The following is a 53,222-nucleotide window of genomic DNA, read 5'->3' on the forward strand; positions in this document are numbered from 1 at the left end:
TCAGGTTCAGAATACAAAACAGAGAAAGGCTATTTAATGAAAAGATTAAACATTGCATTAGACCTGTTTGGAGATAAAGCCTGTGGATATGATGGACGAGTCCTTCGGACCTGCCTGTGCCCTATGGGACGTGTGAACAAAGCCATGGATAACAAAAAGACGTTACCCACAGCTATTGCTCACACTCACAGGCTTCTCGTCCACATATCCACCAGGCCCAATAGCAACTATTTATTAACTGCAACAAAACCTCTCAAAAGCAACACCTATTTTGAGGCAACGACTCAGTATATTTTTTGTCCTTCGGCAACACCTTTCATTGAGGCAATAGGAAAACAATGCATGTCCTCGTAGTCACTCTGATGTAAATTAATTTCGACTCGCTTTTTCTGTCCCTGCAACAACTGCATTAGATGGAGTGAGTGGTTGCACTTGTTCCGCTTCCAAGTATTTTTGTACAAAAGGTTGCTCCTCAACCCAAGCAAAATACTCTTCAAGAGGAATGAAATTGCTAGGTACCCGTGTTCCTTCTGTATAAGGCAGAGGCCGCAGAAAATCTGCAACTTGGGTAACACTATTAACAACACCTTTCTCATAAAGGAAACGAATTAACTGATAAAAATGCAATGTATCCGGCTTATAGTGCCCGCTGCTGTTACTAATCATCGCCACCATCCCATCTTGAACCAACCACATTCCGGCACAACGCACCCTACGCCCATTAAAAAGTGACGAATGATGGTAAACTCCTGCTTTATGCGGATGGACATGGAATAAATTGTCATTATATTTATCCCATACAAAAGCCGCACCACCAAATGCCATGCCTCTTTTATAAGCAATGTTTTTTAATCGGATTGTATTTAGGGGAAGCAATTCTGCTAAAGGATCTTTGGGAATAACTTTCAGTTTCTGATCATCTATCTTGACATGGACTTTATCTCGTAACTCATAGTCGACTGAAGTTATCCTTGTTTTATAAACCTCTCGCCAATTGTCACTTACACCTTCTAATGCTGTTGTCAGTGGATGCTCTTCTAACCACAAAAAGAAGGGAGGAGGATCTGTTTCACTGACCCACTCATAGAATGCAGTATTCATCGGATATTCGGCACGGTTTATACCCAGTTCAATATCACTATATTTAAATTCGATTGTACGATGGGCGGGATCTAAGCGTTCAATCAAAGTTGAACCAAAAAGACTTAATAAAGGGTTCTCTCCGTGTTTTTGTTCTCGTGCCTTAATTGTTTGCAACATCGCGTTCTTTGATAAGTGACGTGGTTTAACCTCTTTATAATGATTTTTTAATTTCTCTAGATAGATTGTTTTATTTTCAGCTAGTTTTTGAATCACGCTTAATGGTTCTTCCACTTTGGGTAATGTCTTCATTAATTGCGCGCTCATCTCCTTTATCTGAGAAAGTAATTCCATTCTTTTATCAAAGAACTCTAGCTTTGTTTTAGGAATTGAATGATATTTTTGCAAGGCATGGGTAAGATCAGCGAGAAATGTATTAATCTCATTTGCAGTTAATCCATTTTTTCCACATAATTTTTCCCAATCTTTGAGACTCGGGACATCGCGCCACATAAGAAAAACCACAACAAGCACAATTATTATGATAATAGACCACTTGTTGAGCATTTGGCAAATTTCTTATTGTGACACGTTGAATCAGATTTAATACTCAAAACCGTAGAGTATGAAAAATTTGAAAACTCAAGAGATAGCATAAAATTGATAATGATGAATGAAATCTCCGATAACTGATGTGCCCTTACGGGCATCTCAATCTTTAATGTTGGGACAATGAACAAAAAAGTGTATAATTCCTCTTTTTGTTATACAAATATTGATCAGTCATGAATCTTGAAAAAATATATGATGTTATTGTTGTAGGTGGTGGACATGCTGGCACAGAAGCCGCTTTAGCAGCAGCACGTATGGGAGCACAAACCTTATTACTTACTCATAACATGGATTTGCTCGGTCAAATGTCATGTAATCCTGCCATAGGCGGTATAGGAAAAGGGCATTTGGTGAAAGAAATTGATGCACTAGATGGCGCTATGGCAAAAGCCGCAGATAAGGCAGGAATTCAATTTCGTACTCTTAATGCCTCCAAGGGACCTGCAGTCCGTGCTACACGTGCGCAAGCAGATCGGGTCCTCTATCGCCAAGCAATTAGAGAACAATTGCAAACCCAGGAAAACCTGACACTGTTTCAGCAAGCGGTTGATGATTTATTAATTGAAGGGGACCGCGTAACTGCTGTTGTTACCCAAATGGGCCTGGTCTTACGAGCACGCGCCGTAGTACTGACTGTTGGTACCTTTTTGGGTGGAAAAATTCATGTAGGGATGAATCAATATGCAGGAGGTCGCGCAGGAGATCCACCTTCGGTAGCCCTGGCAAAAAGCTTACGAGATCTTGATTTACCCGTTGGCCGTTTAAAAACGGGAACACCACCAAGGATCGATCGTCGATCGTTAGATTACAGCCAAATGACAGTACAGCCAGGAGATACTCCGATACCTGTTTTTTCTTATTTAGGGCATGCCAGCGATCATCCGCAACAAGTACCTTGCCATATTACCCATACAACCGAAGCAACACACGAAATTATTCGTAATAACCTCCATCAATCACCAATGTATGCAGGCGTTATTGAAGGCGTGGGACCACGTTATTGTCCCTCTATAGAAGATAAAATTGTTCGTTTTGCTGATAAATTGTCCCATCAAATCTTTGTTGAACCTGAAGGATTAACTACAGAAGAAATCTATCCTAATGGCATTTCTACAAGTCTTCCTTTTGAGGTACAGGTGCAGTTTGTACGCACGATTAAAGGCTTTGAGAATGCTCATATCACCCGACCAGGCTATGCTATAGAATATGATTACTTTGACCCTCGTGGCTTAACTTCATTTTTACAAACCAAGCCAATCCCCAACTTGTTTTTTGCAGGTCAAATCAACGGAACAACGGGTTATGAAGAAGCGGCTGCTCAAGGAATCATTGCGGGAATGAATGCGGCCCTGCAAATACAAGACAAAGAACTTTGGTGCCCACGACGTGATGAAGCATATATTGGTGTATTGATTGATGATCTGATTACTTGCGGCACCCAAGAACCTTATAGAATGTTCACTTCGCGTGCTGAGTATCGCCTGCTTTTGCGTGAAGATAATGCAGATTTACGCTTAACTGCAAAGGGCAGAGAATTAGGCGTGGTAGGCGATGAGCGTTGGCAACATTTCGCAACAAAAAGTGAAGCAATAGAATCCACTCAAGCTCTGCTGCACCAGACTTGGGTTCGTGTGGGACATAATGAAATCTTAAAAGATATTCTGCTTAATCCGATGCAGCATGATAATAGAGCCTCCGAATTCCTGAAACGCCCGGAGATTAATTATCAGCATTTATTAATGCTCGAAGATTTAAATCTACCTGAACTGCTCCCAGAAGTGAGCGAACAAATTGAAATTCAGAATAAATATGCAGGCTATATCGACAGGCAACAACAAGACATAGAAAAAATGCGTAAACAAGAAAATACGGTGCTTCCCGAATCACTGGATTATAGCGAGGTCACAGGATTATCTAATGAAGTGATACAAAAGTTGACGAAGATAAGGCCTTCTACTTTAGCACAGGCCGGCCGTATTTCAGGTGTCACTCCTGCTGCCTTATCCCTGCTTTTGGTGCATTTGAAAAAACAGCGAATTGAGGCATGAAAGTACAAATAACGCAAATAGAATCGCAACTTAAAGAGGGTTTGCAACAATTTGATCTGGATGCACTTAGTGCATCTTTGATCGATTATTTATTCTTACTTAACAAGTGGAATTTAGCTTATAATCTCACTGCAATCCGAGATCTTGAGTCTATGGTTGGTAAACATATATTGGATAGCCTGGCAATTTTACCTTGGCTTAAAGGCAAGCACATTATAGATGTAGGAACGGGAGCCGGTTTGCCAGGTATCCCTCTTGCTATCGCCAGGCCTGATTTTAACTTCGTTTTATTAGACTCTAATGGTAAAAAAACTCGATTCTTAAACGAAGTGAAGCGGCAACTTAACTTAAAAAATGTAGAGATTGTACAATTTAGAGTCGAAAACTACCACCCAACTCAAGGTTTTGATACAGTAGTAAGTCGTGCTTTTAGTAGCCTGGAACAAATGATCCAGTGGACGCAACATCTTATTGCCGATGATGGAATTTGGTTGGCAATGAAGGGTCGTTATCCTGATTCTGAATTGAATGAGATAAAACAAAACTGCTCGGTAGAGCGTTATACTGTTACAGGTATTGAAGGCGAGCGTTGTTGCGTCATTATTAAAAATCAACCGAGAAAAAGTAGTTAACACGCTAAGAGCTGTTAACATTTCGCTAGCTTGAGCCAAAATCAGAACAGTGTGGCCAAGAGGGATGAAATGTAAACAGGTGCTGAATGTTCTCTGCTTATTCGAGTTTAACCAAGGAATAAATCATGGCAAAAGTTATAGCCATTGCCAATCAAAAAGGTGGAGTAGGCAAAACCACTACTGCGATTAATTTAGCTGCTTCTTTGGCAGCAAATCGACAACAGGTTTTACTGATTGACTTGGATCCTCAAGGCAATGCCACTATGGGAAGTGGTGTCGATAAAAGCCAATTGGTTCATACAACCAATGATGTATTACTGCATGATTGTCTTGCTGAACAAGCATGCCTTGCTACAACCAGTGGTTATGATTTAATTCCGGGCAATGATGATTTAACGGTGGCTGAAGTTAGCCTAATGGAACGCAATCACCGTGAAACCTTTTTGTATAAGGCCCTACAGCCCATTCAAAATAACTATGATTTTATCCTGATTGATTGTCCACCCGCTTTGAATACGCTGACTATAAATGCTTTTGTTGCTGCTGATTCTGTCCTTATTCCAATGCAGTGTGAATACTATGCCCTCGAGGGGTTAGCTGCCCTGCTTTCAACTATTGAGCAAGTTAAAGCATCAGTAAATCCTCGGTTACATCTTGAGGGACTGTTACGAACCATGTACGATGCGCGTAATCGATTGTGTTCTGAGGTATCTAAGCAACTCATAGAACATTTTCCAAGTAAGGTCTACAGAACCGTAATACCGCGTAATGTCAGACTTGCTGAAGCACCAAGCCACGGATTGCCAGCTTTACACTATGATAAAACATCGCCAGGTGCAGCAGCCTATATGGTACTCGCTTCCGAGTTGATTAATAAACAGACTGTAGCAGGATAAATGGGGTAACTTATGACAGTAAAACGTAGTAGTTTAGGGCGTAACTTATCCGCGTTATTAAGCCAATCGAGTAGCTCTATTCTAAATGAGAAACCGCAAGCTGAAAGTCTCAAACTCGCAGTAGACTCTCTGCAGCCTGGAAAATATCAACCGCGTGGTGAAATGGAAGAAGCACCTTTGATGGAGCTAGCTCAATCAATCAAAAAACAAGGCTTGCTACAACCTCTTTTGGTTCGCGAACTAAGTGATGGCCGTTATGAAATTATTGCAGGTGAGCGTCGTTGGCGTGCCAGCCAATTAGCAGGCCTGACAGAAGTTCCTGTTATTTTGAAGCAGGTTGATGATGAAACAGCGATGGCGATGGCCTTAGTTGAAAATTTACAGCGTGAGGATCTGAATGCTATGGATCAAGCCCGTGCCATGCATAGGCTCACTCATGAATTTTCCTTAACCCATCAACAAGTGGCCGATCTTTTGTGTAAATCAAGAGCTGCAGTAAGCAATTTCTTACGATTATTGGCTCTATCAGCTGGAGTCAAAAAGCTTTTGGAACATGGTGATCTGGACATGGGACATGCACGTGCCTTGCTCATGCTAGAAGAAGAGCAACAAAATCAGGTGGCCCAGCTAATCATTGCCAAAAATTTATCGGTACGCGAAACTGAGAAATTGGTTGAGCGAATTAAATTGGGTAAAACAGATGAGCAACAAACTCAGAGCAACCTTTCTCATGTGTACCACGATCAATTAAAAAATCTCTCTCAACATTTACAAGCTTCAATTAAACTTAAACCTGGAAAAGCAGGTAAGGGTTCATTAGTTATTCATTATAACGATGAACACAGTCTGCAGAGTATTATTGAGCAGTTAACCAGTACCTGCTAGTAAGCTCCTGTTTCTCACAAGTTGAAAATCTTGGGGAAAAGTTAGATTTGACTACTCAACCTGGGGTTTCTAAGTAACCCCAGGTTGAGTAGGGTATGTTGCTCAAGTTCATAACACTCATACAACAGCACATATTTATGAAATTTAGATGAATAAAAACCATGAGTAACAGGACGTAATTTATCAATCAATTTCATCATTCATTAAGTAAATTACCTGAAAATTAAAGATGTTTTTATAGTTTCTTCATTATCTTCCATCTTTAAAGTATTATCCGACTTTTGGAGCTCTATTAAAATAAGACCATCCGTATCTAACCCTTTCAATACCATCGAAGTAAATTGAACTTTTCCTTTTTGAATGTCAGCTAATCGATTCAAAAGTTCTTTGTACTTTGCTGGTCCCAAATTATAGAGCTTATTAGTTTGAGAGTTTTTTTCTATCGATTGAATAAAAATTTCTTCTACTGCCCATAAAGGCTTCTTCTCTTCTAAAGATTTATTCGCTGCCTGCAGACACCAAGCCAGGTAATCAAGTCTATCCCCAGCTTTATTGGGTTGAGCGAACTCCTTGTTCGTCTGATCTTTTAAACTTATCTGTATTTTCATAGTATTTCCTATTTAGCCTAACTCTACTGATATTTATCACTTATTAAAAGAGGTGCTATACATTTATATAAAAACTCAATCTGCATTTTTATTAATTATTTAGACTTATTAATTGCCTTCATTTCAAAAAAAATAATAATATGATCAATATATTATCTTAATAAAAAAAAAATGGAAGGTTCGTTCGCTGAATGTCGTGATCGGTATAAAAGGGGCCGCTTTAAAAAGAATCTCTAAGCTTGATTTGACTTGGAACCGTCGCCTTTTCGACGCTGAAAAAGTTTATAAAGAGACTTGATAATTGCAGTGATAGTGTAATTAACATAAATAAAACCGCTAACAATCAAGCCATTGTTATTTACTTGCTTCCAAATACAAAAGAAGTTCAATATTTATACTACAATTAAATCATAAGCTGGTTATATTGCTTGGAGACTGCAATGTTAATTCAGCCTGTTCAACCTGTTAATGTGCTAATTAAGATTGGCGAGAGTGAATATATAGGCCAATTACTTAGCTTGTCCGAAGAAAAGCTGGAATTAAAATGTGAAGAATATATTGAAAAGGACATCGAAGTTGCTTTTTTTGCTAAACATTTTCGCGGCCAAGCGATTATCGAAGAAATTCAATTTGCCCGCTCGTTTTTCACCTATCAATTAACAATTCAAGAAATTCAATTTCAGCCTGGTTTGTTAATTAATACGCGTTTATAAAGTTACTACAGAACCTCTTAAAAGTGCTCTAAGGAACGATCTGAACTATGAGTGGAGTAGTCCCGGGCTTCACTGTGCTGAACCCGGGCTCTCATTTTCGATGTACTTATAACCAATAAACAAAAACAAACAAGAACAACCAGACCACGTCTACAAAGTGCCAATACCACGCAACGCCTTCAAAAGCAAAGTGACGTTCAGGAGTAAAATGCCCTAATTTACAACGAACAGCGATAACAATTAGCATAATTGTACCCAAAGTCACGTGTAAACCATGAAATCCAGTTAACATGAAAAATGTCGTTCCATAAATGCCAGCAGATAAAGTTAGATTCATCTCAGTATATGCTTCATGATATTCGTAGCTTTGTAGAATCAAGAATATCAATCCTAACAAAATAGTTAAAACCATGCCGGTAATTAGTTGCTTTTGCTTTCTTAATTTTAAAGCCCAATGTGCCCAGGTAATAGTGACTCCAGAGGTCAATAAAATCAGTGTATTGACTGCTGCTAGACCCCAAGCTCCCATTCCTTCATGGGCTCCGGCAAATACTTTGTTATTTGGGTTAACTAATATTGGCCAGTTTGAACTGAAATCAGGCCATAATGTAAAGTGTGTAATTGGGTGTACTTCACCGCCCAAAAGAGGCACAGACCAGAGTCGGCTGTAGAACAAAGCACCAAAAAATGCACCGAAGAAACAAACCTCTGAAAAGATAAACCAGCACATTCCCCAACGAAATGATCTATCAACTTGTTCGTCATAGACTCCTTTTGAGTTTTCATAAATCACTTGGCCAAACCAACCAAATAACATAAAAATCATGAGTCCTAGACCAATTGCGAATATGTAGGGCCCATACCAATCATGATGAAGCCAAGATGCAGCGCCAACAAGAGTAGTAGTTAACCCACATGATGCAACTAAAGGCCAATGGCTTGGTTTAGGGACATAATAAGTACCATGTGCTCCCATTCTATTTTTATCTCCTGTATTAATAGGGCCTATTTAGAATTCGCTAGATTGTGCCTTAGGGCTTTGTTCTTAAGCATCAAAGCTAAAAAATCAAAGTCTTAAGACCAAGTTAGTAGAATCATAAACAGGCATTAATCTGTTTTTGACACACTCTCTATAACCGGAAGAGTGCAACCTGCTAAAATTGCCAAACCTGCATGTCTACCCTGCGAGTATTGCGCATCTGCATACAATCCGTATTGCCAGGTTTATACTAACCCTTATCAGTTACATCAAATAAAGTATAAGACAAAGTAACTGTATGCACTTTTTCGGGTAAATCGGTATCCAGATGAAATAATAAAGGCATATTCATTGCCTCGTGTCCATTTAATGTTTGCCGGGTAAAACAAAAGCACTCCGTTTTTTTCAGATACTTAGCAGCAATTCCTGGTGTAACACTAGGTATTGCCTGTACTGTCATCGGATGATCTGTTTTATTCTCAGCATAAAAAGCAAGTTTTGCTATTTCGCCGGGATGTACCGTTATTTTTCTGGTTTTGGGATAAAATGCCCAAGGGACTCCACTGTTATTTGTCGCAACAAACTCTACAGTTATTTCTCTTTTTTTGTCGACTTTCGCTTTGGCTGCATCATAAGCTACTGCCTCAGGATTTGTTTTTCCATTAATACCCAGAGACTTACATAAGCTATTGTAAATAGGTACTAATGCAAATCCGAAGGCAAACATCCCCAGCACAAGACCCGATAGAATAACGATCAGCCTGTGGTGCCCTTTTTGATTTTTCATACAACAAACCTATAAATCTAGTTTGGGCGGAGTTGTAAAAGAATGATATGGAGGTGGCGAGGGTAATGTCCACTCTAATCCATAAGCTCCTTCCCATGCTCTTCCAGCAGCAATATCTTTTTTCGTACCTTTTTTCCTTACAGTAGCTATCACGTTATACAAAAATAGAAGTTGTGTAAAACCAAAGATAAAAGCACCAATTGAAGAGATCATATTAAAATTAGTGAATTGTAATGCATAATCCGGAATTCTTCTTGGCATACCCGCCAATCCTAAGAAATGCATTGGGAAGAAAGCAATATTTACAGAGATAACAGATAACCAAAAATGCCATTTACCCAGTAATTCATTATACATGTGCCCAGTCCACTTCGGCAGCCAATAATATGTAGCAGAAAACAGGGCAAAAACCACACCTGGAACCAAGACATAATGGAAATGAGCGACCACAAAGTAACTATCTTGGTATTGAAAATCTGCAGGTACCAATGCCAGCATAAGGCCTGTAAATCCACCTATAGTAAATAGAAATACAAAAGCTAACGCAAATAACATTGGGGTTTCAAAAGTCATGGAACCTCGAAACATAGTGCTTACCCAGTTAAATACTTTAATACCTGTTGGAACAGCAATCAGCATTGTGGTGTACATAAAGAACAATTCTGCACCCAATGGTATCCCTGATGTAAACATATGGTGCGCCCAAACAATAAATGACAAGATTGCAATACTTACTGTTGCATAGACCATAAAATAATAACCGAACAATGGCTTACGGCTAAAAGTCGGAATAACTTCAGATATCACACCAAAAGCGGGTAATACGAGAACATATACTTCAGGATGACCAAAAAACCAGAATACGTGTTGGAAAAGTATGGGATCTCCACCACCCGCTGCATCGAAAAAGCTGGTGCCAAAATGACGGTCAGCCAACATCATGGTTACTGCTCCAGCCAATACAGGCATAATCGCGATCAGCAAAAACGCGGTAATTAACCAAGTCCATACGAACATCGGCATTTTCATCAGTGTCATACCAGGAGCACGTAAATTTAGGATCGTCGCAATAATATTAATCGAGCCCATAATGGATGAAACCCCCATCATATGGATCGAAAAGATCATAAAATCAGTACTGGGAGGTGCATATTTGGTAGATAAAGGAGCATACATGGTCCAACCAAAGTTAGGACCTCCACCTGCATGAAATGTTGTTGAAAGCAATAATACAAAGGCAAAAGGTAAAATCCAAAAACTCCAGTTGTTTAATCGCGGCAAAGCCATATCTGGAGCACCAATCATCATTGGAATTTGCCAGTTTGCCATTCCAGTAAAAGCAGGCATCACCACACCAAACAGCATGATTAAACCATGCAATGTTGTCATTTGGTTGAAGAAATTTGGATCAACAAAACGATGCCCTGGTTGAAATAACTCAGCTCGAATAACTAAGGCCATGCCACCAGCCAAAAAGAAGCTTATCATTGCAAGCCACAGATAAAGGGAACCGATATCTTTATGGTTTGTAGTAAACAACCAACGTTTTATAAAACCTAAGACGCCTCTACCCTGTTCTGGACCATGATCATCATGTTTTTCATCGTGCGCTAATGTATAACTACTCATTGCAAACCTCCAGCTTGAACTTTATTAACCATGGTTGGTTGTTGATTAGCCTTTTGACGTTGCGCAGCAACTTCCTCGGCTTGAATTATATCATTTGTATTATTATCCCAAGCATTACGTTCATAAGTCGCTATTGCAGCAATTTCTTCATCACTAAGTTGATCTTTATACGGTTGCATTGCAGAACCAGCAACACCGTTTAGGATTATATCCAAGTGCCGTGAAATAGGATGACCTGTTGCTACCGAACTCCGCTTGAGTGCAGGATACATTGGTGGGATACCTTTTCCATCAGGCTGATGGCATGCAGAACAAAATTGGTCGTATTTTTGTTTTCCAAGTAAAAGTAATTCATCTCGCGTCATCGATTTCTGAGTTGCAACATTAACTTCTTCTTTAGCATACTGATCTTCTACTTTTGTTTGCGCTGCGACCCATTTATCAAAATCGTCCTGACTGACCGCTTCAACAACTATAGGCATAAATCCATGATTAACCCCGCAAAGCTCCGCACATTGACCTCGATATGTTCCAGGCTTTTCGATTGTCGCCCATGCTTCATACATGAAACCAGGTATCGCATCGCGTTTAATGCCTAATTCTGGAACCCACCATGAGTGCACAACATCATTTGAAGTGACAAGAAAGCGGATTTTCTTATTAATAGGAACAACCATTGGTTTATCGACTTCTAGTAAATACCACTCACTCTTTTTCTGCTTGTTTTGAATTTGTTCAAACGGTGTGGATAAAGTACTAAAAAAGCTAATTCCCTGATCAAGATATTCATACTGCCATCGCCATTGGTAGCCTACTACTTTTATAGTTACTTCAGATTGATTAGTATCATCCATGCGGATTAAAACTCGAGTAGCCGGTACTGCGAGCCCAACAAGAATCAAGAAAGGAATAATCGACCAGACAATTTCTAATCGAGGATTATCATGAAATTTTGCGGCTTTATATCCTTTAGACTTTCTGTGATGAATCATGGAATAGATCATCACACCGAAGACAACGACCCCGATTATGGCACAAACAGCCATACAAACCATATGCAGGTAGTATACGTCTTTGCTGATAGGGGTCACCCCTTTGTGCATATTTAACTGCCAAAAATCCGCAGCAGCGAATAGTGGTCGGCTCGCAACCCAGGCACCTAGCATCGTTAATAATCTACAGATCTTTAACCTGTTTAACATCCCCATTCCTCGTCTTGTCAAGAAAGCCAGTTTATGCTGACTCCAATTTAGTTTTATATATTTTTAATTTGGTCTCCCCTACGATTATGTAGGGGTTCTTGTTCAGCAATACGACACTACCACAATGAGTAATTTCCTTCAGTTTTAGATTTACTCACTATATATTTAACTGCTTCGATTACTTCATTCGTGGTGCATTGATTACAGCCTCCGTTTTTCGGATGATCTTTCCCATGAACGGTGTTTTCAATCAATACATCCATATTTTTTGCAATCAAAGATTTCCACGCCTCTTGATCGCCGATTTTAGGCGCACCTTGTTTTCCATCATTATGGCAAGCAGCGCAATGTTCGTTATAAACAGTTTCCCCACTTACAGGGAATTTTGCCGCGCCGCCTGACTTGAGATTTAACAATTGTGTGCGAGTTAATGACTCATTCAATATGTAATCAATAGCAGAAATGATGTCGTTATCAGAGCAGGTCACACAGGCGCCTTTTATAGGCATGAAGTTATATCCATCAATGGCATGGCTATATAATCCTGTTAATCCGCTGCTCTTCAATCGCTCATACCAGCTCGCAGAACTTCCCAGCAAAGGAGCACTCATTGCGCCATCTTGATGGCAAATCACACAAGCGGTGAAATACACTTGCTTTCCACGCTCCAGTGATGGTGGATCATTTGAAGCAGGTAACCCTAGGGGTTCTTCACTTACAACTGTTTTAAGGTATGTAGCAATAGCCATTCTATCTGCATCGGTTAAATACATCAGGCTGTTATGGTTTACTTCTGCCATAGGACCGGCTACGGGACCTGCATTATTGAGAAGCTTATTGAATTTGAATACATCGGTGACTTCTTGATGGGTTCCTGATTCCAATCCATACTTAGTAATGTTTGGCGCCCAATAGCCATCAATAAATCCACCGGTGAGATAATACTTATTCTTTGGTGCACCAAAAGGATTTAATGGCGTATGGCACATACTGCAATGACCTAAACTATCAACAATATATTTCCCCCGATTCCATTCAGAAGATCTGCCTTTTTCATATTGAAATCCATGCCCTTCAGGGAAAAAGAATAATAAATTCCAGCCCCAAAGTGTAAAGCGTGAACCTGGAACGTTAAATGGGAAAGGTAATGATTTGTTGGGTAAATTAACAGGAGGCAAGCTCATGAAATAAGCATACAGAGCACGTGCATCTTCATCCGTTATTTTAGAAAAATAGATATAGGGGAATACTGGGAAATAGTTTCTACCTTTAGGATCCCGACCTTCTTTAAGCGCACGAATGAAATCTTTTTCAGTCCAGTTACCAATTCCAGTTTCTTTATCCGGAGTAATATTAGGGCTATAAAATGTTCCAAAAGGGGTTTCTATAGGTAATCCGCCCGCATAAGCAGGTGTGCCTGCTTTAACATTTGTATGACAGGAAATGCAATCCCCCATCTTTGACAAATATTCTCCTCGCTGAATTAAATTCTGTTGCTCACCGGTAGCTGGGGCAGTCGGTGGATAAGCAGGATAATATCCATCAATAATTGATAATTTCTCTTGTGCAGGTTCATTTTCTGCATGTAATAATTGACCTGCCAGGCCAAGCACCGCCACAGTTACGGTGACGATTAGCTTTCTCAGTAACAAAGAGCCCACGCTCCCTCCTATTTGTTCTTATTTTGTACGCTTCTCTTGCGGAGACAGAATAATCGACGCATTTTATACTCCACAATGCATAAGTTGCAATGTTATAATCGCTATCTTTCATTATTTTTATATTGTGATTATGTTTGTTTATCTTAACGGCTTACTTTTAGGCTTGTCACTAATTATTGCCTTAGGGCCGCAAAACATTTTTTTGATTAAACAAGGTGCACAAAAAAATCACGCAATGCTCTCCGCAGTTATTTGTTTTATCTGTGATTTTATTCTAATTTGCTCCAGTATTACAGGCTTACATGAATTGCTCTTGCTTCGTCCTGTTCTGCAAATCTGGATGATGCTCTTAGGCACTGCGTTCTTACTTTTTTATTCTGCAAAAACACTATCCAGTGCGCTTTCAAAATCAACAGAGACCGAAGAAAATACACATCATCAACCACGTAACAGGACTCAAATCATTCTCTTGGCTTTAGGTTTTAGCATACTTAATCCACATGCAATTATTGATTCTTTAGTAATTATTGGTGGCGGCAGCAGCGGATATCCCGATCAAGAACATATTTTTCTGTTGGGTGTACTTACCTCAAGCTTGATTTGGTTTAGCTCATTAACCTTCACTGCGCGATATTTTTCCGATGTTCTGACAAAAGCTAACGTATGGAAAGGAATCGAATTGCTCAGTGGTTTATTGATGGGTTTTATAGGTATTAAACTCGGCACAGATTGTTTAAGTTTAATTTCAGAATTAATTGGTAAATCGATTTAATAGAAAGGGCCAATCAGTGTGTCGCCAATTGACCCAGTGGAATGACACATAGCAAGTCCAACCTCGCAAGGTGAATATCTCATAACCACTTATCCATGTCAACCAGGTAATGGACATCCCCACCCTCCCCATTGTTGTTCGAACCCACTTCAGTTAAACTCAATATTTTACCAATACTGAGCAGTGCATGTTTTACGGCGACACCATCCAAGAAACTAGGCAAATGTTTTTTTCCAGCTGGGAAAAATTCCAACAAAAAAAGCTATTGTCCCCTTTAGAAAATCAGATTGTTCAAGTGATATTGGCTCATCCGGAATATCATAAAATGCTTGAAAACCAAGATAAATTTGAACAACAATCGTATTTTCCTGAGTCCGGACAACCCAATCCCTTCCTGCACATGGGACTTCATCTAGCGATTCGAGAACAAATCGCTACCGACCGCCCAGCCGGCATTAGTGCAATCTTTAAGAATTTAATCAACAAATACAATGACTCATTAACAGTAGAGCATTTAATGATGGAGCAATTGGCTGAGTGCTTGTGGCTCTCACAAAAAAATAATATCCCTCCTGATGAACATCAATATCTGCAAATATTAGCTAACCTTTGAGTTATTTTTTTAAGTGAAAAAGAAGGTCACGGTGCGTCCACTTTCACAAGTGGAACTTTATCCCCACCTACCATGCATAACGATTATCATACTTGTATCCCAAACGGCTTAATTGATCAAATAAAGATCAGGTGGTAGAATACGCATTTTACACGTTGAGGATATTTATGACTAATATTGTCTTGTTTGATATGGACGACACTTTAAGCTCAGAGAATGGGTTGGGGGATCATAACAGAGTTTTATTTTTTCCAGATTCAACCAAAAAGGTTTTCGCTGATCTGCAGAAGCGTGGCGACCAAATTATTATTTGCTCTAAATATGCTACGAAGTTCGAAATTGAATCTGCTTTGACAAAAGCAAAAATTGATTATGCAAATATTATAATTTTAGGTGAACACAAGAAGCCAAAAGTAGAAACTGCTAATGAATATAAAAATCATAAAAGGGCTAAAAACATTATTATCGTTGAAGATAGCACCTCTATTGACGACAGTGAACATGACGTTGTGCATATCCAAGTGCCCTATAAAACGGATCACACAGCTCCCCCATCAGACGCTTATTTAAAAGTAGCATTACTCCCGGAGGAGCAGCTATTTGCGATAAAGCCTATTGTGAAAAAAATTAAGCAAAACCAAGACCATCATGGTCAAATAAATAGTAAAGCTCTATCTAATTACTACGAGGCAATAGTAAAACTAATGGAATATAGAGATAAGCGGAAAAATGATTATCGCGAGTTCTATACTAACTGGGCGTGCTGGTTTGGCGGTGAAGCTCGTTCAAAAAAAGCAAAACTTAAGGCCGTTGATAGCATTCTTGATTCGTTAAACGATGGTACCTTCGACATCAAAAATATTCCCGAGGCAGCAAAAAATGGAGAGTTGGCTTCTATTGTAAACTCCATGAAAGTTGCTGAAATTGCCAAGACCGCACTATCTTCTGTGCAAATCTAAGCTAAGCTCTAAAATTGCTTTTTACACCGCAATCTTAAGAAGTTAAAAGCATAAATAGCCCCTTTATACCCTCACCCCTCTTCCCTGAATGGCCGTCAGAGCGGATGAGGGTGTTTTAGTTGAACATCTAATCTAATCCACTCCCCCCATCAACACCTCAGAGGAACTTACTTTATGCATTAAATCATCCTGTGGCTCCACTTGATATTCTAGGATATCTCCAGGCTGACACTTTAGATAAGAGCAAATTGCCTCTAATGTAGCAAAACGTATCGCCTTAGCCTTGCCATTTTTTAAAATAGACAAATTTGCTTCAGTAATCCCTATTGCCTCTGCCAACTCTTTAAGCCTGCATTTGCGTTTTGCCATCATCACATCCAAATTAACAATAATCGACACGAGAATATTCCTTAAATTGTTAATTGCGTTTCAGATTTCAATTGATGTGCTTCTTGGACAATCCAGGAGGCAACCAAAATAATAAAAGCAGTGATTAAAGTAGATAAATTGGCTGAGTTCAAGGTAATGCTGGCAATACGCTCACCTTTAGGATGATTAAAGGTAAGCGCGGCAGTCATTAAAGGTTGATAAAATAGCTGCACCAACTCCCCCAAAATCATATAAATACTTACTTGCTTAATTAATTTGATGTTTTCCTCTTCAAATAAATGCCCGTTTTCAAAAAGCCCGAATAGTTTGGCTAATTTATGGCAGATCAAGATAGTAATGGTCATTGGTATCCATTCAATTGCCAACAGGATACCTCGATGCAACCAAGAAAAATGGGATGGATCATGAATTTGTTTCGTGGAAATCAAAGAAGACCAAGCACCGATAGAACACATCCAATCGAATTTAAATAAAATCAAAACTGTTGTTGTTAATGGAATAAGCCAACAAAGGCCACGAAAAAGTAAATAAAGAACATGGCTTGTATTTTTTATTTTTTGCATGATAAATATCCTTTAGTGATAATTCGCTAAGACTACACCAATAATTATTGTTTAACAATAAATTTATATTTAATTATAGATATTATTTATTGATTAATAAGTTAATGAAAATTAATAATTCAATCACAATCAAATACCATGACATAAAATTTATAAATTCCTATCCTGACTGAGTCCACATTGAAAATGTATCTATGCAGGGCTGGGTATCTTGGCAAAGATCAGTTAATATGGGGCATTAAATAACAAATCCGTGTTCCCTGATGACTGAGCAAGAAAAAAAAACCCATTTTGGTTACTCTACTGTAGGCTGGGATGAGAAAGAACAGAAAGTAGCTGAAGTTTTTCATTCCGTGGCAAAAAACTATGATTTGATGAATGATTTAATGTCTTTAGGCATCCATCACCTGTGGAAGCGCTACACTGTAGGTCATAGCCAGGTACGTCCCGGACAATTTGTCTTGGATTTAGCAGGTGGCAGTGGCGACTTAACACGTTTGTTATGTAAAAAAGTCGGTGATACTGGCCGAGTTGTTCTCGCTGATATTAATTCAGCCATGCTAAATGTAGGACGTGATCGTTTATTAGATGAAGGCTTGTATAAGAATATTGATTACGTACAAGGTAACGCTCAATGCCTTCCTTTTGCTGATAATAGTTTTCATTGTATTACTATGGGGTTTGGCTTAAGAAATGTAACCGACAAGGAAGAAGCACTTCGTTCGATGTATCGTGTGTGCAAACCCGGCGGAAAAGTGATGATTCTTGAATTTTCAACACCCACATTCCCTGGCTTAAAACCTATTTATGACTGGTATTCGTTTAATATTTTACCTAAAATAGGGGGGCTTATTGCGCAAGACAAAGCCAGTTACCAATACCTTGCTGAATCCATTCGCATGCATCCCAATCAAACCAAACTAAAAGAAATGATTGAGAATGCAGGATTCGAAGACTGTCACTATGATAATCTCAGTGGTGGTATCGTTGCCTTGCACATTGCCTATAAATATTGAGTGCATTATGTTAAAAAAATACTCCTTAAAAGCTCTCCAAATAGCCATAAACAAAGCTGCTAAACTGGATGAACAGATGCCAGCCAGGCTGAACGCTTTTGATAATAAAACCCTTGAAATAATTATCAGCCCTTTAAACGTTAATTTTTTCATTCATTTTAAAGATGGAGAGATTGTCTTACTGGATTGCTACGATAGAGAAGCAGACACGGTAATTCACAGTAACCCTTTAGGTTTAATCCGCTTGAGTTTATTACCAGCATCAAAGGCCCGCTCTTTGTTTAATGATAAAATTCGCATGACGGGAGATACTGAATTAGGTCAACAAGTAAAAAAACTGTTTGACGAGATGGATATTGATTGGGAGGGACATCTCGCCCATTTTACTGGTGATGTCGTTGCCCATCAAATTGGTTCTTTTGTACGCAAGGGAATGGCATTCAAAAAGAAACTGGATGAATCCTTGCAGCAAAATGTATCGGAATATCTGCAAGAAGAATTACGAGTCATGCCGACAAAATATGAACTGGAAGATTTTTTTGCTGAAGTCGACGAGTTATCTTTAAGCGTTGAACGCTTGCAAGCTCATGTTAATCAACTAATAAGCCGCTATGAAATCAATTAAAAAGCTCATCCGTCTTATTCATATTAATTACATTCTGGCCAAAAACGGACTAGACAATGTAGTCGTGTCATTGAGATTATTTGCACCGTTACGCTTCATTGTTTATTTAAATCCATGGAATTGGTTTCGTAAGGAACCGTTAACGCATGGCGAAGCGCTTCGTAAGTCATTGGAAGAATTGGGGCCTATTTTTATTAAATTCGGTCAAGCACTGTCTACTCGTCCTGACATTCTGCCCATGGATATAGCGATTGAACTTAGCAAACTACAAGATAAAGTCCCGCCATTTCCTAGTGAGCAGGCGATGACTATTATTGAAAGAGCTTATGGTTTGTCTCCATATGAGGTTTTTGCTGAATTTGATTCGATACCTTTGGCATCGGCCTCTATGGCGCAAGTGCATGCAGCCACTTTGAAAACAGGCGAAGAAGTGATTGTCAAAGTGCTTAGACCTAACATGCGACGCATTATTGAGCAAGACTTGAGCATTATGCATACTATTGCAAAATGGGCAGATCGCTATTGGCCTGAGATTAGACGTTTAAAACCAAAAGAAATTGTAACAGAATTTGAACATACCTTAATTGATGAGCTTGATCTATTAAGAGAAGCTGCTAATGCAGCTCAATTAAGACGTAATTTTGAGCATTCTCCTATCTTGTATATTCCAGAAATCTATTGGGATTATTCACGCTCCAATGTGATGGTGCTCGAACGAATTCATGGTATCCCTGTATCCGATCTCAAAAGCCTGCAAGCACATGGAGTTGATATAAAGAAACTGGCTGAGCGCGGGGTAGAAATTTTCTTTACCCAAGTATTCCGTGATTGTTTTTTTCATGCAGACATGCATCCAGGAAATATTTTTGTTTCTTATAACAATCCCAAAGACCCACAATATATCTGCATTGACTTTGGCATTATGGGTACATTAAATGACAATGACAAACGTTATTTAGCAGAAAATCTCTTGGCCTTTTTTAATCGAGATTACCGGCGGGTAGCCGAGCTGCATGTTGAATCCGGTTGGGTTGCACGTAATACCCGTGTTGATGAATTTGAAAGTGCTATTCGAACTGTATGTGAGCCTATTTTTGAAAAACCTTTAAAAGACATCTCTTTTGCACAAGTGGTATTGCGTCTTTTTCAGGTTGCTCGCCGTTTTCATATGGAAGTACAACCGCAACTGATTTTATTGCAAAAAACGCTTCTTGCGGTAGAAGGCTTAGGACGCCAACTCTATCCTGACCTGGATTTATGGGCTACAGCCAAACCTTTTCTTGAAAAATGGCTCAGGGATCAAATAGGACCTAAAGCTTTTTTCACCCAATTAAAACGAAATCTGCCTTTTCTTGCGGAGCAATTGCCGCATATGCCGAAACTGCTCTTTGATTTTCTAGAGCTTAAAAAAGAAGAATTAATAATAAATAAAGAACGTGCTAATGCTCAGCCTGAAAATGAAAAACCAGCAGTCCATTGGAACAGTATTGCAATCGGCGCTGGACTTTCTTTACTGTTAGTAAGCCTGCTTGACTATTTGCATCTTATCCATCACAAACAGCTCACTCCTCTTGCCCTTACGGGAGCTATTTTGACAGGACTGTTTGTACTTATTAACCATAACACGAGGAACTAAACATGGGATTAAGTGGAATCAGCCCTCTTTCTTTATTGTTAATTCTAGTCATTATTATTGCTCTTTTTGGTACTTCCAAATTAAAAACTATAGGCACAGATCTTGGTGAAGCGATTAGAAATTTCCGCAATGCTTTGAATGATAATCAAACCAATGAGCCCCCCAAAGAGGATAACAAACCCTCATGAGCAGCGGCGAACTTCTGGTCATTTTTATTGTTGCCTTCATTGTATTTGGCCCCAAAAAACTCCCTATGCTGGCGACTCATTTAGGATTATTGGTAAAAACGTTTAACCAGCTTAAAATGCAGGCTGCTATGCTCTGGCAACAACAACTTAATGCGCTGCAATTACAAGAAAATCAGCGCAAAGCAAAAGAAGCCGACGAGCAATATAAAAAAGAACCGTTGCCTTAAGCTTTAGTTTTACTGAAGCCTCGCCCCCATTTCCTCCTGGGGCTCACCTTTTGCAGGCAGGGTAAAACCATCGAAATCAGGAAGATCGTTCATCGCTTCTTTATTAGGCGTCAAAGAACCCCCTGTATATTCTTTGGGACCATCTTTGCTTGTTTGGTATAGCTTCCCATCGCCATTTGAATAGGCAATAACTTTATTGGTTTCCGCATCGATCATAATAAAGCTTTGTCCTGATTTTGCCTGCTTTTCAAAAAATGAAGCCATATCTTCATCTGATTTAAAAGATAAACTCAATCGACCGTTTTCATCCCTCTCAGGTGGATGATCTTTGAACCATTTGGCCCCACAATGTTCTTTATAGGCTGCCAGCAGCGCTTCAGCTTGTTCGCTTTGAATACGAACGCTCTTTTTTTTGCTCGCCAGCTCTTCTTCTTCAGCCGTTCTTAAAGCTTCTACTTGTGTCGATGTTTGCACAGTTTGTTGCGGGGGAACTAATGGAATGTCTTCTTCGTCTTTTGGTGGAGACATAATACATTTCCTCTAAAATATAGTTATTTGCACACGAAGCTCATTATGTATAAGTATAACTCAGCTTTTAAGCTTTGATTGTTTCCCTAACGAATTTGTTATTTAGCTTTGCAAAGTTTAAGCTGATGGGCTAATTACCTCCAATAGCATTGAGAGGAAGGGTTTCTTACTCTCAAATTTTATGGTTCAAATTTTACAATATTCTTATTATTTAAGTCCTGCCACAGTACTTCTGCAACCGGTCCTCTGGCTGGTTTTTGTAATCGAATCGCGGCTAAAGTAATTAATCGTCTATCGAAATGATGCCCTTGTAAACACTCTAACCGGCCATCAGCTAACTCTTGGGTAATCAGATGCAACGGCAATCTACCCCAGCCAAGACCCGCAACGATTATATCTTTCTTAGCCGTTACATCACTTACTGTCCATCGGCGTCCGTGTTCAATAACACCAAATGAAAAATCAGATTGTGATGAATCACGCAGAATTACTTGCATGCATTCAGAAAGTGTATCTAAATCACCTAATTGCGCATTGTAATATTGGATAAATTCAGGAGACGCAACTGCGACCAGAAACTCCGAACGAAGCGGAATCACCTCGACTGCCTTATTTGTGATTAAATTTTCGCTAATAATCAAATCAGCCTGATTTCGCAATAACCGCTCACAAGCGCCTCCAATTGATTCAGAGAGAAAATGAAATTGGGTATTGGGGAATGAATAAATCCAATGCCTCAGAAGATTTTTCAGGCTTGATAAAGGAAAAAATACATCAATGGCAATCGTAATATCACTTTCTGCCTCAGACTGCAGTTGTTCTGCAAATTGGCTGATATTCTTCCAATGACCAATTAAAGACTGAGCCCGACGATATAATTTTTCTCCTTCTGTTGTGAGTACCGGTCGGTAATGATTGCGATCAAACAATACCAAATTTAACTGTTCTTCCAATTTCTTAATTGATGATGTGATCGCCGGCTGACTTTTAAATAAGACCCGTGCTGCAGCATTGAATCCGCCGCAATCGACTACTACAACAAAAACCCGTAGCACATCAAAATCAATATCCATAATTATTTTTTATTAAGTTTATCAAAACTTAATATTATCAATTTATATAGATTTTACCTAATCTGTTTACTCCAATGGAATGTGGAAACGTTTACCTAGGTGCAGAGAAAGGAGTCGGGTATGAATAGAAAAAACGTTCTTATCCCAGGTTCCACTTCACTGCCATCTGGTTACATTTAAGGAAAACAATTTGGAGGGTAAAGTATGTCCATAAATACGGTACAAAAAACAACAACTGCGCTTTTAGACGTATTGCTCAATCAAAGACGAATTAGTGAGTTAGCCGAGACAAAGTGCACCGGAATTTTATGTTCTGAATGCATTCGTCATCCGCAAGAAAAAATTCAACAGGCAGTAAGGGAGCAACGACCCCTAACGCTGATTCTTCCTGCGTTCCCTGCAAAATCAGCCAATAGGCAGAAAACGCTTTCAGAAAAGCCTGATCGAGGTGAAATCATTAGCTTGAGCAACCTGAATCAAATCTGTCATACCATGCAAGAAATTTATCCTGTTGGTATTAAGTTAATCATTTGTTCTGATGGTCGCGTATTTAACGATTTGGTTTTGGTAAGCGATCTTCATGTAGATGTCTACCAAAAAGGGATTCAACAAATCATCGAAGATTATCAACTAACTCATCTATCAACGTTTTCACTTGATGAGTTATATCCCTGCCATAACTATCAGATTATGCGTGAATTATTAATGATCGAGTTTGGCCAAACTTTAGATGAACTAAAACAACATATAGCAACTGATCCGAGCACTCGCTATCAATTTAATGGTATTCACCGTTTTATTACGGAGGATCAATTTGCTTTAAAACCACAACAAACAAAAAGCAAAACACGGCAGGAAGCGAAACGAATTGCTTATGAAGTAATGCGCCGATCCAATGCCTGGTCACGATTATTAGCTAATTATTTCCCACAATCCGTTCGGTTGTCGATACACCCTCAACCTTGTGGCTCAGAGAAAATAGGAATTCACTTTCTTCCCACATCGAATCGGTGGGGCACGCCTTGGCATAATGTTTTACTTAAAAACGCCGATGGTTGGCAGCTCATAAAAAGACGAGAAGCCGAACAATTGGGAGCACGATTAAACAATGATCATTATGTATTGGAGGCCTGTTGATGAGTAATGTTAAACAATTTGTCCCATATCTGCTCCATGCAGATCATCATCGCAATCTGACTGAGCTATCGTTGGAAATGCTCTTAAACCTGACAACTCAGCATAAAATCGTCCTTCTACGTGGTTTCAATCTTCTGGAACGTGATGATTTGCTCCATTATTGCCAAAAGCAAGCCCAATTGCTTTCATGGGATTTTGGCCCGGTAATGGAAATGAAAGTTGATCAAAAACCCAAAAACTATCTATTTACAGAGGGAGATGTCCCATTGCATTGGGACGGGGCTTTTCATCAAGAACCTCGTTTTCTGCTTTTTCATTGCCTGCAAGCGCCTCGTCCTGGAAGTGGTGGCGAAACCCTATTTGTAAACACAGAAACGGTTTGGCAGAGTGCAAGCGACGCACAAAAAAAGGAATGGCACCTCTACTCCCTCGGCTTTCATACCGAGAAATTGGCACATTATGGAGGGACAATTACTCGTACTTTAATCAACACTCATCCAGACACACAAGAGGTTATCTTACGATTTGCTGAACCAGTAGGCGAAGACTATTTGAATCCCGTACACGTTAAAATAATTGGTAAAAATAAGGATGAATCAGATGCAATTTTATCCGCTTTATGCGAGAGCATGCGGGCTCCTCAACATCTATATCAACACCAATGGCAACAAGGTGATTTTTTACTTGCCGATAATTTTTCACTCCTACATGGTCGCAATGCCATTCATCGTCATAGCCCAAGACATTTAAGAAGGATCCAAATATTATGAAGCCCTATACTTTAATGCAATTAAAGCAAACTACTACTCCGGAACAATTCAGCAATCATTTACGAGAAATGGGTGAATTGTTTTGGTGGGAACCCGGTAAATTTTTCGTGATTACTTCCTATAAATTGGCCAAGCAGATCCTCACAAGCGAGGATTTTACTTGCGACCGCTCACCTTTTTTTATTTCACGCATGCCCGAGATGAATTTGTCGTTAATTACTGATTTTTTTAAAGTGGTCAGCCAGATGATGGTGATGAGTGATGCACCAGAACATACCTCTCGAAGACGAATTTGTTATCATGGATTTAGCAACAACTTTTTGGAACAACTAAAACCATTAATTCAAAAAACAATATCAAACTGTCTGGCTGAGTTTACTGCAGAGCAACCTTTTGATTTTGTTACTGGACTTGCTCAAATCATCCCCTCGGTAACGCTTGCGGAATTGTTTGCAATTCCAGATAGTGAACGTCTTGATTTTTATCATTGGTCCAATAATATGACTCAATTTTTTGGTGGCTCAACCAGCTATAGAGATGATGATGGTGTTAAGGTAAATCATAGTGCCAAACAACTGTATCGTTACTTTTCTAATTTAATTGTCCATCGTCGACAAAAACCAGGACACGATTTTTTGAGTATCTTACTAGAGCATCAAGCCCATTTTGGGTTAACGGATGATGAAATTATTTCTCAAGCCATTATGATGCTGGTTGCAGGGCAAGTAACAACAACCGATCAGCTGTGTAATAATTTATTCATTTTGCTCAATGAACCAGGGCTTTGGCAACAAGTAAGGAATAATCTCAATCTACTCGATGGGTATATTGAGGAATGCAATCGCCTAGATCCCGCAGTAACTTTTATTTTCCGGGTCACTAAAAATGAAACGATGCTTGGCGATCAGTTGATTGAAAAAGGCAAGGTGATCTTCATATCAACACACGCAATTAATCGTGATCCACATTATTTTAAAGACCCAGGAACCATAAACCTCGAGGAAAAGCAAGCTCAGCATTTCAGCTACGGCTACGGCAGTCATTTTTGTCTTGGTGCAAAGTTGGCACGCATTGAGATGCACAGTATTTTTAAAGCCCTGTTGACACAATTTCCCTCGTTGTGTCTTGATGCAAGTATACCGGCTCAAAGAAAACATCATAGTTTATCTTTTTCAGGATTTGAACATATGCATTTAAATACTCACTAAGATGCTTGTAATCCATTTCCCTTTGTCATCTCCGCGAATGCGGAGATCCTTTTTTAGAGTGGCTCAGTGCTGCATGTAAAAAAATTACCGCGTTCACGGGGATGACAAAAACTGATGATCAAGGACACTGGCTTTGATGGTTTTTGGATATCGTATTTTAATTGGCATACTCTATGACATGTACATTCTTGCGTTACTTATTTTTCCATTACAATCTAATTGTTTGCATTTGCTTTCTTGGCAATGGCTATGAAAAAGCGGAACTCAGTAAAGTCTCTATTTTTGTGCGGCTAATTTTTGCAAATGCTCGCCCGATAAACGAAATTGTAACAAATCCGTACGCGGATGAGCCCCGATAAATTCGTAGAATTCAATGGCTTTTTTATTCCAGGTAAACGCATGCCCTTCCATGCGACAACATTCCTTCTCAAGTGCCAACTGTGCAAGATGAGATAACAATGACGTACCCAGGCCATAATTCCGATAAAGCTCATCAACAAAAAGCTCCTCAACATAAAGAACAGGTGCACCTGATGGGGCGGAATAAGAGAAATAATATAAAGCAAAACCGGCTGGATTTTTCTTATATTCAGCTAATAAAACATAGAAATATTTATTGCGGCCAAAAGCATGCGATTCAATTTTGTCCAAGGTCAAATGAATCTCTTCCGGTTTCTTTCTTTCATATTCAGCGAGCTTCTTGATTAGACCAAAAATTTGTTCTTTATCTTTTTTCTTAGCAATTCGAAAAGTAAATTCCATATTCGTACCCCTACACCCCAAGATCCTAGCCAAAACGATTTACTGGTTGATGACAATAAGGTGCTTTATGATGTTTGGCATAATAATCCTGATGGTATTCTTCTGCCGGCCAAAATGTTTGTACTGGAAAAAGGCGAGTTGCAACGTGATAGCCTCTTTTTTGCAACATTTGGATTAAAGTTTCTGCCTCAGCTAATTGCTCCTGATCATAATAAAATATGGCACTTTGATACTGCTGGCCTATATCAGGGCCTTGCCCCGATTTCTGGGTGGGATCATGGATTTCAAAAAAACGCTTTAATACATGATGATAATCGGTTTTAGTTCTATCATAAATAACACGTACTGCCTCATAATGCCCAGTATTGCCATGACAGACTTGATCATAACTCGGTTCTAAAGTAACCCCTCCGGTATAACCCACTTCAACACGCAGCACACCGGGCATTTGTTTTAAAAAATGATCTACTCCCCAAAAACATCCACCAGCCATTATGGCTTCCTCGGTATCCAATACCTGACTGTCTGCAACAAAATCAATTGAAGCGGAATTGACGCAATGACGTAAATTCTTTTGGGTAAAGTATTCTCCAGTAAAGACATGTCCCAAATGAGCGTCGCAGCGCGCACAAAGGATTTCCATACGTTGGCCATCACGATCAGGGACCTGTTTTACTGCATGAACAATATTATCATCAAAACTTGGCCAGCCGCACCCGGAGCTGAATTGGCTTGAGCCGCGAAATAAGGCTAAACCACAACGTTTGCATAAATAAGTGCCATTGGTCATGACAGAATTATATGCTCCGGTGTGGGGATATTCTGTGGCTTTATCACAGATTATCCTTTTAGCTAAAGGGGTTAAACTGGCTGATTTATCAAGATAATTGTCCATACTGCTACCTTTGTTGCCCTTGGCAAATTTTATCCGCTAAATAACCTACAGCTCCTGCATAATATATTGAATTATTATAGTGCAAAATCATCTTATAGTTAGGGAAGGTTAGGAAGGTAGGGCCACCTAATGGCTGAACAATACTGCCTTGCAGATTCTGATAAGGCAATGGTTCACCATTTTCTGTACGCACACCCAGTGCATTCCACTCACTCACAGGCTTCACAATGGTTTTGCCTTCCAGAGCCATATCGAATTTACGAGGTAATTTGACTTGGATAGCCCAAGGCTCACCTGTTTGCCATCCATTTTGCTTCATGTAATTTGCAATTGAAGCAAAGACATCAGGTTTACTTCTCCAGATATCCTTTCGCCCATCACCATCATAATCAACCGCATATTTCACCCAGCTTGAAGGTAAGAACTGGGGTTGACCTGAGGCACCTGCCCACTCACCTTTGAAATCGGCTAAATCTACATGCCCTTCATCCAAGATATGCAAAGCAATAAATAATTCTTTACGGAAAAACTCTTTACGATTGGAATCATAAGCTAAGGTGGCTAACGCTTTTACTACAGGGAAATTACCCATATAAGTACCATAACTGGTTTCCATTCCCCAAAATGAAACGATGAAACAGGGATTTACCCCATATTTTTTGGCCACAGCTTCCAAGACCTCTTGGTTCTTCTTGAATTCCTTACGTCCTATAGCAATTCTGTAATTATCAACGCGTGTATTACGGTATTTAATGAACGTGAGTCGATGTTCGGGTTGGGAGCGTAAAAAACCCTTAATTTGATGGCTTGGCTCATGGATACCTGCAAACGCCTTATCAAAAGTTTCTGGTGAAACTCCTTGTTGCAATGCTTCCGCTCGAACACCAGCGACCCAATCATTCCAATTCTGTTGTGCGAAGGCAACATGATGTACCAGAACGTATGCGATTATCGCAAGTCCCCATTTTTTCATAGCCTATCCCCCTGATTTTTTTGTTACTTAATTGCCATCTCAATATTTAAGATAGACCATTTATTATAAAAACAAGCCGCCTCGTTGAACAGTAAAATCCTGAAAGAACTCAAGTTGCCGCTGTACCTCACTACCATTGACTTATGAATTGTTGTCATTCCCGCAACAGCAGGAATCTATTCTCGCACCGCTATTGTGCTTGATTAGAAATAAGTTCCCGCCTGCGCGGGAACGACTAAAAATCTAAGTCGTGGCAGTTCTACTGGGCCTCTGTCCAGGCCACCAACGTCAAGAATTATACAGTGAGCATTAAAGTGCTTCCATAAAAGCTGTTAAATCCGCCTTTTCTTCTTGGGTTAACTGTAATTGCAAGACCAGGTTAAAAAATTCTACAGTATTAGCAAAAGCAGAGGAGACAATACCTGCTGTTAGGACCAGCACTCCTAGAGATCTTTTTGCCATATATAAGTCCATTTAGATGAAAATAATTTTTTCATCATAAAGTACTTATAAATTCCGTGCAATAGAGCGTAAACGCATACATCTTACTCACTACGCAAAGAAACCACAGGTTCCAACTTTGCAGCACGCCGGGCAGGATAAAAGCCAAAGAAAATTCCAGTGGCAGCTGATACCAAAAAGCCTGCTATAGGAGGCAAAAGATAGATTGAAAAATTCCAATCACTAAAATAAGCCAAAATACGGGTGCAGATTAATCCTAGAATAACCCCAAGTATGCCTCCCAATAAAGAAAGTATGACCGATTCGACTAAAAACAAAGCTTGAATTTCACTATTTTTGGCTCCAACCGCTTTACGAATACCAATTTCTTTTCTCCGTTCGCTTACTGAAACCAACATGACGTTCATCACGCCAATTCCTCCTACCAACAGCGAAATTCCTCCGATCACAGCCAGTAATAAGGTAAAAATTTGCCCCTGGTTTTCCATGCTGGCAATAATTTGCTTTGCACTACGTGAAAAAACACTTAGTTTGGGAGCAATTGAGCCAACCATTTGCTTTATTTCCTCAATTACTTCATCTATGGGACTATCAGGCTTCAATTCCAGAACCACATTATTTACTTTCGCTTCTTTACTAATCAGACTAATGCCAGCCAATGGAACAATTGCAGCCTGATTGATGTCTTCATTGAAAAACCCATTTTCCTTCCAAGGTTCAGCCACGCCGATGATTGTGTATAAAGAATGCCCTATACGTAATTGCTTTCCTATTGGATCATCAAAACTTATCTCCTTGATTTGTCGTGCTAAACCTGCACCAATAACGCAGTAATGCTCATATGATTCAACAAAAGAAACAAAATGTCCCGCGGCTAATTTGATATGAACAATTTTCGGCAAATGCTCATCGGCCCCGATGACTGCTCCTTGCATTAATTTTCCTTGGAAACTTAATGGTTGATAGGCAGTGCTATAAGGTGCCATGTCGATAATATAGGGTATACGATCCGACATCTGTTCCCATTGCGCGGCAGAGATTGATTCCATACTGCCAGAAGATTTATCTGTGGTTTTTGGATAAACAGCTATTGCTAATAAATCCGTACCTAAGGCCTTAAATTGAGCTAATGCTTTTTCTGTAGCCAACTGACCACAACTTATTAATGCAACAACTGCTGCAGTACCCACTAAAATGCCCAAAACTGCCAAAAAGGAACGCAACTTGGCGGCAGTCAAATTCACTAAAGCTTGCTGACAATGTCCGGAAAAATTCATGAACCCGTCTCCGTCATTACCACACCATCCACCAGAGTAATTTTTCGCTGACACAAAGCAGCGATCTGTTCATCGTGGGTAATCATAATGATGCTACGCCCTTGTGCGTGCAAACTTAAAAATAAATTCATTACTTCAGTACCGGTACGTGAATCAAGTGCACCGGTTGGTTCATCTGCCAAAATTACTTGGGGTTCGGTTACCAATGCACGAGCAATGGCTACACGTTGCTGTTGTCCCCCAGATAATTGGGTGGGTCGGTGCTGTGCATATTGACGCATTCCTACTCGTTCAAGTGCGGCGAGCACCCTTTCCTTAATTTCAGCAGCCCCAACACCGCGATAAATTAACGGCAACGCCACATTTTGCATCGCACTAAATCTTGGTAATAAATTGAATTGCTGAAAAACAAAACCAATATTTTGATTTCGTAATTCGGCGGCTTCATCATCTGTTAAAGCAGCCACATTACGATTTTTCAATAGATAGGTTCCTTTATCTGCTTTATCCAGTAATCCCAGGATATTCATCAACGTCGATTTACCTGAACCAGAAGCGCCTACAATAGCAAGTAAATCGCCCTCATAGACCGTCAGAGACACTTCTTTTAATATTGTGGTACTAATTCCTTCGAGATGATAAGTCTTTACAATATCCGAAAGCATCATAAGCGGTTGCTGAGTCTTTTTCGTATGACTAAGGTTCGATGTCATTGTGCGACTTAACAGCTTCTCAAGAATATTTGTATCCTCTGACACATCATCAGATGAGGTATTACTTGGACTGGAGTTAATAACAAGATCACTCATAAACCACCACATCACCGACTTTTAAACCGGTCTCGACAACAACTGAGTCTGCCTGTGCTGCCCCTGTTGTAATTACTCGTTTTTCTAGAGCCCCTGACTTGCTTTGTAACGTAACGATACTTTGCCCTTTTTCTCGCTTTATCGCAGCAATAGGGATAATGAGCTGCTTGCCATTATCCACACTTAATTCGATGGATGCACTCATACCTACTTTGATCCATTGTTGTTCTTGAGGGCTTAATTTCTTAACTTCAACTACTGCGGTAAAAAAGGGTAATCCATTATTGTTTGATGCTTGTGCATTCACGGCAACCAATTGTCCTTTTAATTGATATTTACCAAAGGCAACTCCACTCACTAGAGCATCCATACCTGTTTGGATTTGGGTTATATCGATTTCTGGGACGTCAATTTCAATACTGATTCCGGATAAATCACCGATCAAGCCAATGACCTGGCCTGACTTAACTGTCGAGCCTACAGTAACACGTACACTTTTATCCTCACCTGCTTTAGGTGGGTATAACAAGATTCCATCTCGCGGTGATTTTAAACGAATCACGTTATGATTTGAGGCCAAAATTTTTTTTATCTTATCGAAATCAGCCAAACTTAATGCAGATAAATTTTTGGGGCTATTTTCATCAAGCTTTTCCAACATTTCCATCAGTTTCCGCGTGGATTGCATTAAAGTAACCCGTCCCGTATCCACATTTGATTTCTCGCTCAAGTAATTATTTTTGGATAATAAACCCGCATCCCATAAATCCTGAGTCCCAACAAATTTGGCTTTAGCTATGGTGTAACTGTCTTTGGCTTTTAAGTATTCTGTTAAAGTATCATTAAACTGTCGCTGCAATTCGGTTGAGTTTAAAGTTAAAATCACATCGCCTTTTTTGATTAATTGTCCATAATGAAAATTCATTGTTTCGACCACCGCCTCCATTGGGCTGGCTATAGTATTTTCATGTAACGGTTGTACTGTTCCGGTAAAATGCAGTGTTTTATGCAAAGTCTGTTCTTCGACTTTATACTGATGCAATACTACTTTTTTTTGCTCTTCATGGTGACCACATGAAGACACAAGAAACCCGATTAAAAATAAAATGATGACTTTTGACGTGTTTAAATACCTATTCATCCACCATACCTTAATTTAATTTGCCAATGATTCAGCGTTGTTCCCAAAACTCTTTGCAGGTTTGATATCTGATTTAGATATGCAATTTTTGCATTGATTAATCCAGATTGTGCTTGAATCAGTTGATTTTGAGTATTATTCACATCCAACGCACTGGATATACCCGCTTGTTGTTTCTTCTTCTCCAATGCATAAGATTGCTCCGCTAATTTCACTTGTTTTAGAGCTAATTGATAACGTTTGGCTAAACTTCTTATATTATTGATGGTATTAGTTACATTGGTTATTAATGCTCGTTTTGTAGCAAGTAAGTTTAACCGGTCTTTTTCCAAGCGCACTTTGGCATTAATTAATTGACTGCGGCGGCTGATGTCATGCAAAGGGACCGTTAATGTCACACGAGCGGCCTCCGTTATATTATTTCCATTATAAATGCCATTAAATCCACCATTCACGCCTGTCACATCATTAACAACCCCACTTTGTATATTACCGGACACATCCAGCTGCCATAATTGTTGATTTTTAGCCACTTTATAAGCTCGTTCATCAGCTCGTAATGTCATCTTTTGTGCTAAATAAACCGTATTATGACTCAATGCTTGTTCAATAGATTGTTGCAAATCAGGAACGGCAAGCTTATCTAGCGCGACGTCGCTAGGAACAGATATATGCATTTCCGGATCCAGTCCAATTGTCTGCAACAGATCCTGCGCTGAAGTTTCGAAATCATTTTCTGCCTGCTCTACCATCAAACTTAATGATTCAATTTGGTACGACTGCTGAATATTACCCGTTGGCTCTAATTGGCCCGCCTTTATTTTTTTTTCATTAATTTCATACGATTTCTTTGCCTCTTTTAATTGCAAACGCTGATTCTGTAAATTATTTCCACTTAAAATAAGCATGCGATAGGCCACAATAACTTGGGTGACTTGATCCGCAACAGATTGCTGCAAGTTCAATTTGTTCAGCCATTCGTTATCCTCAGCATCTAAAAGGGCTGCTTCATTCACTGCCTTTCCAAAACCACGTAATAAAGGCTGGGTCAAAGAAAAATTCAAAACAGGATTGTAATTGTTATTTTCATTGACGTTATTATTTATCGATAAATTAGCTTCTGTGCCAAGCTTTGTTTTCAAATTAAACTCAGGACTGCCAAGGAGCGTATGTGTGGTATCACTACCCACGCCATTAAACTTACTTTTTTGAATTACTCCAGAAGCACCCAACGCATATTGCAATTCAAACTGGTTATGTGCCAAACGCAATTGATAACGCTGTACAATTCGATCCAATTCGGCATTTTGAATATTGGGGTTATATCGCAAAGCCAATAAAATTGCTTCTCTTAAGCTCAATTGGTGGATGATTTTATTTCGAGAGGCAGGAGAGGTTGGCAGCTCTATCCAGTTGTGCAACATAAACTCTGGATTCTCTATCGCTTTTTGTAGCCGTTCTTCTGCGTGTTTTACGTTTACATCTTCTGCACTAGGAAGTGACCAGGAGTTAGATCCAAACAGGCAACAGAGTGAGAACAAAGTAATGGCCTTTCTTTGCCTACGTCTCGTGGCTTGTACACGAGATCCAATGGCGTTGTGAGACTCCCAGATTCCGCCGGCACCCCCGAAAACAACTCGTGGGAGCGGGACGTAATTCGCAGATAAGCAGTGTCGAAAAAACAAAGTTTTTATATCGTTCAGGCTGCCAAAAACAGGCCATCGCTTATAGGATAAACGAACGGAGTTAAATTTTTTTAGTAACATCATTTTTTGTTCCACACTGCAAATCGTTGCATATCCTGCAAGCGCAATGCAGTTAATTGGCCACCCCACAAACATCCAGTATCTATTGCATGAATTTTAGGATGAGGACATTTCCCCATTAAAGCAGCCCAATGCCCAAAAACAATATTCACATCAATTTCTTTACGATGGGGTACTTCATACCAAGGATAAAGATTTGCAGGCGCTTGAGCAATAGTCCCTTTATAACTCAACTCGAGTTTTCCTTTGGCATCACAAAAACGCATGCGTGTATAATAATTAGTAATCACCCGCAGTTTGTCCATCCCTTGCAAATCGTCAGACCATATATCCGGTTGATTGCCATATAGATGCGATAAAAAGTCGCGGTATCTATCGCCCGCAAGCACTTCTTCAAGCTCTTTAGCAAATTGGATTGCATGTGGCAGATCCCATAAAGGACAAATTCCAGCATGACACATCACCACATTAAGTTCTGGTGAGTAATACAAAATGGATTGCTTTCTCAACCAATGCCCGAGTGCTTCACCATCTCTGGCCTGCATGACTTCGTGCAATGTATCATCATGACCTTTCCACGGCCGATTACCAAATAATGAGGCTAATAGATGTAAGTCATGATTGCCTAAAGTAACTCTTGGCATAACAGGTAAGGAACTGACAAAACGCAAAACAGCTAAGGAATCAGGTCCACGATTCACTAAATCGCCAACGAACCATAAGCGATCCGCCTTATCATCAAAATCGATTAATTCCAACAGTCGTTGTAACGGCTCGTAACAACCCTGCACATCACCAATTGCATAATCAGGCACCGTTTTTTGCTCCTGGCCTCAATGCGCTCCCTTCGTTTTCAATCGCATGCCATTTTCCTGCGGCATCTAATTTATGCAACGAGTTAGTCAAACCAATATTTTGTTGCTGGATAAACTGACTGCTAAATTGTGCTTTATGAATCAATTCCGTTGCCGACATGGACTCTACTTTACCTGTATTTGGATTAACCACTTTTACAGATTCAGGTAAAGCAAGTGCATACTTGGAAAATACAACTCCTGTCTCCATTTGATTTTTAGTCTCAAATCGACTTAATACGCCACCATCAGCAGCACGATTATGTAAACCCAAAGATACAAATCCATTTTGTGCCGCTTGCCAATTTTTATATTCAGGGTGTTCGCGTACGAATAATTGAAACATTTCCGCACACATCAACATACCTCCGGGTACCATAAATAAAGGAGCTTTATTGATCATAATCCGGCCTGAGTCTAAAGCCTTAATCATCCATTGGATAAAATCCATACCGACGGCCTGTTCCTTCTCTAATAAGGTTTCTGGCTGGCCATCAGAAAAAGTACCAGCCCGATAACGCCCTCCACCAGAAGTTGCGACAATACCTCGTGACATAAATTCAAGCAAATAACGCTGAATCGCTATTGCTTCGGCTCGAATTAATATGGCACCCAAAGTGCCAGCAGAGCGCTCATCCTCATTCAATAATGCAAGCCAAACTGCAAGCACTTCAGAATTAGAAGCGATCCAGGCAAAACCACTTCCTGGCATTATTGCTCTTGCCAATAACAAATTCAGACGACATCGAAATTCTATTTCAGGTTCTTTTTGAAACTCGTAAAAGTAATAAATCCCTGTACTGGTCATACTTTCAAGCAAAGGATTCCATTCTTTTAAAAACTGACCGTTTAGATCATAAAAACTAACCCGGTAATCAACAAATAACTTGCCTATGCCTTGAAGAAGTGCGGCTGAAAAAAGAGCATATTGCCAAAGCTTTTGTTCTTCAGATAGTAAATCCGGTTGCTCCTGCACCATGAATTCCTGAAAAAGACTCAATGCCGCTTCTGTACGGTTCAGAGCATGATCGATCAAACCGCCTTGCTGCGAGTAATAACTGTTCGCTGTCTCGGGCAAATTTTGGCAATAGTGAACTAAATTATCGATAAGAATGCCACATAAACTATCATACCGAGCCGTTTCCAGACCAGATAACATTCGCATCTTTTTCAATAAGATCTGTCTTTTGTCTTCCGACAAAAGAAGATTCGTATTGACGATCCGAGTTAAATCTTTTAAAGATTTACCTTGTGAGGACAAAGAACCTTTACGCTGACGTTGACGATGAAACAAAGCCATCTCCATAATAATTTAATAACTCCAAGTTGGAAAAATTATATCCATGATGATTAATTTTACACTAATTAGAAATAAATTTCGCTAGTTGAACATATTCCGCAATGGAAATTTGTTCTGGTCTTTTACTTCCATCAACACCCAAAGTGCATAATTGCTCAGCCGTTAGGATTCCTTTTAAGTTGTTATTCAACGTTTTACGACGCATGGAAAATGCACTAGCCACCAAACGCTCTAACTGCGTAACAGAAACCTTTTCAAAGGGGGAAACGCGATGGGGCACAAGACGAACTACCGCTGAATCTACTTTAGGCTGTGGCTCAAAAGACTCAGGGGGAACATCAAACAAATGCTCTACAGCACAATGATATTGCAACATTACTGTTAATCGCCCATAAGCTTTGCTACCTGGTTGTGCCGCCATTCGCTCTACTACTTCTTTTTGCAACATAAAATGCATGTCCTCGATACAGGACACATACTGCAATAAATGAATAAGTAACGGTGTGGAGATATTATAAGGTAAATTACCTACCACACGTAACCGAGAACCAAATTGGCTGTAATCAAGAGTTAACGCATCGGCAGCAATCAAATGCAATTTACCTTGTGCAATAGGCAGCGCTGCAAGATATTTTTGTAAATCGGTATCGATTTCAACCGCTGTCAAACGATTTAAACGGCGCAATAATGGCTCAGTTATAGCGCCAAGCCCAGGACCAATTTCCAACATATTATCGTCTGCTTGTGGATTAATAGCGCGTAGAATGCCATCAATAATATGTCGATTTTGTAAAAAATTCTGGCCAAAACGCTTGCGCGGGCTATGCCTCACTATTGATCCCCGTAAAGTAAAAGCCAATTATAACGCGCATCCTCAATAAAAAGTAGCCTGGATAAGGAGAAGAAAGCTCCCGGTTTTCCCCAAGCTGGGCGCAGCATGCTTTGAATACAAGTGACAAATTTATATAGCATAAACGTCAAAATTTGGTGTAAAATTCGCCCACTATGAACAATGCTGGAATCACTATGGCTTATAGAAAAATGTTAAAATCCAAAATCCATCGTGCGTGTGTCACTGAAGCTGATTTGGATTATGAGGGAAGCATTACTATTTCCCCTGAACTGCTTAAGGCAGCAAACATCTTACCTTATGAAGCAGTCAATGTCTGGAATATCACTGCAGGTACACGCTTTGAGACTTATGCGATTACCGGCAGACCAGGATCTACTGAAATTTGTGTTAATGGAGCAGCAGCACATTTGGTAACTCCCGGCGATTTAATCATTATTGCCTCCTTTACTCAGGTATTAGAAGAAGAATGCGCCAGCCTGGTTCCTACCGTAGTTTTTGTCGATCAATTTAATCGTTTAAGAGAAATTCGACCCGAGAAAATTGGAACTAAAAACACAGGAATTAAAGAACTTGCCGAAGCTTAGAAACCTCCCCCTCTCAATGCGTGAGAGGGGGAATAAAAAGCTTCCATTTATATTCTTACAGATCCCATGTTAAATCACCTTTTAGAACTAAGACGGCGTGGATTACAAACCCTCATTTGGTTCGGCTGCTTATTTTTTATTTTCTTTTTCCTCGCGAATGATTTATACCAAGCGCTGGTTCACCCACTACTTCATACGCTTTCAGCTCAAGAAGGTTTAATTGCTACGCATGTGACATCACCCATATTTACCCCACTAAAACTTGCTGCTGACGCGGCCATGTTACTGAGCGCGCCCTTTGCTTTGTTTCAAATTTGGCGTTTTATCAGTCCCGGACTCTATCAAAGAGAACAAACTACGCTACGTATTGCCCTAATTTTTAGTCTTTTACTGTTTCTTGCGGGAGCGTTGTTTTGCTTTTATCTGGTATTGCCATTCATGTTTCATTTCTTTGCACACGCCTTACCTAAGGGAGTGCGTTATATGCCTGACATGGCATATGCTCTGGATTTTATCACCAGAATGCTGATGATCTTTGGATTTTGCTTTCAGGTACCCTTGCTTTGTTTTGTCCTGGTACGCTTAAAAATTATTGAGATAATCACCTTAAAAAAAATCAGACCTTATGTCATTGTTGGCGCTTTTATCGTAGGCATGCTCCTGACTCCACCCGATGTTTTTTCGCAAATCATGCTTGCTGTACCCCTCTGCCTTCTCTATGAAATAGGAATTATTTTAGCCATTTACTTTATTTAAATCTTTATGGCCATATTTTAAACACATTAAGATTTTCTTAATAATCAGTTAATAAATACACCCTATAATGCACCCGATTTAATCATTTAGATGTGAGATGTAAGAAATGAACAGTAAAGAAGAGCTAAGTCGTCAGTATCAAGATAAAAAAATTAAAATTGACGAACAAAAAGAAATAATTTTGCATTTACAGCAAATGAAAACTGAAAAAGAAAAAGCTGTAGAAACATTTAATCAAAAAAATAAGGTAATCATAGAAAATGAAGTACCTTCCGCTTTAAATACAGCTAAAATTAACCCTGACCCAGTACATTTAGATCCAGAAGAGAAACAAGCAGTCTTGGATTATATCCAAGAACAACTAAGCACCCTCAGCAAGGAAAAACAACACAATGAAGAACTCCTCGAAAAATCAAAAAAGTTAAATGACTTATTGGAACAAGTGCTCGAGCATCTAAAAGCAGGTTATAACAAAAATACCCTTGCAGATCTTACTAATAAATCAGGTATTACAAGTACCCAAGCCCCCCAAAATAGTGGATTTGCCTTATTACTGGAAATACTTGAAGAAGATCCCCGTAAATACACTTGGACCAGGGACTCAACCGATAGACAAAACTTATTAAAAGTTGTTCCCCAAAAAATTCAAAGCGTTGCTTTTGCTCTTGGGGTAGACAAGGAAACGTCAAAAGAACTGACTAGTGCCTTAGAAACATTGGAGCAAATTCAAATACAACTGGTTAGAAACTATGATGAACACGATAAACTTTCCGAAGAAGTTGTTCTACTAGCTGAACAAATAAGACAGATAGAAACAGTTACAGTTAAAGAACTTACAGCTCAAGCAGAAGAACTAGAGCGACAAATTGAAGAACTTGATCAACAAGAGCAAAAAAAACAAGAACAAGAGAGAGAAAGACGAGAACAACAACGACAAGAACAAGCAAACCAAAGAGAGCGCCTAAGACAAAAGGCGGAGCAAGAAAAAAAGGAACGGGGAACACTCGCCCTCGAACTTAAAAAGCTGCTCATCGAGTATATCGATGGTCGAAAACAACATTATTCTACTAAAGATTTTTTTCTTCCTGGAGATAAAAAAACTCGCGAACAATTTATTGACAAGATTGTTAATGCAAAAGACGGGTTATTAAAAAAATATGTAGATTCTGGCAATAGTAATGAACTACTTAATACCATTACCGCTCAAATAAGCAATTTCCACGGCATCAAAATGCAAGCTACTCTTAACCGGATTGTAGTTAAGCTGATAGAGGCTGAGTCCAAACCGGTAGAGATAGAAGATCTCCCCGCAAAGGCCAAGGGAGTACTTTCATCCTTTGAAGCCAAAAAAGGCAAGTATAAAGAATATGCTGTAAGAATGAAAAACATATATAACAAAATTGAGGGAATAAACGCTTATGCAAAAACATTACCCAAGCGTGAGCAGGAAGTAATTAATCAGCTTATTGAAGCGCTTAAAAAAGATGTCAATCAATTTGTCTGGCAAAATTCGGAACAGCTGCCAGAAAATAAATCCTATCAAAAATTTAAAATGAACATTAAAGCACGATTACATAGTCATGATGACCTCATGAGTGGACACACATCATGGTCAGACACCATACTCAATCTGCTGCTTAGCGTCATTACACTAGGTAAATTGATCTGTTCAAAAGCAACATCTGGAAGAGCCTCTTTATTCTTTGATAAAACTGAAGAACAAAAAGAAATAGAAGCCCCTATTGATGTAGCCTTAGAAAATCTGGGTAGATTTTTAGCAGGCGGCTAATACAATACAAAAAGCATATAACCTTTAGTGCTATTACCATAGCCCGGGACTTCGTTATTCCATACTGAGTTACCCGGGCTGAGCTGTGCTTTATGCCAGGCTTAGATGGTTACCGTCAATTAAAATTCAATTTTATATGTGTAATATGCTTTTTCACTTACTCTACACTATTAAGCTTCTATAATTTTTACCGATATATTATTCAAGACGCCCAACAAAGAGGCTTATATGAATAAAATTGCGCAATTCAACATTGGAGATTTAGTGATTCACAAAAACAGCCGCTACAGAGCAATTGTAGTGGATGTAGACCCCTTATTTCAGGCCTCCGGACGTTATAATCCACAAGCACCTAAACGCGAATTTGCCACTCGAAACCCCTGGTATCGATTATTAGTTGATGACAGCAGTCAAATTACATATGTTGAAGAGTGTATGCTGATTGCAGATACAAGCAAAATGCCAATTAATAATCCACATATTGGATGTTATTTAAAAGAAATGGAGGGTCGTTATAGGAATGCAAATCCCTCACATTAGTACTCATTGGTCTTCGGTGCAGCAAGGCAGGCGAGCGATTCACAAGAAGAGAGCATCCCGAACGTCAGTGAGGGATCTCCTGTAGGGGTATGAACATTGTAATAAAGCCCCAGGAGTTCCACTTTGGCTATGTGTTTCTAGGTGTTTTTTAAAATTAAAACCAAGAGCGCTATAAAACCAATTAAAACAAGCGCCAAAATACCCATCGTATAAAAACTTTTATTTAGATTTTCCTTGCTAAATTGTTCAGGACTTCCTTTTATCGTCCGGTATAAAATAAAAAGGATCATTCCGGCGCCAATAAGACCTAGAATTTGATATAAAGTCTCCATAAAACTCTTCCTTATTTTGCTTCAAAACTAAATGCATCTGAAAATAAGCGGTCAGGTGAAATACCACTATGTACTAATGCATCACGTGTACTATATACCATATCAAAAGGACCGCTAATGACTATTTGCCATTCGCCGAGATCCTGCGGATGGTTTGCAAGTACAAGAGAAACCAGAGGCACCGCGTTGTCTTCTGAGACTGAAGAAACATAAGTAAAATGGCTAACATGTGCCTGCCAGCTCGTTACTTTCTCATCCATGTATAAATCACTTTGCAAACGAGCACCCCAAAATAACTCAAAAGGCCGAGTATCGGAAGTAGATAATAACTGCTCGATCATCGCTTTTACAGGCGCAAACCCGGTGCCGCCAGCAATAAACAATATCGGACGTTGTGGGTGCAAATGGTCAATAGAACACTCGCCAAAAGGTAAGCGGATGTTTACCGAACCATGCTGTTTTATATGCGCAAATAATCGTTGGTTGTAAGGATTATCCAAACTATGGCGAATGTGAAGCTCATATTTATGGGATCCCAATGGAGCATTAGCAATGGAATAACTAAACGCTTCTTCACCAAAGAGTATCTGCAGATATTGTCCCGCCTGATAAGCTACATATTTTTCAGGAGTTAAAAGCAAACGCATAATGCTGTCTGTTAACGGAGAAATATCCTCTACAAGCGCTTTAATTGTTTTTTCCTTCATTCATCTAACCCCAGAGAAGGCCAATAACCATTGACCTTTTTTAATATCTCTTCGTCCATCACAATAGGCTCACCCCATTCTCTTTGAGTCTCACCTGGCCATTTATTCGTCGCATCCATTCCTATTTTTGAACCCAAACCAGAAATAGGCGACGCAAAATCCAAATAATCAATCGGTGTATTTTCCATCATAACAGTATCTCGTGCAGGATCCATACGCGTAGTCATTGCCCAAATCACATCCTGCCAATTGCGTGCATCAATATCATCATCACAAACAATTACAAATTTGGTATACATGAACTGTCTTAAAAACGACCATACCGCCATCATAATCCGCTTCGCATGCCCAGGATACTGCTTCTTCATTGTGACTACAGCCAAACGATAAGAACATCCCTCCGGTGGCAAATAAAAATCAACAATCTCCGGAAATTGTTTTTGTAGCAAGGGAATAAATACCTCATTCAATGCAACCCCTAAAATAGCCGGCTCATCAGGTGGTCGTCCAGTGTAGGTACTATGATAAATAGGATTATCTCGATGAGTAATACGTTCCACAGTAAACACTGGAAAAGATTGTACTTCATTATAATAACCGGTGTGATCTCCGTAGGGACCTTCAGGAGCCTCTACTCCAGGTTCTAAATAACCTTCTAAAACAATTTCCGCACTAGCCGGGACATGTAGCTCATTCCCAATACACCGTGTTAATCGAGTACGTTGGCCACGTAATAATCCAGCAAAAGCGTACTCAGACAAAGTATCAGGTACAGGTGTTACTGCGGCAAGTATCGTTGCAGGATCGGCACCTAAAGTCACGGAAACTGGAAAACGTTCTCCCGGATAAGCCTGTTGCCATGCCAGGTAGTCCAAGGCTCCTCCTCGATGGGATAACCAACGCATGATCAATTGATTTTTATTCAATAATTGCTGTCGATAAATGCCCATATTTTCACGTGTTTGGTGAGGTCCTTTGGTAGTTACGAGCCCCCAAGTTATCAGGGGTGCCGCATCTTTAGGCCAGCACGTTTGGATAGGTAAGGAAGTAAGATCGACCTCATCTTTTTCCCAGACATGAGTTTGGCATTCTGCACCACTGACATATTTGGGCGCCATATTTAATGCCTGTTTTAATAACGGAAGTTTATTAAATGCATCCTTAAATCCTTTGGGAGGATCGGGTTCTTTTAGAGCAGCCAATAATTTGCCGACTTCTCTCAATGCACTAATATTGTCTTCCCCCATTCCCATCGCCACACGCTCAACGGTTCCAAACAAATTGGTTAAAACCGGCATTTGATGGTGTGGGAGGTTAGTAAAGAGAAGAGCTGGGCCGCCAGAACGAAGCACCCGATCACTAACGGCAGTCATTTCAAGATTCGGCGATACAGGGTAAGTAATGCGTTTTAATAAATTACGTGATTCCAATTGTGCAATAAAATCTCTTAGATCAGAGTATTTCATTAATTATCCCCTAGAGTAGCCTGGGTAAAGGCGTAACTGCTCTGCCATTGACTTATCCTCTGGACAAGCCGCAAGACCTAAAACATTTAGTCCATTAACTTAATGGCAGTAAGGACAGCTGTAACCCGGAGAAAGTTTATGGCAAAAACTAAAAAATAAACCTTCGTTTCAAGCTCAAAACTGCTTTGATGACTCAGTTTTTATCTGATTTATTGTTGCACGTGACAGTTTTGAAAAGAATTAAACATTCCCGGGTTACGGCTCCGCTTTCACCCAGGCTACAATTTTTATAACAGATGCTACTCTTGACGTTTCATTGCATCAAAGAATTCAGCATTGGTTTTATGATTTTTCATGCGCTCAAGCAAGAACTCAATCGCATCGCACTCATCCATAGATTGCAGAATTTTACGCAATATCCAGGTACGTTGCAGATCTTCTGGACTTAATAATAGATCTTCACGACGTGTACCTGAGCGGTTAATATTAATTGCAGGGAAAACACGACGTTCAGCAATATTACGACTCAAGTGAATTTCCATGTTACCGGTTCCCTTGAATTCTTCGTAAATCACCTCATCCATTTTAGAACCTGTATCCACCAGCGCCGTAGCAATAATAGTCAGGCTACCACCTTCTTCGATATTACGTGCCGCACCATATAAACGTTTGGGTCTTTGCAATGCATTCGCATCAACACCACCAGTCAATACCTTACCAGAAGAAGGAATCACTGTGTTGTACGCACGAGCTAAACGAGTAATTGAGTCAAGTAAAATAACGACATCACGTTTGTGTTCAACCAGGCGCTTGGCTTTTTCAATCACCATTTCAGCAACTTGAACATGACGGTTAGCGGGTTCATCAAAAGTACTGGCAACCACCTCACCTTTTACAGAGCGTTGCATTTCGGTTACTTCCTCAGGACGCTCATCAATCAGCAAGACAATGAGGTAACATTCTGGGTAGTTTTTTTCTATAGAACGCGCAATGTTTTGCAACATTAATGTTTTACCCGCTTTGGGAGGAGAAACAATCAGACCACGTTGTCCTCGACCAAAGGGAGCACATAAATCAACGACTCGCGCGGTCAAGTCTTCAGTACTGCCATTTCCTTGCTCCATAACCAGGCGCTCTGTAGCAAACAGAGGAGTAAGGTTTTCAAATAAAATTTTTCTTTTGGCACTATCAGGTGAATCATAATTGATTTCATCAACTTTCAACAAAGCAAAGTAACGTTCGCTGTCTTTGGGAGGACGAATTTTACCGGAAATCGTATCGCCAGAACGCAAACCAAAACGTCTGATTTGGCTGGGTGATACATAAATGTCATCAGGGCCTGCCAAATAAGAACCATCGGCAGAACGCAAGAAACCAAATCCATCGGTCAGGACTTCTAAAACACCGTCACCGTGGATGTCTTCACCCTTTAAGGCATGAGCCTTAAGAATGGCAAAAATAATTTCTTGTTTGCGCATACGGGAAGGATTCTCGACACCAATCTCTTGTGCGATGTTAAAAAGATCGGCAATAGGCAATTGCTTAAGTTCACTAAGATTCATACTTCTCACTTGATTTGTTGATTAATCGAATTGGGTATCCGGGAAAAATATTATTAAGAATAGCAGCTAAGGATTCTGCTGCCTATGTGATATATTCATAGTATATCACATATTGCAGACAGGCTATCACAGCTTTAGTAAAAGATACAACATTTTTTATATAGAAAAATAAAAATTAAACGTGACTCTCAACAAAAGCACTTAATTGAGATTTTGAAAGCAAGCCCATTTTAACCGCTTCAACTTGGCCATTTTTAAATAAAATCAATGTAGGAATACTCATCACACCAAACTTTGCTGGAGTTTGTGGGTGTTCATCAATATTAATTTTGGCAAAAGTTACTTGCTCACCATGAGTAGCAGCCACTTCTTCCAATATAGGTGTCAATGCACGACATGGACCACACCATTCAGCCCAAAAGTCAACTAATACAGGCTTATTTGCATGGATTACATCGTGTTCGAAGCTTGCATCTGTTATCGTTTTAATAAGATCACTCATGTTCAACCTCTGTTGTTTAAAATTCGTTAATTGCCAAATATCCTTCTGTGTCACCGATATTTGGCATTGTTTGAATGAAAAAATCTTCTGAATCGACTCATATTTCTTTAACACAGGCAAAAGATTTGTTATTCAACCTGCACTCAAGCACACAGTTCTTCGTGATTTTTGCAGCAGGAGAAACTGGTCACAAGTTCTATTATAGATCACCACCTACGGCTTGCAACACACTTAGCGCGCTAATCGCAGCGGTTTCCGTTCGTAAAATTCTTGGGCCTAAGGATAAAGGCAGAAACCCATGCTTACAAGCAAATTGAACTTCATGCTCACTTAGCCCTCCTTCAGGACCAATAAGCAAATCAATCGCAGACGAGCCAATTGTATAATCACTCCAGTTTTTATTTTCACCTGGATGCAGGATAAATTTTAATTCAGCTTGAGCCGTATGCATATAGTCCTCTAGGGGTATGGGAGTATGTACCATGGGAACTGTATTACGCCCCGATTGTTCACAGGCAGCAATGACAATCGCCTGCCACTGGTGCAGTTTTTTTGCCATTCGTTCCTTATCCAGCTTGACGACACAACGCTCTGTAATAAGAGGAGTAATGCTTGCTACACCGAGTTCAACTGCCTTTTGCATTACAAATTCCATACGCTCGCCCTTGGACATGGCTTGTGCTAAATGGATAGCTAATGGCGACTCTCGGCTAACCTGTTTACTCGAATGAATAAGTACAGTAACCTGCTTTTTCTTCACTGATTCTATGGTTGCAGCAAACTCGTGATCATCACCACAAAATAAAGTAAGGTGCTCACCGGCCTGCATGCGCAAAACAACACCAACATGCTGACTGGCTTCAGGAGATAATTCCAAAAGCTGACCTGGATGGTACTTTCCAGATTGATAAATGCGTACTGCTCTCATGTGTTTATTAGTTCTCTTACGTAGCCGAGTTTCCGCATCTTTGCATCCGGCTGCGCATCTATAATTGCCAATACTATAACAAAAATTACTTATTTTTGCCCCTTGTGATAGAATTTTTTATTTCACTAAACGCGTTAAGGAAATTAAAAACCATGAGCACAACACGCATAGAATCTGACAGCATGGGTGAAATTGCTGTTCCTTCCGATAAGTATTGGGGAGCCCAGACTGAGCGATCATTACATCACTTTAATATAGGCAAGGACATTATGCCGCGCGAAGTCACCCATGCCTTTGGTATCTTAAAAAAGGCTGCTGCATTAACCAACCTGGATTTAGGTAAATTACCTAAAGACAAAGCTGATTTAATTATTCAAGCTGCCGATGAAGTCAGCAAAGGAATGTTAGACGATCATTTTCCTTTACATGTATGGCAAACAGGAAGCGGTACCCAATCTAATATGAATGCCAATGAAGTCATCTCAAATCGTGCAATTGAATTGGCTGGTGGAACCATGGGGAGTAAATCACCCGTTCACCCTAACGATCATGTGAATATGTCTCAGTCTTCAAATGATACATTTCCAACCGCGATGCATATTGCGGCTGCTATTGCCTTCAACAAGAAACTTATCCCTGCAGTAAAAAACTTACGTGATGCATTCGCAGCCAAAATGGTCGCATTCAAGGATATAGTCAAAATAGGTCGCACTCATTTACAAGATGCGGTTCCAATTACGTTAGGACAGGAATTTTCTGGTTATGTTGCCCAACTTGATGCCTGCCTCCATCGACTTGAAGGTGTATTGCCCGAATTATATGAATTAGCTGCCGGCGGAACTGCGGTAGGAACAGGGTTAAACACCCATCCTCAATTTGCAACCAAAGTAGCACAACATATCGCGCAAATTACCCAATTACCATTTGTTAGTGCAGATAATAAATTTGCGGCTCTGGCGTCTCATGAACCATTAGTTAATGCTCACGGTGCGATGAAAACACTGGCTTGCGCCTTGATGAAAATTGCAAATGACATTCGCTGGTTAGCATCTGGTCCACGTTGTGGTATTGGTGAGTTAGTTATCCCAGAAAACGAACCTGGATCATCGATTATGCCTGGGAAAGTCAATCCTACTCAATGTGAAGCCATGACTATGGTTTGTGCACAAGTTCTGGGAAATGATGCAACTGTGGGTATAGCCGACAGCCAAGGTAATTTTGAGCTTAATGTATTTAAACCCGTGATCATTTTTAATGTACTTCATTCACTAAACTTGCTGGCTGATACGTGCCATTCATTCCAAGAGTTTTGTGCCGAAGGGATCGAAGCCAATCGCAAGGTTATTGACTATTACCTTCATCATTCCTTAATGCTCGTCACAGCCCTCAATCAACACATAGGCTATGACAAAGCAGCTAAAATTGCTAAAACTGCGCATCAAGACAATTCTTCCTTGCAAGAAGCAGCAGTGAAACTTGGTATTTTAACAGCAGAACGTTTTGCGGAATTAGTCAGACCAGAAAAAATGATTGCACCCGAGTAGTTCTTTTCGCTTGAAAAACCTAGGTGAATCGATTGCATAGTTGCTCTGCTAATTTGGGGTATGTACCTTTTATGTATATAATCATGCCTCATTAAAATCATTAACTTATTCGAAGCAAAAATGGATTTAGCTTCTTAAAATACAGGGACGACTTATTAAAAATCTATAGGAAAATAAGGTTTAAGTATGAAAGAAAAAAGAATTATTCGTCCCGTTCAAACGATAACGCCGGATCATAAAAACGCAAGAACATCTCATCGCGGCATTGAAAAAGCTGGTAAGAAAAAAATGAGTTTCTTTGGGGATTATGGTTCTCGACAATCTGTGCGAAACGAAATGATTAAAGATGGGCTGGATTTAATGGAAATAAAGAAAGAGCAGGAACAGGACCGTATAGCCAGAGATGATGAAGCTGTACGTTTTAAAAGATAGAACATTACTTTCCCGCTTTCACAGCGGGAAAGCTGGCTTAGACGCACAACATTATTGTATTACAGGAATTTGTGGCGCAGCATTGCGTTTAGGCCCTGGAGTTGCTTTTTGAGTAGGATCTTTTGAGGCGTAGGTCTTTTGCGCTTTAGGCTTATTCATTGTTTGTTGCTTGTTCTGAGTATTCATTTGTTCATAGCCTTGGGTATTCATTTGCTCTGAACGCTGCATATCCATGCAAGCACACAATCCCAAAGTTAAAGCAATACCCAAACCCCACTTAAATGACTTTAAATTTATCATATTTAGCTCCCTGCTTTGTTGGTTCGAAAAGTAAATATAAATTAAAAAAGTTAAAATCACCACCCAAATCCATCAAGAATTTTTTTTTTCGCTTAAAAACCATATAATCAAAATCAAATCACTCTGAATAAAGGACTTAATATGATTTATCCCAATATACTTGCCACCATTGGACAAACCCCTGTGGTAAAAATTAATCGCCTAGGCGGTGCTCTCGATTGCGAACTGTATGCAAAATGTGAGTTTTTTAATCCAGGCGGCTCTGTTAAGGATCGTATTGGGTATGAAATGGTTATTCATGCAGAGCGAGATGGCCATATCAAACCTGGTTATACGCTCATTGAGCCTACCTCCGGGAATACAGGAATAGGTATCGCGTTAGCAGGCGCTGTTCTAGGCTACAAAGTAATCATCACTATGCCCGAAAAAATGAGCCAGGAAAAACAGTCTGTGCTTGAGCGCTTGGGGGCAAAGATTTATCGTACCCCAACAGAAGCGGCTTACGACGATCCGGAAAGCCATATTTCGTTAGCGAAAAGGCTGCAAGCAGAAATTCCTAATTCTTATATCCTGGATCAGTATGCCAATCCCAATAATCCTAATGCCCACTATCATGGTACCGCCCAAGAAATTATTGATGATTTTGGCAAAGACTTGCATATGGTTGTTGCGGGAGTTGGCACTGGAGGTACTATTACCGGTATTGCAAAACGACTTAAAGAATATAATCCAGAGATTCAGATCATTGGTGCTGATCCCGAAGGTTCAATTCTTGGTGGTGGCACTGAAATTAAATCTTATGACGTAGAAGGGATAGGTTATGATTTCTTCCCACAAGTTTTAGATAATAGTTTAATTGATAAGTACATTAAAACAAATGATCGGGATTCATTCCGAACAGCAAGAGATTTAATTCGGGAAGAAGGCTTACTGGTAGGAGGTTCTTCTGGCGCGGCAATGTCGGCGGCTCTACAGGCTGCAAAATCCTTAAGTAAAGGTCAAAAATGCCTGGTTATTTTGCCTGACTCAATTCGTAATTATATGTCTAAATTTGCTAATGATGAATGGATGAAAGAGCACGGATATATGTGATATCACAAACCTAGAAGGTAACTTAAGGGTGTTGGGGGACGGTTGGCCTTTAGCGTAGGTTGCGCGAAAATGATGCTGAGGAAACGTTGCATACAGCACAGTATGTGAGGCTTGTGAAATGTTATTTTCGCGCAAGATATATCAAAATGAAGCAGTTCGGTGAATTGTTAACACTTAGCTAGAAGCAGAAGAGGGAATGTAGTGTATGTAAACCAGATTCTGCTTCGCTATACTCAACAATTTATCTCAACGTAACAGTAGACTGATTTTCAATTTGATCAAATAAACTATCAGGCTCAACTTGTTTGGTACTAATCCAACTCGATAAGGCATTTGCTAGCAGTTCAATCGTTTGTTGTTCTCGCTCTTGGGGAACACCTGCAATAACAGGTTTGCGGTTTGATTGCTCAAGAGCAGCCGCTACTGTATTGTTCGCTTGCGCAGGTAAAAAGGTAATATAGAGTCCCATTAATTGTTCACGGGTTAATTCGCCAGCAACAACCATACTTAAAATAGTCTTGCGCCATTGTTCATAAGACTGCAATAGCTGTTTATTGTCTTCTGCAATCAGCGCCATAATATCGCTTAGAGTTTCTCCCTGCTCTTTTGTATTTTCAACAGGTTTGGGAGCATTAATGGCTAATTGACCAACATATGCAAAATCTGCTTTATGCTTTACAGCGGGGAAATACTGATCCCCTTGAACTTGAATAACTAAATTTATTTTATTAGACATCATGCTTCTCCATCATATACATCTCTTTTTCTCAGTTCCTTTCCAAGTTCTTTAAAAGATAGCGTAATACTAATCCCCAGCACTTGAGCCAAGGCCTTTAAAGCACTTGATGGCAATTCGACCTCTGGATCACGCAAATAACTTTTCGGCGTGTCGGCACTTAACCCATCAAATACTTCACGATACATTAATGGATGAGTATAGATCTCATCCACTGCAAGCTGGCGTAGCACATAAGCCATACATTCCACTAACTCTGACTTGCGAGAAGTATTGAGTAACATACCCATACGTTCTGAAAGTGTTAAATAAGGCTGATTACTAATATATTTTGGGAAATGAAGATAAAAACGCTCCAAAATTTTTTTCAAGGTAGCATCATTGCCTCGCTGGGAAATGCTTTGTAAGGAATCGATCAGTGCTACAGCAACAGCATGAAATTGTTCATTACCAACGCTGATAAAATTGTATTCTGCGCGTGGCCTAGGTTCATGATGTACATATGCTCGATTACTAAAAAAACCAGACATAATGCTCTCCTACCCCTCAATATAACTTCATTCTAATGAATCAAAATTAAGGAAATATTAACTATAAACATCATAAGTCATAAATTTACAGCTACTCTCGTTCTAGATACAGAACCATGTAACAAAAATAATACTTAACACTATAATTCTATACTACATGAAGAAATTTTACTCGATTATGCTGCAATAAGACAGAGTTTATCTGTTTTTATACATCATGATTATATGGGGTTAATGAGAGAAAATGCATTAAAAGATCGAGATAATGAGTGTAAACTGGTACTCCCCTCCTTAAAACAATTAAATTTAAACAAAAAGGACAAAGACAAATCATCTAAACACCTTACTTACTCTTACGTTGGAAACAGATAGCCGCTCAACATTCTAATAAGATATAATGGTATTATTCTCTAAGGTTCCGGAGCTACAGCTAAAATTAGCTGCATATTTAATTAAGGATTTACTCTTGAGCCACTCGATATTTTATTTTGTTTGTTTGCTCCTTGTGCTCTTAACGTTGCTTCTTCATTTAAGGTGCAAAAGGAAACAAAGAAATGTGAACCGTTGGCAAAAATCATTAAATCTGCAAGAGCACGCCCAAGTGTTTCGCCAAATTTATACGGATGCCAACGGCTTTCTGCTTTCTCAGAATGCTCGCCAGAACCATGATGCAATGGAGTATGCTTATGGAGAAATTGAGTTTTTATCATTTATCGCGCTGCTGTCCTTAACCAACCCGGATGAAAACACCATATTCTATGACTTGGGCTCGGGTGTTGGCAAAGCAGTATTAGCCTGCAGTATGGTTTTCCCCGTCCGCAAGAGTGCTGGAGTAGAGTTATTTCCCGAACTCTACTTCGATGCATGCAAACGTGTCGAGCAATTGGCAGCAATGAAGAACTATACCGCAAAAGCAAAAAAGATTCAGTTTATTCTAGGTGATTTTCTTGAAGCGAATCTAAGTGATGCAACGCTTGTATTTATTAATTCCACTGCCTTTTTTGGTCCAATATGGGAAAGCCTGTGCGTTAAACTGGATAAGCTACCGCATCTGAATACAGTAATTACAACCAGCAAAACATTATCTTGTCCTCATTTTATAGTGACAGCACGTACCAAAGTTCAAATGAGCTGGGGCGTCGTTTTCGCCTATATTCATACACGAAAAACAACTTTTGACTAACCGTCTTGAAAATATTGAATAATTTTTTTCCCAGTCTATACTTATAAAACAAGGGACAATTGTCAGCACCTAATCTGTATTGGTTGCAGACTTTGATACACGCGACAACACGAGGTGGGTATGATCAAATCGGAACTCATTGAACACATCGCTGCTCGAATGACGCATCTTACTGAAAAGCAAGTGGCTGATGGCATAAATAGAATATTGGAATTAATGAGTGAAGCACTCATTAAAAATCAAAGAATAGAAATACGGGGATTCGGCAGTTTTTCACTTCATTACAGACCGCCACGTAATGCCCATAATCCCAAAACGGGTGAAAAAGTAGTGACTAAAGCAAAATATAGTCCGCACTTTAAACCGGGAAAAGAGTTACGTGAGCGTGTTGATGCATCGCGTGATAAATATGAATTGCCCGATGAAGAATAAGGTACGCTTGTTTTATCACTATTATTAGCCTGAGCATTGCCCCAGGAAGCTTTGTATCCAAATCCATGAGGGGAAAAGCTTGATTAATTTAATGATTTTTTGTCATTCCCGCGAAGGCGGGAATTTATTCTTCTAGGAGCGCTGTGCCTTACGAGAAATAGGTTCCCGCCTTCGCAAGAATGACAGCTTTTCTTTATCTGGCGATCGGACTACACCATTTATCGTTTATTCGCTAAATTACGTGCGAGGTAAAGTAACCCCTGTTTGTCCTTGATATTTACCGCCGCGATCACGATATGAAACAGCGCAAACTTCAGAGGCCTCCAGGAACAGCATTTGTGCCACCCCCTCATGCGCATAAATCTTAGCAGGTAATGTAGTAGTGTTTGAAAACTCCAGAGTCACATGACCTTCCCACTCTGGCTCCAGAGGTGTCACATTCACAATAATCCCACAACGTGCATAAGTCGACTTGCCAAGGCAAATAGTCAGGATATTTCGTGGAATTCGAAAATATTCTACTGTTCTTGCTAATGCAAACGAGTTGGGGGGAATAATACATACATCAGACTGTACGTCGACAAAACTATTTTCATCAAAAGCCTTCGGATCTACGATCGCAGAATTTATATTGGTGAAGATTTTAAATTCATTCGCACATCGAACGTCATATCCATAGCTTGAAACGCCATACGAAATAATTCTTCCATTTTCATTTTCACGTACTTGCCCTGGTTGAAATGGAGATATCATTCCATGTTCAAGCGCCATTTTTTCTATCCATCTATCTGATTTAATCGACACAATAAAAACCTCATGAACTCTTCGAAAGCAGTGTTCTATCATAAAAGTCGGATAAACGAAAGATTGTATTCATATTGTGCTAAATGATTTGTGACTTTTTCTTGAATAAATTAGTTTACACTTATCGTATCCGTTGCATAACTACTCGATCGAAATGAATGAAGAAACTCCAAGTTATAGACATGCGGTCGGGTAAATTGGTTTCTTAATGAGACATCATTAACTAGACTGCTTATAAAGCAAATTAATTAAAAAAACTGATTCAACCAGTTATAACGCTTTTGGTCAATTACATCATAATAACGTATTGTTGAACTTGGGTTTATGGGATAAAAAAATCCATGAAAAATACAAAGAATTAAATTTTACTTTTTCTGTAACTCCCCACGTCATCCCGAACCCGAGCGCAGCGAGGGTGAGGGATCTCCTGTCAGGTGGAACAATTTTTAAAGAATCGATTGATACAAATCATTC

General features: G+C 39.6%; 58 protein-coding genes. 26 read left to right on the top strand and 32 right to left on the bottom strand.

From position 1 onward, the window contains the following. On the top strand, window positions 1-354 hold a 354-nt coding region (locus tag BW930_RS13995; RefSeq protein ID WP_217697074.1), incomplete at its 5' end, for a hypothetical protein. Window positions 355-369: 15 nt separating this feature from the next. Here the strand turns inward: BW930_RS13995 and BW930_RS14000 are convergent. Continuing rightward, entirely contained in the window at window positions 370-1,593 is a 1,224-nt protein-coding gene (locus BW930_RS14000) for a hypothetical protein (protein WP_058468559.1), read from the bottom strand. A gap of 272 nt (window positions 1,594-1,865) precedes the next feature. Here BW930_RS14000 and mnmG point away from each other — a divergent pair, with 272 nt between their 5' ends. The 4 genes from mnmG (at window position 1,866) to BW930_RS14020 (ending at window position 6,153) form a co-directional block, all read left to right on the top strand. Continuing rightward, on the top strand, window positions 1,866-3,740 hold the full coding sequence (gene mnmG / locus BW930_RS14005) for a tRNA uridine-5-carboxymethylaminomethyl(34) synthesis enzyme MnmG (RefSeq protein ID WP_058468560.1): 1,875 nt from the start codon (window positions 1,866-1,868) through the stop codon (window positions 3,738-3,740). Continuing rightward, complete coding sequence (gene rsmG / locus BW930_RS14010; protein ID WP_058468561.1) at window positions 3,737-4,372, top strand: 16S rRNA (guanine(527)-N(7))-methyltransferase RsmG; 636 nt, start codon at window positions 3,737-3,739, stop codon at window positions 4,370-4,372. Before mnmG ends, rsmG begins: the two co-directional genes overlap by 4 nt. 125 nt (window positions 4,373-4,497) lie before the next feature. Then, on the top strand, window positions 4,498-5,268 hold the full coding sequence (locus BW930_RS14015; protein WP_058468562.1) for a ParA family protein: 771 nt from the start codon (window positions 4,498-4,500) through the stop codon (window positions 5,266-5,268). A gap of 12 nt (window positions 5,269-5,280) precedes the next feature. After that, a complete protein-coding gene (locus tag BW930_RS14020; protein WP_058468563.1) occupies window positions 5,281-6,153 on the top strand; it encodes a ParB/RepB/Spo0J family partition protein in 873 nt (290 codons plus the stop codon). A 212-nt stretch (window positions 6,154-6,365) separates the two neighbouring features. Here the strand turns inward: BW930_RS14020 and BW930_RS14025 are convergent, their stop codons facing one another. After that, complete coding sequence (locus BW930_RS14025; RefSeq protein ID WP_058468564.1) at window positions 6,366-6,761, bottom strand: hypothetical protein; 396 nt, start codon at window positions 6,759-6,761, stop codon at window positions 6,366-6,368. A gap of 440 nt (window positions 6,762-7,201) precedes the next feature. Here BW930_RS14025 and BW930_RS14030 point away from each other — a divergent pair, with 440 nt between their 5' ends. Next, window positions 7,202-7,474 (top strand): hypothetical protein, encoded by a 273-nt coding sequence (locus BW930_RS14030; protein ID WP_058468565.1) that lies wholly within the window; start codon window positions 7,202-7,204, stop codon window positions 7,472-7,474. Between the two features lie 106 nt (window positions 7,475-7,580). Here the strand turns inward: BW930_RS14030 and BW930_RS14035 are convergent, their stop codons facing one another. The 5 genes from BW930_RS14035 to BW930_RS14055 all read right to left on the bottom strand — a co-directional run bounded on the left by BW930_RS14035 (window position 7,581) and on the right by BW930_RS14055 (window position 13,732). Further along, complete coding sequence (locus BW930_RS14035; protein ID WP_058468566.1) at window positions 7,581-8,450, bottom strand: cytochrome c oxidase subunit 3; 870 nt, start codon at window positions 8,448-8,450, stop codon at window positions 7,581-7,583. A gap of 253 nt (window positions 8,451-8,703) precedes the next feature. Continuing rightward, window positions 8,704-9,240, bottom strand: coding sequence for a cytochrome c oxidase assembly protein (locus BW930_RS14040; RefSeq protein WP_058468567.1), 537 nt, complete (start codon window positions 9,238-9,240; stop codon window positions 8,704-8,706). 9 nt (window positions 9,241-9,249) lie between these two features. Continuing rightward, window positions 9,250-10,869, bottom strand: a complete 1,620-nt coding sequence (ctaD, locus tag BW930_RS14045; RefSeq protein ID WP_058468568.1) for a cytochrome c oxidase subunit I — start codon at window positions 10,867-10,869, stop codon at window positions 9,250-9,252. Beyond that, a complete protein-coding gene (gene coxB / locus BW930_RS14050) occupies window positions 10,866-12,071 on the bottom strand; it encodes a cytochrome c oxidase subunit II (protein ID WP_058468569.1) in 1,206 nt (401 codons plus the stop codon). Before coxB ends, ctaD begins: the two co-directional genes overlap by 4 nt. A gap of 116 nt (window positions 12,072-12,187) precedes the next feature. Continuing rightward, window positions 12,188-13,732 carry a c-type cytochrome gene (locus BW930_RS14055; RefSeq protein WP_058468570.1) on the bottom strand — a complete coding sequence of 515 codons (1,545 nt, stop codon included), beginning with the start codon at window positions 13,730-13,732 and terminating at the stop codon, window positions 12,188-12,190. Between the two features lie 130 nt (window positions 13,733-13,862). Between BW930_RS14055 and BW930_RS14060 the strand changes: the two genes are divergently transcribed. The 3 genes from BW930_RS14060 to BW930_RS14070 all read left to right on the top strand — a co-directional run bounded on the left by BW930_RS14060 (window position 13,863) and on the right by BW930_RS14070 (window position 16,076). Beyond that, a complete protein-coding gene (locus BW930_RS14060; RefSeq protein WP_058468571.1) occupies window positions 13,863-14,504 on the top strand; it encodes a LysE/ArgO family amino acid transporter in 642 nt (213 codons plus the stop codon). 187 nt (window positions 14,505-14,691) lie between these two features. Then, window positions 14,692-15,117, top strand: a complete 426-nt coding sequence (locus BW930_RS14065; protein WP_058468572.1) for a DUF1841 family protein — start codon at window positions 14,692-14,694, stop codon at window positions 15,115-15,117. A 167-nt stretch (window positions 15,118-15,284) separates the two neighbouring features. Then, window positions 15,285-16,076: an HAD family hydrolase gene (locus tag BW930_RS14070; protein WP_058468573.1), complete on the top strand. Its 792-nt coding sequence runs from the start codon at window positions 15,285-15,287 to the stop codon at window positions 16,074-16,076. A 132-nt stretch (window positions 16,077-16,208) separates the two neighbouring features. Here BW930_RS14070 and BW930_RS14075 read toward each other — a convergent pair whose 3' ends face one another. Beyond that, complete coding sequence (locus BW930_RS14075; RefSeq protein WP_058468574.1) at window positions 16,209-16,475, bottom strand: helix-turn-helix domain-containing protein; 267 nt, start codon at window positions 16,473-16,475, stop codon at window positions 16,209-16,211. 11 nt (window positions 16,476-16,486) lie between these two features. Continuing rightward, window positions 16,487-17,029, bottom strand: a complete 543-nt coding sequence (locus tag BW930_RS14080) for a DUF2975 domain-containing protein (RefSeq protein ID WP_058468575.1) — start codon at window positions 17,027-17,029, stop codon at window positions 16,487-16,489. A gap of 263 nt (window positions 17,030-17,292) precedes the next feature. On the opposite strand from BW930_RS14080, the gene ubiE reads away from it, so the two are divergent. From ubiE to BW930_RS14105, 5 genes are read left to right on the top strand one after another with little or no spacing between them, the layout of a single operon-like run. Then, a complete protein-coding gene (ubiE, locus tag BW930_RS14085) occupies window positions 17,293-18,045 on the top strand; it encodes a bifunctional demethylmenaquinone methyltransferase/2-methoxy-6-polyprenyl-1,4-benzoquinol methylase UbiE (protein ID WP_058468576.1) in 753 nt (250 codons plus the stop codon). Window positions 18,046-18,052: 7 nt separating this feature from the next. Beyond that, entirely contained in the window at window positions 18,053-18,670 is a 618-nt protein-coding gene (locus BW930_RS14090; protein WP_058468577.1) for a ubiquinone biosynthesis accessory factor UbiJ, read from the top strand. Continuing rightward, window positions 18,657-20,306, top strand: a complete 1,650-nt coding sequence (gene ubiB, locus BW930_RS14095; RefSeq protein ID WP_058468578.1) for a ubiquinone biosynthesis regulatory protein kinase UbiB — start codon at window positions 18,657-18,659, stop codon at window positions 20,304-20,306. Before BW930_RS14090 ends, ubiB begins: the two co-directional genes overlap by 14 nt. A 2-nt stretch (window positions 20,307-20,308) precedes the next feature. Continuing rightward, the gene (tatA, locus tag BW930_RS14100) at window positions 20,309-20,494 is read left to right on the top strand and encodes a twin-arginine translocase TatA/TatE family subunit (protein ID WP_058468579.1); all 186 of its coding nucleotides are present in this window, start codon (window positions 20,309-20,311) and stop codon (window positions 20,492-20,494) included. Beyond that, window positions 20,491-20,721, top strand: coding sequence for a Sec-independent protein translocase subunit TatA/TatB (locus BW930_RS14105; RefSeq protein ID WP_058468580.1), 231 nt, complete (start codon window positions 20,491-20,493; stop codon window positions 20,719-20,721). Before tatA ends, BW930_RS14105 begins: the two co-directional genes overlap by 4 nt. Window positions 20,722-20,730: 9 nt before the next feature. On the opposite strand, the gene BW930_RS14110 is transcribed toward BW930_RS14105, so the two are convergent. After that, a complete protein-coding gene (locus BW930_RS14110) occupies window positions 20,731-21,249 on the bottom strand; it encodes a hypothetical protein (RefSeq protein ID WP_058468581.1) in 519 nt (172 codons plus the stop codon). A gap of 179 nt (window positions 21,250-21,428) precedes the next feature. After that, window positions 21,429-22,322: a LysR family transcriptional regulator gene (locus tag BW930_RS14115; protein ID WP_058468582.1), complete on the bottom strand. Its 894-nt coding sequence runs from the start codon at window positions 22,320-22,322 to the stop codon at window positions 21,429-21,431. Window positions 22,323-22,526: 204 nt separating this feature from the next. Between BW930_RS14115 and BW930_RS14120 the strand changes: the two genes are divergently transcribed. Genes BW930_RS14120 through BW930_RS14130 form a run of 3 tightly spaced genes read left to right on the top strand, consistent with a single transcriptional unit; the run spans window position 22,527 to window position 25,437 of the window. Further along, window positions 22,527-23,459 carry an isocyanide synthase family protein gene (locus BW930_RS14120; RefSeq protein WP_076547575.1) on the top strand — a complete coding sequence of 311 codons (933 nt, stop codon included), beginning with the start codon at window positions 22,527-22,529 and terminating at the stop codon, window positions 23,457-23,459. After that, window positions 23,459-24,229, top strand: a complete 771-nt coding sequence (locus BW930_RS14125) for a TauD/TfdA dioxygenase family protein (RefSeq protein WP_058468583.1) — start codon at window positions 23,459-23,461, stop codon at window positions 24,227-24,229. Before BW930_RS14120 ends, BW930_RS14125 begins: the two co-directional genes overlap by 1 nt. Continuing rightward, the gene (locus BW930_RS14130) at window positions 24,226-25,437 is read left to right on the top strand and encodes a cytochrome P450 (RefSeq protein ID WP_058468584.1); all 1,212 of its coding nucleotides are present in this window, start codon (window positions 24,226-24,228) and stop codon (window positions 25,435-25,437) included. The genes BW930_RS14125 and BW930_RS14130 overlap by 4 nt, the downstream gene beginning before the upstream one ends. A 276-nt stretch (window positions 25,438-25,713) precedes the next feature. Here the strand turns inward: BW930_RS14130 and BW930_RS14135 are convergent, their stop codons facing one another. The 11 genes from BW930_RS14135 to rsmA form a co-directional block, all read right to left on the bottom strand. Then, a complete protein-coding gene (locus tag BW930_RS14135; protein WP_058468585.1) occupies window positions 25,714-26,199 on the bottom strand; it encodes a GNAT family N-acetyltransferase in 486 nt (161 codons plus the stop codon). Between the two features lie 25 nt (window positions 26,200-26,224). Next, entirely contained in the window at window positions 26,225-27,094 is an 870-nt protein-coding gene (locus BW930_RS14140; RefSeq protein ID WP_058468586.1) for a bifunctional methionine sulfoxide reductase B/A protein, read from the bottom strand. 4 nt (window positions 27,095-27,098) lie between these two features. After that, on the bottom strand, window positions 27,099-28,067 hold the full coding sequence (locus tag BW930_RS14145; protein ID WP_058468587.1) for a lytic murein transglycosylase: 969 nt from the start codon (window positions 28,065-28,067) through the stop codon (window positions 27,099-27,101). Window positions 28,068-28,376: 309 nt separating this feature from the next. Continuing rightward, on the bottom strand, window positions 28,377-28,529 hold the full coding sequence (locus tag BW930_RS17205; protein WP_154668522.1) for a hypothetical protein: 153 nt from the start codon (window positions 28,527-28,529) through the stop codon (window positions 28,377-28,379). A gap of 83 nt (window positions 28,530-28,612) precedes the next feature. Continuing rightward, window positions 28,613-29,806: an ABC transporter permease gene (locus BW930_RS14150; protein WP_058468588.1), complete on the bottom strand. Its 1,194-nt coding sequence runs from the start codon at window positions 29,804-29,806 to the stop codon at window positions 28,613-28,615. Next, on the bottom strand, window positions 29,803-30,519 hold the full coding sequence (locus BW930_RS14155; RefSeq protein WP_409365669.1) for an ABC transporter ATP-binding protein: 717 nt from the start codon (window positions 30,517-30,519) through the stop codon (window positions 29,803-29,805). Before BW930_RS14155 ends, BW930_RS14150 begins: the two co-directional genes overlap by 4 nt. Window positions 30,520-30,607: 88 nt before the next feature. Then, on the bottom strand, window positions 30,608-31,756 hold the full coding sequence (locus tag BW930_RS14160; protein WP_058468589.1) for an efflux RND transporter periplasmic adaptor subunit: 1,149 nt from the start codon (window positions 31,754-31,756) through the stop codon (window positions 30,608-30,610). After that, the gene (locus tag BW930_RS14165; protein WP_115266125.1) at window positions 31,753-33,525 is read right to left on the bottom strand and encodes a TolC family protein; all 1,773 of its coding nucleotides are present in this window, start codon (window positions 33,523-33,525) and stop codon (window positions 31,753-31,755) included. Before BW930_RS14165 ends, BW930_RS14160 begins: the two co-directional genes overlap by 4 nt. After that, on the bottom strand, window positions 33,522-34,337 hold the full coding sequence (locus tag BW930_RS14170; RefSeq protein WP_058468590.1) for a symmetrical bis(5'-nucleosyl)-tetraphosphatase: 816 nt from the start codon (window positions 34,335-34,337) through the stop codon (window positions 33,522-33,524). The genes BW930_RS14165 and BW930_RS14170 overlap by 4 nt, the downstream gene beginning before the upstream one ends. After that, the gene (locus BW930_RS14175; RefSeq protein WP_058468591.1) at window positions 34,330-35,682 is read right to left on the bottom strand and encodes a conjugal transfer nickase/helicase domain-containing protein; all 1,353 of its coding nucleotides are present in this window, start codon (window positions 35,680-35,682) and stop codon (window positions 34,330-34,332) included. The genes BW930_RS14170 and BW930_RS14175 overlap by 8 nt, the downstream gene beginning before the upstream one ends. Before the next feature lie 55 nt (window positions 35,683-35,737). Beyond that, window positions 35,738-36,508 (bottom strand): 16S rRNA (adenine(1518)-N(6)/adenine(1519)-N(6))-dimethyltransferase RsmA, encoded by a 771-nt coding sequence (gene rsmA, locus BW930_RS14180; protein ID WP_058468592.1) that lies wholly within the window; start codon window positions 36,506-36,508, stop codon window positions 35,738-35,740. Between the two features lie 194 nt (window positions 36,509-36,702). Between rsmA and panD the strand changes: the two genes are divergently transcribed. The 4 genes from panD (at window position 36,703) to hspQ (ending at window position 40,198) form a co-directional block, all read left to right on the top strand. Beyond that, on the top strand, window positions 36,703-37,113 hold the full coding sequence (gene panD, locus BW930_RS14185) for an aspartate 1-decarboxylase (protein WP_058468593.1): 411 nt from the start codon (window positions 36,703-36,705) through the stop codon (window positions 37,111-37,113). A gap of 66 nt (window positions 37,114-37,179) precedes the next feature. Beyond that, window positions 37,180-37,869, top strand: coding sequence for a twin-arginine translocase subunit TatC (gene tatC / locus BW930_RS14190; RefSeq protein WP_058468594.1), 690 nt, complete (start codon window positions 37,180-37,182; stop codon window positions 37,867-37,869). Window positions 37,870-37,975: 106 nt separating this feature from the next. Further along, window positions 37,976-39,658 carry a hypothetical protein gene (locus BW930_RS14195; protein WP_058468595.1) on the top strand — a complete coding sequence of 561 codons (1,683 nt, stop codon included), beginning with the start codon at window positions 37,976-37,978 and terminating at the stop codon, window positions 39,656-39,658. Window positions 39,659-39,886: 228 nt separating this feature from the next. Beyond that, window positions 39,887-40,198: a heat shock protein HspQ gene (hspQ, locus tag BW930_RS14200; RefSeq protein ID WP_058468596.1), complete on the top strand. Its 312-nt coding sequence runs from the start codon at window positions 39,887-39,889 to the stop codon at window positions 40,196-40,198. A gap of 137 nt (window positions 40,199-40,335) precedes the next feature. On the opposite strand, the gene BW930_RS14205 is transcribed toward hspQ, so the two are convergent. From BW930_RS14205 to BW930_RS14230, 6 genes are all read right to left on the bottom strand, one after another. Beyond that, a complete protein-coding gene (locus tag BW930_RS14205; RefSeq protein WP_058468597.1) occupies window positions 40,336-40,530 on the bottom strand; it encodes a hypothetical protein in 195 nt (64 codons plus the stop codon). 11 nt (window positions 40,531-40,541) lie between these two features. Next, window positions 40,542-41,237 carry an NAD(P)H-flavin reductase gene (locus tag BW930_RS14210; protein WP_058468598.1) on the bottom strand — a complete coding sequence of 232 codons (696 nt, stop codon included), beginning with the start codon at window positions 41,235-41,237 and terminating at the stop codon, window positions 40,542-40,544. Next, window positions 41,234-42,703, bottom strand: a complete 1,470-nt coding sequence (ubiD, locus tag BW930_RS14215; protein ID WP_058468599.1) for a 4-hydroxy-3-polyprenylbenzoate decarboxylase — start codon at window positions 42,701-42,703, stop codon at window positions 41,234-41,236. The genes BW930_RS14210 and ubiD overlap by 4 nt, the downstream gene beginning before the upstream one ends. A 299-nt stretch (window positions 42,704-43,002) precedes the next feature. Beyond that, window positions 43,003-44,265, bottom strand: coding sequence for a transcription termination factor Rho (gene rho, locus BW930_RS14220; RefSeq protein WP_010652211.1), 1,263 nt, complete (start codon window positions 44,263-44,265; stop codon window positions 43,003-43,005). A gap of 175 nt (window positions 44,266-44,440) precedes the next feature. Further along, the gene (gene trxA, locus BW930_RS14225) at window positions 44,441-44,767 is read right to left on the bottom strand and encodes a thioredoxin (RefSeq protein ID WP_058468600.1); all 327 of its coding nucleotides are present in this window, start codon (window positions 44,765-44,767) and stop codon (window positions 44,441-44,443) included. A gap of 199 nt (window positions 44,768-44,966) precedes the next feature. Continuing rightward, window positions 44,967-45,695, bottom strand: a complete 729-nt coding sequence (locus BW930_RS14230; RefSeq protein WP_058468601.1) for a 16S rRNA (uracil(1498)-N(3))-methyltransferase — start codon at window positions 45,693-45,695, stop codon at window positions 44,967-44,969. A gap of 152 nt (window positions 45,696-45,847) precedes the next feature. On the opposite strand from BW930_RS14230, the gene fumC reads away from it, so the two are divergent. Together fumC and BW930_RS14240 are read left to right on the top strand one after the other, a co-directional pair. Then, the gene (fumC, locus tag BW930_RS14235) at window positions 45,848-47,239 is read left to right on the top strand and encodes a class II fumarate hydratase (RefSeq protein WP_058468602.1); all 1,392 of its coding nucleotides are present in this window, start codon (window positions 45,848-45,850) and stop codon (window positions 47,237-47,239) included. Between the two features lie 186 nt (window positions 47,240-47,425). Next, window positions 47,426-47,671 carry a hypothetical protein gene (locus tag BW930_RS14240; RefSeq protein WP_058468603.1) on the top strand — a complete coding sequence of 82 codons (246 nt, stop codon included), beginning with the start codon at window positions 47,426-47,428 and terminating at the stop codon, window positions 47,669-47,671. Window positions 47,672-47,722: 51 nt separating this feature from the next. Here BW930_RS14240 and BW930_RS14245 read toward each other — a convergent pair whose 3' ends face one another. Continuing rightward, entirely contained in the window at window positions 47,723-47,971 is a 249-nt protein-coding gene (locus BW930_RS14245) for a hypothetical protein (protein WP_058468604.1), read from the bottom strand. Window positions 47,972-48,112: 141 nt separating this feature from the next. On the opposite strand from BW930_RS14245, the gene BW930_RS14250 reads away from it, so the two are divergent. Further along, window positions 48,113-49,063, top strand: coding sequence for a pyridoxal-phosphate dependent enzyme (locus BW930_RS14250; RefSeq protein WP_058468605.1), 951 nt, complete (start codon window positions 48,113-48,115; stop codon window positions 49,061-49,063). Between the two features lie 241 nt (window positions 49,064-49,304). On the opposite strand, the gene BW930_RS16995 is transcribed toward BW930_RS14250, so the two are convergent. Together BW930_RS16995 and BW930_RS17000 are read right to left on the bottom strand one after the other, a co-directional pair. Then, on the bottom strand, window positions 49,305-49,802 hold the full coding sequence (locus BW930_RS16995) for a hypothetical protein (protein ID WP_238587884.1): 498 nt from the start codon (window positions 49,800-49,802) through the stop codon (window positions 49,305-49,307). Further along, window positions 49,799-50,329, bottom strand: coding sequence for a hypothetical protein (locus BW930_RS17000; RefSeq protein ID WP_058468607.1), 531 nt, complete (start codon window positions 50,327-50,329; stop codon window positions 49,799-49,801). The genes BW930_RS16995 and BW930_RS17000 overlap by 4 nt, the downstream gene beginning before the upstream one ends. Before the next feature lie 451 nt (window positions 50,330-50,780). On the opposite strand from BW930_RS17000, the gene BW930_RS14265 reads away from it, so the two are divergent. Both BW930_RS14265 and BW930_RS14270 read left to right on the top strand, forming a co-directional pair. Then, window positions 50,781-51,512: a class I SAM-dependent methyltransferase gene (locus tag BW930_RS14265; RefSeq protein WP_162263004.1), complete on the top strand. Its 732-nt coding sequence runs from the start codon at window positions 50,781-50,783 to the stop codon at window positions 51,510-51,512. 120 nt (window positions 51,513-51,632) lie between these two features. Beyond that, window positions 51,633-51,944: an integration host factor subunit beta gene (locus BW930_RS14270; protein WP_058468609.1), complete on the top strand. Its 312-nt coding sequence runs from the start codon at window positions 51,633-51,635 to the stop codon at window positions 51,942-51,944. Between the two features lie 237 nt (window positions 51,945-52,181). Here BW930_RS14270 and dcd read toward each other — a convergent pair whose 3' ends face one another. Further along, complete coding sequence (dcd, locus tag BW930_RS14275; RefSeq protein WP_058468610.1) at window positions 52,182-52,748, bottom strand: dCTP deaminase; 567 nt, start codon at window positions 52,746-52,748, stop codon at window positions 52,182-52,184. Window positions 52,749-53,222: the final 474 nt, after the last annotated feature.

Source organism: Fluoribacter gormanii (assembly GCF_900156395.1).
Lineage (GTDB): Bacteria > Pseudomonadota > Gammaproteobacteria > Legionellales > Legionellaceae > Legionella > Legionella gormanii.

Excerpts from the sequence above, each read along its gene's own strand:
- BW930_RS14000 (WP_058468559.1), bottom strand. The coding sequence starts at position 1,593 with ATGTGGCGCGATGTCCCGAGTCTCAAAGATTGGGAAAAATTATGTGGA.
- mnmG (WP_058468560.1), top strand. The coding sequence starts at position 1,866 with ATGAATCTTGAAAAAATATATGATGTTATTGTTGTAGGTGGTGGACAT.
- rsmG (WP_058468561.1), top strand. The coding sequence starts at position 3,737 with ATGAAAGTACAAATAACGCAAATAGAATCGCAACTTAAAGAGGGTTTG.
- BW930_RS14015 (WP_058468562.1), top strand. The coding sequence starts at position 4,498 with ATGGCAAAAGTTATAGCCATTGCCAATCAAAAAGGTGGAGTAGGCAAA.
- BW930_RS14020 (WP_058468563.1), top strand. The coding sequence starts at position 5,281 with ATGACAGTAAAACGTAGTAGTTTAGGGCGTAACTTATCCGCGTTATTA.
- BW930_RS14025 (WP_058468564.1), bottom strand. The coding sequence starts at position 6,761 with ATGAAAATACAGATAAGTTTAAAAGATCAGACGAACAAGGAGTTCGCT.
- BW930_RS14030 (WP_058468565.1), top strand. The coding sequence starts at position 7,202 with ATGTTAATTCAGCCTGTTCAACCTGTTAATGTGCTAATTAAGATTGGC.
- BW930_RS14035 (WP_058468566.1), bottom strand. The coding sequence starts at position 8,450 with ATGGGAGCACATGGTACTTATTATGTCCCTAAACCAAGCCATTGGCCT.
- BW930_RS14040 (WP_058468567.1), bottom strand. The coding sequence starts at position 9,240 with ATGAAAAATCAAAAAGGGCACCACAGGCTGATCGTTATTCTATCGGGT.
- ctaD (WP_058468568.1), bottom strand. The coding sequence starts at position 10,869 with ATGAGTAGTTATACATTAGCGCACGATGAAAAACATGATGATCATGGT.
- coxB (WP_058468569.1), bottom strand. The coding sequence starts at position 12,071 with ATGTTAAACAGGTTAAAGATCTGTAGATTATTAACGATGCTAGGTGCC.
- BW930_RS14060 (WP_058468571.1), top strand. The coding sequence starts at position 13,863 with ATGTTTGTTTATCTTAACGGCTTACTTTTAGGCTTGTCACTAATTATT.
- BW930_RS14065 (WP_058468572.1), top strand. The coding sequence starts at position 14,692 with ATGTTTTACGGCGACACCATCCAAGAAACTAGGCAAATGTTTTTTTCC.
- BW930_RS14070 (WP_058468573.1), top strand. The coding sequence starts at position 15,285 with ATGACTAATATTGTCTTGTTTGATATGGACGACACTTTAAGCTCAGAG.
- BW930_RS14080 (WP_058468575.1), bottom strand. The coding sequence starts at position 17,029 with ATGCAAAAAATAAAAAATACAAGCCATGTTCTTTATTTACTTTTTCGT.
- ubiE (WP_058468576.1), top strand. The coding sequence starts at position 17,293 with ATGACTGAGCAAGAAAAAAAAACCCATTTTGGTTACTCTACTGTAGGC.
- BW930_RS14090 (WP_058468577.1), top strand. The coding sequence starts at position 18,053 with ATGTTAAAAAAATACTCCTTAAAAGCTCTCCAAATAGCCATAAACAAA.
- ubiB (WP_058468578.1), top strand. The coding sequence starts at position 18,657 with ATGAAATCAATTAAAAAGCTCATCCGTCTTATTCATATTAATTACATT.
- tatA (WP_058468579.1), top strand. The coding sequence starts at position 20,309 with ATGGGATTAAGTGGAATCAGCCCTCTTTCTTTATTGTTAATTCTAGTC.
- BW930_RS14105 (WP_058468580.1), top strand. The coding sequence starts at position 20,491 with ATGAGCAGCGGCGAACTTCTGGTCATTTTTATTGTTGCCTTCATTGTA.
- BW930_RS14110 (WP_058468581.1), bottom strand. The coding sequence starts at position 21,249 with ATGTCTCCACCAAAAGACGAAGAAGACATTCCATTAGTTCCCCCGCAA.
- BW930_RS14115 (WP_058468582.1), bottom strand. The coding sequence starts at position 22,322 with ATGGATATTGATTTTGATGTGCTACGGGTTTTTGTTGTAGTAGTCGAT.
- BW930_RS14120 (WP_076547575.1), top strand. The coding sequence starts at position 22,527 with ATGTCCATAAATACGGTACAAAAAACAACAACTGCGCTTTTAGACGTA.
- BW930_RS14125 (WP_058468583.1), top strand. The coding sequence starts at position 23,459 with ATGAGTAATGTTAAACAATTTGTCCCATATCTGCTCCATGCAGATCAT.
- BW930_RS14130 (WP_058468584.1), top strand. The coding sequence starts at position 24,226 with ATGAAGCCCTATACTTTAATGCAATTAAAGCAAACTACTACTCCGGAA.
- BW930_RS14135 (WP_058468585.1), bottom strand. The coding sequence starts at position 26,199 with ATGGAATTTACTTTTCGAATTGCTAAGAAAAAAGATAAAGAACAAATT.
- BW930_RS14140 (WP_058468586.1), bottom strand. The coding sequence starts at position 27,094 with ATGGACAATTATCTTGATAAATCAGCCAGTTTAACCCCTTTAGCTAAA.
- BW930_RS14145 (WP_058468587.1), bottom strand. The coding sequence starts at position 28,067 with ATGAAAAAATGGGGACTTGCGATAATCGCATACGTTCTGGTACATCAT.
- BW930_RS17205 (WP_154668522.1), bottom strand. The coding sequence starts at position 28,529 with ATGGCAAAAAGATCTCTAGGAGTGCTGGTCCTAACAGCAGGTATTGTC.
- BW930_RS14150 (WP_058468588.1), bottom strand. The coding sequence starts at position 29,806 with ATGAATTTTTCCGGACATTGTCAGCAAGCTTTAGTGAATTTGACTGCC.
- BW930_RS14155 (WP_409365669.1), bottom strand. The coding sequence starts at position 30,519 with ATGACATCGAACCTTAGTCATACGAAAAAGACTCAGCAACCGCTTATG.
- BW930_RS14160 (WP_058468589.1), bottom strand. The coding sequence starts at position 31,756 with ATGAATAGGTATTTAAACACGTCAAAAGTCATCATTTTATTTTTAATC.
- BW930_RS14165 (WP_115266125.1), bottom strand. The coding sequence starts at position 33,525 with ATGATGTTACTAAAAAAATTTAACTCCGTTCGTTTATCCTATAAGCGA.
- BW930_RS14175 (WP_058468591.1), bottom strand. The coding sequence starts at position 35,682 with ATGGAGATGGCTTTGTTTCATCGTCAACGTCAGCGTAAAGGTTCTTTG.
- panD (WP_058468593.1), top strand. The coding sequence starts at position 36,703 with ATGGCTTATAGAAAAATGTTAAAATCCAAAATCCATCGTGCGTGTGTC.
- tatC (WP_058468594.1), top strand. The coding sequence starts at position 37,180 with ATGTTAAATCACCTTTTAGAACTAAGACGGCGTGGATTACAAACCCTC.
- BW930_RS14195 (WP_058468595.1), top strand. The coding sequence starts at position 37,976 with ATGAACAGTAAAGAAGAGCTAAGTCGTCAGTATCAAGATAAAAAAATT.
- hspQ (WP_058468596.1), top strand. The coding sequence starts at position 39,887 with ATGAATAAAATTGCGCAATTCAACATTGGAGATTTAGTGATTCACAAA.
- BW930_RS14205 (WP_058468597.1), bottom strand. The coding sequence starts at position 40,530 with ATGGAGACTTTATATCAAATTCTAGGTCTTATTGGCGCCGGAATGATC.
- BW930_RS14210 (WP_058468598.1), bottom strand. The coding sequence starts at position 41,237 with ATGAAGGAAAAAACAATTAAAGCGCTTGTAGAGGATATTTCTCCGTTA.
- ubiD (WP_058468599.1), bottom strand. The coding sequence starts at position 42,703 with ATGAAATACTCTGATCTAAGAGATTTTATTGCACAATTGGAATCACGT.
- rho (WP_010652211.1), bottom strand. The coding sequence starts at position 44,265 with ATGAATCTTAGTGAACTTAAGCAATTGCCTATTGCCGATCTTTTTAAC.
- trxA (WP_058468600.1), bottom strand. The coding sequence starts at position 44,767 with ATGAGTGATCTTATTAAAACGATAACAGATGCAAGCTTCGAACACGAT.
- BW930_RS14230 (WP_058468601.1), bottom strand. The coding sequence starts at position 45,695 with ATGAGAGCAGTACGCATTTATCAATCTGGAAAGTACCATCCAGGTCAG.
- fumC (WP_058468602.1), top strand. The coding sequence starts at position 45,848 with ATGAGCACAACACGCATAGAATCTGACAGCATGGGTGAAATTGCTGTT.
- BW930_RS14240 (WP_058468603.1), top strand. The coding sequence starts at position 47,426 with ATGAAAGAAAAAAGAATTATTCGTCCCGTTCAAACGATAACGCCGGAT.
- BW930_RS14245 (WP_058468604.1), bottom strand. The coding sequence starts at position 47,971 with ATGATAAATTTAAAGTCATTTAAGTGGGGTTTGGGTATTGCTTTAACT.
- BW930_RS14250 (WP_058468605.1), top strand. The coding sequence starts at position 48,113 with ATGATTTATCCCAATATACTTGCCACCATTGGACAAACCCCTGTGGTA.
- BW930_RS16995 (WP_238587884.1), bottom strand. The coding sequence starts at position 49,802 with ATGATGTCTAATAAAATAAATTTAGTTATTCAAGTTCAAGGGGATCAG.
- BW930_RS17000 (WP_058468607.1), bottom strand. The coding sequence starts at position 50,329 with ATGTCTGGTTTTTTTAGTAATCGAGCATATGTACATCATGAACCTAGG.
- BW930_RS14270 (WP_058468609.1), top strand. The coding sequence starts at position 51,633 with ATGATCAAATCGGAACTCATTGAACACATCGCTGCTCGAATGACGCAT.